Origin of the sequence: Streptomyces cadmiisoli (assembly GCF_003261055.1) — a bacterium.
Taxonomy (GTDB): Bacteria; Actinomycetota; Actinomycetes; order Streptomycetales; family Streptomycetaceae; genus Streptomyces; species Streptomyces cadmiisoli.
The window spans coordinates 9172652-9229871 of record NZ_CP030073.1; the positions used below are offsets into that span (position 1 = coordinate 9172652).

A 57220-nucleotide genomic window follows, 5' to 3' on the forward strand; every position below is an offset into this window, starting at 1 on the left:
CGGGGATCCGCGGACCGCAGGCGCGGTCAGCGCCTACCATCTCGGACGTCTACTGGGGATCAAGCCCTCGCGTCGGCGGACCTATCTCAGCGTCCTGGCCGCGACGTGCGCGGCCGAGCTCGGCGTACGGATCGCGGACGACTGCTACCTGGGCTCGATCACCGGCCGGGTCGACGACCGCCCATGGCGCGACCGGCCCATCACCGCTGCGGAGCTTCCGCTGTTGGTCCGCATCCTGGTCGCCGCGTGCTTCGTGGTGATCTGCTACCTCACAGGGGCTCGTCCCGGAGAGGTCGTCGCTCTGCGCCGCGGCTGCCGGGACACCGACTCGGACACTGGCGAGCTGCTCATCCGCGGTCGCCGGGGCAAGGGCTACGACCGCACGCCGCTCGATCCGGTCGACCCGACCCGGCCATGGGTCACCGTCCAGCCCGTACACGACGCCATCGCGATGCTCGAATCGCTCCACGACGCCGACCTCCTCTTCCCCACCGGCCTGATCAAGACCAACTCCCGCGCCGGCCGCTTCGCGATCGGCACAGCGCAGATCAACCGAGATATGGAGAGGCTGCTGGCCTGGGTCAACAAGACCTTCGCGTCCGGCGACGGGGCCACGCTGATCCCGCCCGACCCGACCAAGCATCTGCACGGCTCGCGATTTAGAGCACCCGGCAGTAGGCGTTACTTCAGGCGTTTGGTAGTGGGGCGACCGTCCCATCGGTAGAGCGGGGTGGCGCGGCGGATGAGCATACGGAGCGTGACGATGGCGGCGGACAGGTAGAGGTAGAAGTCGACGACCCGGCTGCGTTTCTCGGTGCAGCGTCGCAGTTTGCCGAAGCCGTTCATCCACGCGTGACTGCGCTCGACCACCCATCTCTTGCCGGCCTGTATGGGAGCGGGCACGCCCTTGCGGGCGATCTCGCCGGTGAAGCCGAGTTCCGACAATGCGGCCCGGGTCTTGTGGCTGTCGTAGCCACGGTCCAAGTTGACATTGACCTGATCTGGCAGGCATCCGACCTGCTCCTTCGCGGCCTCCAAGGTGGGCACGAGCAGCGGTGAGTCGTGCCGGCTGGCCCCGGCTGAGACGATGCCGAGCGGGATGCCGCGGGCCTCGGTGGCCACCGAGCGCTTGAGGCCCTGCTTGCCCCGGTCCACTGGGGAGCGCCCGGCGGCCTCGCCACCGCAGGGAGCCTTGGTGATGCAGCCGTCCACGGACAACTCGCTCAACTCAAGGCCGATCATCCGGTCGTACGCCTCAAGCACCAGGGCGTGCAACTGCCCGGCTATTCCGAGTTGGGCCCAGTAGGCGACTCGTCGTCGGATGGTGCGGTCCGAGCATCCAGGAGTTGCGACACGCTCGTAGCCGGAGCCGTGCACCAGGGCGGCGATTACGTGGTCGAACACCACGCGGTCCGCGATGCGCGGGTTGTGGCAGCCCAGCGGGTGGCTGTCCACGTGCTCCGGTAACAGCGTCGCGAACTGGTCCCACAGGGGTTCGAGCAGGCATGATGGCAGGACAGGCACGGGCCCTCCGGTGATCACTGAGCGTAGAGAACTCCATGATCACCATGGCTCGTGCCTGCTCGACTTCCGGGGTCGCCTTCATCAACGAGACACGCCTACCGCCGGGCGCTCTAACCTCACTGTTTCGCTTGGGGTTGGTGGCTGCCGAGGCGAAAACGCGAAAGTGCCTTCCTGACCTGGAACGATGAACCTTGCTGAGGGGTTCTGTCGGTCCAGGCGGAGGGCACTTTCTACGTGCAGGGTATCGGGTTGCGTCCCAAGATCTATGTCAGTGCCGATGGTTCGGGGGTGGTCGGTCGTGCCGGGACACGGTTGCTGGCGGATCTTGCCGATGCCACGGGGCTGACCGCCGCGTACTCCACCGCGCTCAGGCCGTTGCGGCCACGCGGGACCGGACACGATCCAGGACGAATCACCACCGACCTGGCGGTGATGCTCGCCGACGGCGGCGAGGCGTTTGCGGACCTGGCCGTACTGCGGGACCAGGCCGAAGTGTTCGGCTCGGTTGCCTCGACACCGACGGCCTGGCGGCTGCTCGCCGACATGGACGAGCAGGCACTTGCTTCGCTGCGTTCGGCCCGCGCTTCGGCTCGGGAGGTCGCTTGGCTGCAGGCCGCCGAGAACGGTGAGGGCATACCCGCTGCCCGGGCCGCGGGTCGTGTGCTGCCCGGCCTGGTCCTGGACCTCGACGCCACGCTGGTGGCCTGCCACTCGGAAAAGGAGGCGGCCGCGCCCACCTACAAGGGCGGTTTCGGGTTCCACCCGCTGGTGTGCTTCCTGGCCAACACCGGCGAGGCGCTGTCCGGGCAGCTGCGGCCCGGGAACTCCGGAGCCAACACTGCCGCCGATCACATTGCGGTCCTCGACCAGGCACTCGCGCAGATCCCCGATGCCCACCGGCACGGCACCGACATCCTGGTCCGCACCGATAGCGCCGGATCCGCGAAAGCCTTCCTCGCTCACGTCCGTGACCTGCGCAAACGAGGAATCCGTACCTTCTTCTCGGTCGGATACGCCATCACCGAGCCGATCCGCCGCGCCATCCGGGCCATGCCCGACCGCCTCTGGCATCCCGCCCTGGACCAGGACGGGACACTGCGTGATGGCACCGAAGTCGCCGAGCTGACCGGCATGGTCGATCTGGGCGGCTACCCGGCCGGCACCCGCATCATCGTGCGCCGCGAGCGGCCACACCCAGGAGCACAGCTGTCGCTGTTCGACCTGGACGAGGGACTGCGCCACCAGGTCTTCCTCACCGACACTCCCTATCCCGGTGGTGGTTCGGCCCAGTTCCTCGAGGTCCGCCACCGCGGGCATGCCACCGTCGAGGACCGCATCCGGTGCGGCAAGACCACCGGGTTCGGCCGTTTCCCCTCCCGCGACTTCGGTGTCAACGCCGTCTGGCTCGAACTCAGTCTCACCGCGATCGACTTGCTGGCCTGGACGTGCCTCCTGCTGCTGGACGGGGAGATGGCCACCGCCGAGCCGAAGAAGCTCCGCCACCGACTCCTGCACGTCGCCGCCCGCCTCACCCGCGGCGGCCGGCGACTACGCCTGCGGATATCGGCGACCTGGCCGTGGAGACACGAACTCGCCACGGCTTTCCACCGCCTCGCCTCACTGCCCCGTCCCGCCGGCTGACCAGCAAACCCCAGACCGCCCACGACCCGAAAGACCTTGGAGAACCCGGCCCGAGCGTCGGGCCTTCGCCATACTCACCGGCCGACCAGCGACCGAAATCATCGGTCGACCGCCACCAGACCAGCTCAGCCACCCGAAGCGAAACAGCGAGGCTAAGTCACGGAGCCTCCGGAGGGCAGCATTTCCAGGGGCTCCGTGACGTGTGGAGTTGCGCTCTTTCAACGATGCCAGCGCTTCCGTGTCGAGATCGGTTCGTCCTCACCAGCGCATGCTTGTCGGGTCGGGACCACCAGCGCCGCCTCTCGCTCACGACCTGCAGTTCCGGGGCGGGAGCGTCGGCCCGGTCGTGGGCGCTCCGTTCAGCGCGCCACGGCCGTGGTGACTTGCGGCGAGTACTTTGACTGAGCGCGGTTGGCTGCTTCCTCCAAGGGCGCCGATACGCGGTCTGGCAGAGCCCGATCCTGGACAGTCGTTGAACGGCACGCTGCGCAGGGCCTGCCGCCCAACGAGGAGACCTGCCCCACCCAGCCCGAATCACAACAGCAGCCCGCCTGAACCCACTTGCAGAGGGTTACGGTGCTGGCTATGGCAATGTCCCCGGCCGCACCCCCGGCCCCGTCCTGGCTGCACTGCGCTCACGGCGCGGATCCGGCCACCGATCCCATTGGCTGCCGCGGTATTCATGTCCCAGGCCATACCGCCTGCCTCGCCCACCTGAACGGCACCGACCGCGACACCTACCTGGCGGGTCTGACACCCGGCTCCGACATCGACCACCGCGGCACCCCCTTCACCGAAGACCTCCTGAACCGACTCCTGAACGCCCCTCACGACCCCATCACCCCCCACCCCCACTTCGGTGCCACCAAGTTCGAAGGAGCGCAGTTCTCCGGCGACGCTGGGTTCGACGACGCGCAGTTTTTCGGTGACGCCGGGTTCGGCGGGGCGCAGCTTTCCGGCGAAACCGCTTTTATTAGGGCGCAGTTCACCGGCGGCGTCGCGTTTATCAGGGCGGAGTTTTCCGGCTCCGCCATGTTCGGCGGGGCGGAGTTCTCGGGCGACGCCTGGTTCAGCGGGGTGCAGTTCTCAGGCACCGCCGGGTTCGTCGGGGCGCAGTTCTTGGTGGCTTCACGGTGGGGGCCGGCTGTCTGTGTGGGATCGCTGGATCTGTCGGGTGCGGTGTTCGGGGCGCCGGTGACGCTGGAGATCGCGGCGCGTGAGGTGGCTTGTGCCACACCCCTGACCCCGAAGATGTCGCCGCCCTGTACCGGCAGCTCCGCAAAGCCTTCGAGGACGGCAAGAACGAACCCGGTGCCGCCGAGTTCTACTACTGCGAATGCGAGATGCGCCGCCACGACCGCGCCGGCACCCCCAGAGTCGAACGCGGCCTGCTGTGGGCCTACTGGCTGCTGTCCGGCTACGGCCTGCGCGCCGCGCGCGCCCTGGGCTGGCTCGCCGCCGCCATGCTGCTCACGATCATGCTGCTGATGGGCTACGGCCTGCCGGGTTCCTCCCCGAAACAGGAAGCGACCGGTACCGTCCCGCCCGGCGGGGCAAGGTCAGTCACGTTCACGATCGACAAAGACGACCCGCAGAACCCGACTGGGGACAGGTTCACCGGCAAGCGGTTCGAGAAGGCCCTGAACATCACGCTCAACTCCGTGGTCTTCCGCTCCAGCGGCCAGGACCTGACTACCGCCGGCGCCTACATCGAGATGACCTCCCGCCTCCTGGAACCCGCCCTCCTGGCCCTCGCCGTCCTCGCCATCCGCGGACGCATCAAACGCTGACCCACCGCCACCGCGCCTGCTTGATCCGCGTGCGCTGCGAGATTCGAACCACTCGCGATCAGTTCGCGCCTGGAACTAAATGGGAGAGTGATGAACAGTGAAAATGTCCGAAGAGTGGGATTGGGAATCCCTTACGACCCTGAGCATTCCCTCGAGTCAACTTCGAAAGCACCTCGGACGACTGCTCGGAATGGATGCAGAGGAGCGAAACCGTGCACGCGGGGTACTCTACTGTGAGGTTGCCAATCAGGGGTATCTGTATGATGCCGCTGCTCCGTGTGTCGACATCATAGCGGAGCACGTAGAGTCCGGAGGGGGCCTTAGTTCAAACTCTGTCGACGTGCTTGAATCGATCCTTAACGCCAGACATCCGGGCCTCAACGTAGCTATTGGTGGAGTCGCGGTGGATGTGGCTGAATACTGCAGAAAGAGAATCCTTGATATTCTTCCAGAGATTCTCCGAAAAGCCGATGGCGAGGATATAGAACTCTTCCGAGAGGTTTGCTTCCTGATTCCTCAGTTGGCCGACTCGTCACAGGAAGTGATTGAGTTCCTCAGCCTTTCGGTTTCGCGATTTGAAGGCGAATTGCTGCGCATCTCCAGTGAGGCTTTGGAAGAGGCCCGGGAAGTTCAACGCGAAGGACACATGCCCTAATATCGACAGCAAATAGTAAGCTCCGTCAGGTGTGTCCTGGCGGGTTACTGTAGAACTCCTAACGCAGTGCCCCGTGTGAGACGGCGTTTGAGATCTGCGGTGTCTCGTTGCTGGGGCGCTCGTTGAGCTCACTGTGAGCGGTGGTGGGGGCGGGTATCCGTCGGACCTGACGGATGAGCAGTGGGCACTGGTGGAGCCGTTGCTCCCGCCAGCGCGGGTGGGCCCGAAGGGTGGTCGGCGGGAGAAGCACCCGCGGCGGCGGATCCTCGACGCGATCTTCTACGTGGTGCGGACCGGGTGTTCCTGGCGGCAGCTGCCGAAGGATTTCGCACCGTGGCCGACGGTGTACTGGTACTTCACGTGGTGGCACGACGACGGCGCTGTCGAGCGCATCCATGACGCCCTGCGCAGCAGGGTCCGTGAAGCCGACGGCCGCGACGCGGAGCCGAGCGCGGGCCTGATCGATTCACAGTCGGTTCGGTCGGCCGACACAGTGCCCGTGGGAACCAGAGGGTTCGATGCGGGGAAGAAAGTGAAGGGCCGCAAACGGTTCATCGTCACCGACACCCTCGGCCTGCTTCTGGCGGTCCAGGTGGTCGCAGCGAACATCCAGGACCGTGACGGCGCGAAGCGTTCGTTGCTGTGGACCCGCCTGGACCACCCGGGCGTGCAGAAGATCTGGGCCGACCAAGGCTTCGCCGGACGCCTTGTGGAGTGGACCAGTGCTGTCCTCGGCCGCGAGCTGGAGATTGTGCGCAAGGCCCCGGGCCAGCGCGGTTTCCAGGTCCAGCCGAAGCGGTGGGCGGTCGAGCGCACACTCTCGTGGATCACCTCTCACCGGCGCCTGGCCCGCGACTACGAAACCAGTCCGGCCAGGTCAGAGACCATGATCCGCTGGGCGATGATCGGCATCATGGTCCGTCGGCTCACTCGAGGCCGGCCAGCCTCACGCCCAGGACCCCGTCCACTCTCGTTCAAGCCTGGCCTGTGAGTGGTTCCGTCGAGGTGTCTGGTTGGATTCGCGCATGGGCAACGGCAGCCACAAGGAGTCAGGTCTCTCCAAGAGCACCTGGAGCGACGCAGATTTCGAAGAGATGGGGTGGCATGACGCCACCATCCACGGCTTGTCCGTCCAGCCGACCGACGACCTCCTGCCGCGTCTTCTTTTCGACCTCGACTACATCGTCCGCTGGGTCCACCCGGTCCCGCCCGCAACCCATTTTTCGTTCTGGGTCTCTCCGGTGACACTCGTCTTCGAAGATGTCTTCGACCTTGAGGGCGACCTCGACTTCAAGGGTTTTGCTGTGGACTTGGAGGTCGACAGGGTGCACCGGCTGGTGCCGGATGATGCCCGTCCGAACTTTGCGCCCTGTCCGCTTTGGCACATTGAAGGCCACGCGTTTGACTTGAAGTTCCGGGCCTCGGGCTTCCGTCAGTACTTCCGGCAGGCCCCGAGTCTCGTATCCCGGCAGGCATTGCCCTATGCCGAACGCGGGGGTTGTGGCTTCACCGAACTTGGCTTCAGCTGACTGGTGACCTGCCGAGGCATCTGCCGACAGTGAGCACAGCGACCGCGTCGGCACAACTTGGGCTGGCCAGATCTCAAACGCGGTCTGAGCCTGGGTGCTGGTACGCGTGCATCATGACGGCAGTCGATGTGAACGTGGGGAGCGGAGATGGCCGAGGACAGCACCGTGGATCTCATTTGCCTGGCCGACGAAGAGAGCAGTCTCATGGTTCGGGTACTGAGCCGCCACATGCCCGGGGTGCTGCCGTGGCACGACTTCCTCGACGCCGAGATCGTCGTCACGAGCGGGTTCGCCCAGGGACGCCTGGATGTTTGCCTGGCCCCGGACGACTTGGACAGCTGGTCAAAGGTCCTGCGCACGCTCGCCGCCGGGCGGGACGCCGCATGGATGGACGACGGACGCAACCCCGAGATCCGATTCGAACCGTCCAGCCAGAACGGGATCGCCGCGGTCGTGGTGGAAGACTTTGCCAGAACGGGGACGTCGGTCCGGGTTCCGGTACGTCTGGCTGATGGATGGGCCGATGACCATAACGAACGGCTGCAGCGCGTCAGGGCGACCTGGCCTCAGGAAGTTGTGCAGACCTCCCCAGGAGCCTACGAGTGGCGGCGCTGAGCTGCTGTGAGCCGACGCCACGCCAACAGATGAGCGCGCAGGCCAGGGTGCGCGTCGTCGGGAGCCTTCGCGCCGGCCCGGCCGCTGAAGCGCCGGGCCGTGCAGACCGCCCGGGCCCCCGGACAGGGCGACGTCGCAGCGGTCCGTTCAGAGGCCGCAGGCGTCCACTGCGGTGAGGCCCCGGCCACGCCCGGGCCGGACGACTCTCCGGCCGGGGCGCAGCGGTTCCGCCCAGCGCACTGCCACGCCGCTCGTAGGGTGCGGGTATGACCGACCCCGCGCCGTTTTGCCCGCCAAGCCGACCGGCTCATCACCGCTCTCCGGCAGGGCTAGGCGGTCGACGCTGCGGCGACGAGTCTCGGCCTCGACCTGCCTGCGGTGTGGACCCGAGCGCGTACGGACACCCGGCTCACGATCGCTCTCGCCGGCCGCGACCCCGACGCTGTCGAGGAACGCGTTCGGACCGCGCGGGCCGACTTCCTGCGTCTGCTCGCCCTCGGCGTACCGCCCGGCCGGGCCGAGCTCATCCTCGGCTTCGCGCACACGAGCGGGTGGCGCAGCGACGACCCGTTCGCGAAGGCCTGCGACGCCGTGGCCGCGGCATCCGCCCCGTACGCGCAACACTGGACAGACGCGCCTCACCCCGACGCGGGTGGCGCTGTTTTTGGAGGAGCTGAGCAAGCCGGGCACGACGGTCCTCGCGGCCGCGGTCGGCGTGACCACGCCCGCCATCTACCAACGGCGGCGCCGTGACAAGGGCTTCGCCACGGCGATGGACCAGGCGCGCGAGGCTGGCCGGCAGGCCGTCACCTGACCCGCGTCACCGTCACCACTTCCCTGATGCTTGGGTGGGTTCAAGCGTCAGGAGCGATCGCGGTTGACAAGCACCTCGCCCCAGGCCATCCCGGTCGCCGACAACGTCGTCCCACTCCGCCCGCCCGTCACCTGACTGCACGTTAGACCCCGCATTATCGCCTTAGTGCATCATCTCCGCATGGGGGTGTTCGGGGTCTGCCGGGCAGATGTAGAGCTGCTGGTCGGAGCCGTCGGCGAGCTGGATGGCGGTTGGTTGCCTGGGAGCAGGGTTGACGTTGACGGGGGTGGCGTGGGCCTTGGCGGGGATGTGACCGCGAAGCTGGACTTCCCTTCCTTGGGCGCGGAAGAAGTCGATCAATTCCTGCCCCTCCGGGCCTATGCCGTTGGAGGTCGGACTCGTGCGTTCGCGGTCTTCACACGCTTCGTCGGGGATCCAGCTGCTGCTGTTGGCCAGGCTCTCGTACGAGGCGATGGTCAGCAGGGCGTCCATGTCGCTACCGCAGGCAGGGCAGAGCCGGGGGACGGGGTCGGTGGCGCTCCAGCGGGGCCATCCGCCGACCTTCCAGCCGGGTGCGCTGGCCAGCTCTTGGTCGTAGTAGACCCCCGCGGACGACGCGTACTCCTCCACATCCGCCACGACCGTCTGCCATGTGGTCCAAGTCCCGATCCGCTCCCGATGCTCCTTGCTCAGCTCCAGATGGTCGGGATACTCCGTGACCTGCTCCGGGTAGAGCAAACACGGCTCGGGCAGGTAGCCGTCGGACTGCATCACGGCCGGCTCAGGGGGCGTGGTGAGGATGTCGGTGACAGTGGCTGCCGAGCGCCAGAACACCGCAGTTCGCGGCATCGCCTGGTGGTCAAAGGGACACCACAGGACTTGGAGCAGGTCTGCACCTTCCGGCGCGTGCAGATCGGGTACGTCTCGTGCGTACAGCTGCGCGACGGGCAACATCGCTATGGGCCCCTCATAGCGGGTCACCGTGGGCTTCAGCGGATACTCCCGTGAGGGGCGGATTCGTTCCAGAGTCTCCCGTTCCCGTACGGTCAGGGCCCTGCCGCGCGCGACGGCACATATCTGCCGTTCCAGTCTCACGTCTGCCGGAGACTGGCCCGGACCGGACCCGCGCACCACATGCGGTCCTTCGCAGTGCGGCCACGGTTCGTCAACGGGCCACAACAGCGGTCCACCGATGGAACTGTCCTGATGCGACGGCGCCCCAGGTCGGGGGTGCAACCGGGTAGCGGTGCGTGCCAGGGGTACCAGTTGGGGGAAGAGCCCGGCGACGTCGAAGGGCCGTGGTGGCGTGGTCGGAGTACTGGTCATAGCCGCGATCTTGCCAACTGCCTCTGACAATGCCGCTTGCAGCCGCACCGATGCGTGTACAGATCTGGACACTCGGACGAAACTTGCTGTCACTGGCCTACTCCGGCGTTGCTGAACCCAAGAACTTGACAGGGAACACCACGGCGTGCCGCGTCGTGCCCGCCAGGACCTCGACCACGGCGTCGACGTCGACCGCGTTGTACGCGTCTCCGCCGCTGGTGCGCGCCCTGCGGGCCGGTCCCGCCCCGGTGAGGACCTGGGCGACGTGCGCGGCCAGGGGCGCCGTCAGGGTCTGCGAGAGGGCCGTACGCCCGTCCGGGAGTCGCACGGCCAGGTGCCGGGGCCGGACCGCGGTGCCGTTGTAGCCGACGACGGCCGCGTCGACGGTTTCCGCGTGGCGGACCTTCTGCCTTAACTGCACCAGGGCATCTCGTTCAATCTGGCGGTGAGCTTGGGCTGTTTTCCGCGCAGCCGGCGTGCGCGGCCACCGACACTAGGGATCGAGCACTGCTGGCTGGTTTTTCACCGTCAGGGGCGCGGGGCCCATGGGTCGTCGTAATACTCAGGGTCGGGCTGGTCGGGGTGGAGCATCTTTCGTACGCAGCGGTGCAGTCCCGTTTCGCCGGATCCGCTGGCAGCAGCCATCCAGGGCAGGGCCTCCATGGCGTGGGCGCGCTCGTCGGTGGCGAGGGCATCGACGGCGGCGCGCAAGTCGTCGGGGACGGGTTCGTCGGTGAGGCAGAGCCAGGCGACCGTGGCGGCCAGCCGGGATTCCGGCGCCTGTGACGGGTCCCGCCACTGTTCGTGCAGCCATGCGGTGATCGGCGAGTAAGGGTGGGTTCGGGTGGCTTCGGCGGTGGCGAGGACCAAGGCGGCACAGACGATCGGGTCCTGCTCGGCGTCGAACCGGGCGCGGAAGGAGGTACGGACCGCTCGGTCGGGATCTGCGGCAGCGGCCAGTGTGTAGGCGGCGTGGATGCGTATCGACGGGTCGGGGTCGCCGAGAAGGGGCTGCAAGAGAGCAATGTCGGCGGTGATCGCTGCTCGGGCGGCGGCGACCGACCAGCCCGCAGGGTAACCGGTCACCTCAACGCCGTAGGCGTCGTACGGATCGCCGTCCTGGAGGTCGGCGCGATGGAGTAGCAGTTCGTCGCGGGAGGCCACGCAGAAGTAGCGGGCGCGCGCCGGGGCGGAGGCCTCTGCGAGCGCGCCGGCACGATAAGGGTGGCGGGTATCGGCGGCGATGCGGATCAGGAACGGCACAGCGAGAACGGTCGCGGCCCGCATGTCATTGGCACACATTCCATCCACAACGCCTGCTCCGGTGCGAACAGGCGAGTCGTTCGTGTGCAGCAGGTGAACGGCTTCCCTGACACGATCCCCCTGCGGGAAATGCTCCCACGGGACTTGGTCGAGGAGGAATCCGTCCTTGGCTTCGGGCCGGATGGTGGCCACCACTGTCCGAACGTCGAACCGTCCGCCCACGAACGAGGACAGTTCTGCCCCGTCCACCAACGCCCGGCACATCGCAAACGTCGGATCGGTCCGCCATTCGCCCACGTCACACCCCACCGCCAAGTCCAACCGGAGCCGATCATGCCACCTTCAGGTCCGCCTGTTCGAAGCCGTCAGCAGCCGCGGCCAGCAGTCGTCAGCCTCTCCGCCCCCTGCGCGGGAGGGTGCTTGAGTGCCTGATCCCCCTACTGGCTAGCGCGACGTGCTACCGGGGGAATGGCCAGGTCAACGGTTCGGGGCATGCTGGCCAGCCGCCTCGCTTCGACATGCTTCTGCCGCAGCAGCGTCAAGGTCAGATCGATGCCCTCGATCTTGCCGAGCCAGCCTTTCAGCCTCGGCACGGGCCCGGCGTGCGATCAGATCAGTCTCGACCTCCTCCAGACGGAAGGCCATCTGCGGATTGACCCGCAGGACCGGGCAGCGGATGCAGGCTTATCTGAACTATCGCTCGGGCCCCGCCGAATGAGCTGTCGAGCTCATCCCTGCCGGTAGGCGCGGGCCTCACGACTTCAGCACATCTTCCCGATCTTCAATGCTCTCGCCCGCTCTCCACGGTTCTCCGGGCGGATGCGCTCGGCCAGGCACTGCCGGTGGGAGATGATGGTGTGGCTTCCTGGACCGTCGCTGCTGCGCGAGTCCAGGACGAGGGCGTCTCCACCTGGGCCCAACGTGATCGGTTCACCACAGAAGTCGCAGCTCCAGACCAGCGACTCCAGGTCAGCAGGTCGGATGGTGAGCCGCACTGATACCGGCGGATGCCAGCGGTGGATTTGCTGGATCACTGCATCGATCTGTGAACCGATGGGTGGAAAGAGCGCGAGTAGTTCGTCGTGGCTGCTCGTGGTCTGGGAGAACTGCTGGATCATGTCGATAGAGGCCGACAGACCAGCGTTCTCGTAACCAACGATCTCAACGAGCACACCCCATGGGTGATGGCTGAGGACCCTGGCCTGCACCTTCTGGCCAGGCATGAGCGCCAGACTCTCCGTCTCGAATCTTTCCAAGAACCGCTTCCCCAACCCTTAGCCCAGCAGGCCGCGACTGGTGGCGCTCGCTCACGCGCGCGTGTCGTCGACGTCGGAGCCGATCGTCGCGCTCAGGGCTTGCAAAGCGTCATCGTATTGGTGACGGTCGAACTGGAACGGACCGAATGCCACATAGTCGCGGGCCTTGCGGTGCGGTTGCTCAAAGCCGTCCCAGATCACGAAGTCGGCCGTCGCGGTGATGCGGGCCATGAGGGGCCAGCATCCCCACTCGCCGCATTCGCAACCGAGAACGGGTGTCTTCGGCCCCATCGCCTTGGTGGACAGTCCGAGGAAGTGATCCTGCATCGGGCCGAACCGGAAGAACTCCGGGATCAGACCGCCGTAGGCGTCGCCTGCGGGCTGCATCCCGGCGGCGATCTCGAACCCGTCGACGAGCTCGGTGAGTGGTGTTCCGTCGATGCGGGGGACGATCACGAGCGGGCCGCCGTCGCCACGGTGCTGGCAGTCGAACCGGATGTCATTGCTGGTCATCCAGTGATTGTGCCAGCGAAGCTGTTCCCTCCGCCTGAGTGGGTTGAGCTGCGGCTATGCGCGGCATGCCGAGGTCGATCGCCGTGCCGCCGGAAGCTCGTCGGCCCATCTGAGCAAGTTTGTCTTCGGCTTCAGCCAGGCTGACCCGGAACCCCTCGACCTCCCCGAGCCAGCCCTCGCGCTCGGCCTCGGCGATGCGGGCGACGAGGTTGTCGCGGATCTCCTCCAACCGGCCACGCTGGGCCGGGTCCGGCCGGAGGAGCGAGCAACGAACGCAAGCTTATCCGAACTAGTCCAGACGGCCTGGCGAGGTCGGATCGCAGTCGAGTCACTGAAAGTAGTGGGCAGAAACATTGGTACTCGGCAGCATCCGAGCGTGTCGCGCCGTGGCACGGCCGCAGTCATCGAGGTCGCGCCGCCTTGCACCTGCGCCCACTTCACGAGTGTCCAGGTATGAGGGCGGGAACCCCACGGCCGTCATTGCTTAAGGGAGCTCAGGCAATGGTCCGGGGGTCTTCGGGTAGCAGCCCTCTTCAAGCCGGAAGAGGTACTTCCGGAGGTCCACGCCGAGCCCTTCGGTGATGTAGGCGGCAAAGTCCCTCAGCCCCTCTGCGGCTTCCCTCTCGTCAGACCTGTCGCTGGACGACCATGTGGGCAGGAGGGGCTCCAGGTACTCGGTGACCCGCCGACGGTCGCGCCACCAGTCCCGAACGGCCTCGGGTGTCCATCGGCTGTCGCCGTCGCAGGCATAGCCGCGGTACGGATCTTCCTGGGCTGCTGTCACCAGGTTCAGGACCTCGGCCGTGGTCGCCGGCTGGCGATACACGTACTCGCCGAAGTACTCGCCGCCGCAGAGCACATGACGCGGTGCGTGCAGCCGGCCCGTCCAACAGTTATCGGCGATTCCGGTATAGAAGGGGCCAGGAACGTTCAACCAGAGCCGGTCCTCCCAACGCCCGCCGAACGACGCCTCGGGCTCGCCTTCTGGAAGCGCCGCTATCGGTTCCCAGCACAACTCTTCGTAGCTCATCCGCGAAGCTTAGGATCCGATGGGAAGGATCTCTCAACGTCTGCGACGCTGCTTCGTCCGGTGTCGCGTCGGATGTCGGGCATGCCGAGGTGGACCGTGGACGGCTGAGTTGCACGCTCGCGCATGGCCTCCAGCTTCTGCGCGGCGGCGGCCATGGTGGTCTCGATGGCGGCGACCTCACCGAGCCAGCCCTGGTCGCGGGCCTCCTGGAGGCGGTCGACGAGGTTGGCGTGGATCCCCTGCAGACGTGGCATCTGGGCCGGGTCCACGAGAAGTAGGGGGCATCTGACACAGGCGTTTTCATGCTGGCACGAGGTCGCGTAGTCGCGGCTGCTGGTTCCCAGGGCTACCTTGCGGAGTTCGAAATGGGCCAGGAACTCGTCCCACTCGGTGGCGGTGAGCTCGCGGTACTCCTCGCTGGGTCGCTCGGTTCTGCGACGAGCGATGAAGGCCCGATGATGGGAGATCACGTCCTCCGGGTAGATCGCTAACGGTGGAGTCGGGTATTGGAACTGTCCGAATACCCTGCCGATGCGGGAACCTGTGGGCATGGGTTGAGGGATCTCAGCGGCGTGCGAAGGCCGTGACAGCTTGGCGGAGCTGTTCGAGGAAGTGGATCAGGGTTGGTGCGGACACCTTGAAGTCGTCGAACCAGGATGCCGTGGTGGACCGGTGCACTCTTCCGTGGCTATCGAGGGCGAACAGGATGCCTCCGCCATCGCTGCCGAACACGACGCCAGTGGCGTGCGCGGTGACGCGGACGGGGCCGTACTGGTCGATGTCGTTGAGCACCTGAGCAGGTGTGTGCACGAAGTATCCGTGATCGATATCAGGTAGCGACAGCTCGGCGATCGTGGCGTAGAGGCTGATCAGCTCTTGGGGCATGTCCACGACCTCCTTGAGCTGTGCTGCCGCAGCTCGGCTCTCCTCATCGGCCAGGAACACTTCGTTGTCGCCTGGCGGATAGCCGAAGGTGTCCTCGAAGCTGCGAAGCGTCGTCCCGAGCGTGGCGGTGATCTCCTGCTGCCAGGTGGTGAGCCAGTCGGCGGAGAGGTTCGAGGCGGTCATTGAGAGTGCTGCTCTCTGTTGTCGGCGGGCGGGGCGATCTGCTGGCTGGCGCGTTGACTAACGTAGGACCATCCGCGGGTGTCTCCCAGGTCGGGGTGGCTGAGGATGTCGAACACCGCGTAGTGCGCCGGGTGGTGCTCCGCGAGGGCACGGGCCCGCGCCGGCGTCGAGGCCGCCCTGGACTGCGCGGCGCCGAAGTCGATGCGCCCGGAGACGTACACGATCCCCTCGCCGTCGAGGATCACGCCCGGGGGAGTTGCATCCCTGCGAGCGCCAGGTCGAGCCACTGGGGCGTGACGTCCCGCCCGGACCGGGTCTGCAACCGGACCGTCTGCGCCGTACGCCACATGACCAGCCGATGGCCGTCCATCTTCGGCTCGTAGTGAAGGTCCGCACCGACGGGCAGCGTCCACCATAGTGCCAACACCCTCCTCACACCCCAGGACACGACATTTAGCCAGAAGGATCCTTGAAGGCGTGAAAATTGAGAGCGGTGGTCGTCCGTCGACGTCGACCGAGCCTTGGGCCGGTAGCCCGCGTGAAAGTCTGATGCCGGAGTCGGCCCGAGGGGCCATGCGCTGTTGCCACGAGCACGCCGTTCAGACTCCCGCTCTCCCCTCCCGCTCCCGGGCGGCAGCTGCCTGTCGGTCGCACTACGACGCACTCCCCGAGGTCTGCTTCCGGCCCCTCGCCCGGGCCCTGACCTCCAGTGGTCGCGGGTACGACGAGGACTTGGATGAGTCCGTCTTTGACCACCCCAGATGGCCGGTTGTGGACGACTGGCTCAAGTACGGCGACGACGGTCCCGTCCAGCTACGGACCGAGGCTTTCGCGCCATCCGCCGACTCGAGCCGGACCACCGGTAACGACACGTGAGGTTCGGAGTGCGAAGGGCACCCTCAACCACCAGGATCAGCCTTTAAGTTGAAACGCCTCCTGCATCGCTTCCCAAAGCGGGACAGCCTGCACGATATGCTCTCCACGCGCCACGGTAGAGACGGTCGGCCTTCCCTCAGCACCCGATGTCGGGATCGATGACGCGTCAGTGGAATGGTGTTCCTCAAGTCTGTCTTGTGAAGTTTGATGCTATTTCAGTGGCGGGTCCGGTAATGACTGCTGGAGCATCGGATTTTGCTTGACAGTTACCCGTTCATGCTTTGTCATTTGCTCACCTGTGGCGATCTTGTGGGCAAGGGGTGGGGCAGTGGGGGATGGGGGGCTGCGGTTGCGGGAAATCCGCGGGCGGCGGGCGGGACTTGTGTGGCTGACGGCGCTTGCGGTTCTGGTGGCGACACCCGCCGTTGTTCCGGTGCTGGGCGCTGCGCCGGCAGTGGCAGCTGGAAGCGGAAGCGGTCCACTTTCCGCGTCGGAGCGGGCGCAGCAGCAGGCTCAGGTGTCGGGTGAGCCGGTCGAGGTTGTGGGCGAGCGCACCGAACGGGAGACGGTCTTCGCCAACCCCGATGGTGAAACGTTCACGCTGAACAAGTCGATCGTTCCGGTGCGTGTGGAGAAGCCCGGCGGCGGGTGGACTGAGCCGGATGCGACGTTGGTGAGGCGCGCAGACGGATCGGTTGGTCCGAAGGCTGCTGCGGTGGATTTGTCGTTCTCGCCTGGCGGTGACGGCGAGGACTTGGTGACCATCGGTGAGGATGGCCAGTCGGTCACCTTGGGGTGGCCGGGCGATCTGCCGGAGCCGCGTATCGAGGGGCAGCGGGCCGTCTACGAGAATGTGCGCCCGGATGTGAACCTGATTCTCACCGCAACTGTGGAGGGCTTCCGGCAGGTCCTGGAAGTCAAGACCCTTGCGGCAGCCAAGGACCCTGAGCTCAGCTCGCTGGAGTACAGCTTGGACGTCGACGGGTTGCGTGTGCGGGAGGGCGCAGTCGGCAGCCTGGAGGTGCTGGACGGCAACGGCCAGGTCGTCTTCCGCTCCCCTTCCGCCCGTATGTGGAACTCCGCCGGCGATGCTGCAACCGCTGCCGCAGGCGACGGCCCGGGGACACAGACCCTTGCCGTGCTGCCTCTGGCGCAAGGCGGGCAGGAGGAGACGCCGAGCGAGACAGGGGGGCACCCGGCGGGGCCGGCGGAGGAAGGCGATCCGCTCGCCGGGCCAGGTGCGGGTGATGAGGCTGCCGTGATGGACGTTGACCTGAGTGAAGGCGCTGTCACTGTCACCCCGGACAGCGACCTGATCGAGGCTACGACGAGCGCGGAACTCCCACTGTATATCGATCCGTCGGTTGAGCTGAACGAGTCAGAGCGCACCGTGCTGTCCTCCGATGGCGACAGCTTCTACAACTTCTCAGGTGGCGCGAATGGCATGAGCGTGGGCCGCTGCAGCTCCGCGGTGATCGGCGGCTACATCTACTACTGCACCACCGGCGCTGCCTACACCAACCGGATGTACTTCGAGTTCACACCGGGCAGTCTGAAGGGCAAGCACGTCCTGGGCGCACGGTTTGAGGTCACGGAGACGTGGTCGTTCTCGTGTGACGCGCGCTGGGTCGATCTTGAGCGTACGGACGGCATCTCCTCGTCCTCCCGGTGGCCCGGGCCAGGAGGGCCGAAGTCCGACAACTCCTGGGACCAGATGGGGGACCGTAACGTGTCCGCCGGCCGGGGAGGCGCGTGCGAACCGGCGCAGCCTCGCGCCCCGATCACGTTCCAGGACAACCCCGAAGAAGCGGATGAGAACCTGACACCGACCGTCAAGGCGTTCGCGGACGGGAAATTCGCCACGCTCACCTTGATGCTGAAGGCGAAGGACGAGTCAGACCCGATCGCCTGGAAACGGTTCGACGACGACGCGGTCATCGTGGTCACGTACGTGGGCGAGCCCTCAGTCCCCACCGATTACGGGCTGGACAGCGGCACGACTGAGATCTGCTCCAAGAGCGCATCCGCGCCGACGATATGGACGGACCCCACGCCAAGTCTCGCAGCCACCCCGCAGACGGCCTCGGGCGGGCAGAGCGGTGCGTCGCTGCGGGTGTACTTCGACCTGGACGTGCAGAACTCTGCCGACGGCACCTGGTCAGATGCCAAGGAGCCCAGTTCAGGCTCAGAGGCGCCGACTTCCGGCTATGTCGGTGACGGGGTGGCTCAGAGCAAGCTGTGGGACGCGGAGCTGGCAGACAGCAGGCAGTACCGGTACCGGGCAGTTACCCGCTCCTACTACAACGGGGGACAGGACAAACTGACCAGCGGCTGGACTCCGTTCTGCTACTTCACAGTGGACAGTTCGGTGCCCAATCCGCCGACGATCACCTTTACCTCCGTGTACAGCGCCTGCATCCCGGGCTCTTGCACTTTCGCAGGTAAGCCCAATGAACCGGGAACCGTGAGGTTCGGGCCGGCTTCCGGTGACGTGAATGCCGCCTACCGGTACAAGCTGTCCACGGACAGTACGTGGCGGCCCTGGAGGACCGGGGCGACAGTCACAGAGACGATTACACCGATAGATTCCGGCACGATCACTCTGACCGTCCAGGCCAAAGACGCAGTCGGACATGAGGGTGCGTGGAATGCCGTTCGCTTCCTGGTCGGTGAGAGTGACGGCCCGGTCGGCTGGTGGACGTTCAATGAGGCGGGGGGCGCTGCGGTGGACGTGTCCGCTTCCGAGTCGGCCTACCGCGATGATGCGACGATCAGCGGTGGCTCTCGAGTGGACACCGGCCGCCGCGGCGTTGTCACGGAGAACAATGTGACCGGTCAGGACAAGGCTCTGAACCTTGGCGGTCAGGCCTATGCCGCGACGGCCAGGAAGGTGCTGGAGACACAGGCGTCGTACTCGGTGGCAGCGTGGGTGCGACTGGGCGCTACCGGCACCACTCAGACGGTCCTGGGCCAGGATGGCACCTACTACAGCCCCTTCTTCCTCGGCTACTGCGCCGGCAGTAACCGGTGGTGCCTGCGTCTGGCCGACTCCGACGCCGCCACCACCGCGCTGGATAACCAGCGGGTCGACTCGCTGGAGACCCCGCAGACGAAGGTGTGGACCCATCTGGCCGCAGTCATCGACACCGGTGCCAAAACGCTCACGCTGTATGTCAACGGTGCCAAGCAGGGCAGTGACACCCTCACCACCAACGCCTGGTCGGCCGACGGTGCACTGCAGATGGGCCGGGTGAAGTACAAAGGCTCCTACGTTGACCATTTCTCCGGTGACGTAGACGAGATCAAGGTATGGCAAGAGGTCAAGAACGAACTGCAGGTCGCGAACGAGGCCAGCCTGAAGGACGCCAGCGGAAAGGCGTTCATGGAACTGGTAGCCGAGTACAAACCTGAGGGCGCCACCGGCACGTCCCTGCCCGACCTGAGCGGATATGGCAACACACTCAGCCTGTCCTCCGGCGCTTCCCTGGACGGCGACGCGCTGATCCTCGACGGCACGACGGGAGCGGCAACCGCCTCCCGCCCCGTCGTGGCCGACACCGGCTCGTTCACCGTAGCTACGAAGGCCGAGGTCTCCGCCCGAAGCCTTCTCGACAAGCCCGACGGCTACAAAGCTCAGGTACTGGGCCAGCGCACCGCGAGCGGCTCTTCGTGGAGCCTTTGGACGGAGAAGACGGGGACGAAGGATGAGCCAGCGCTCGACGACGAGGGCAACCCGGTCTACGACGACGAAGGCAATCCGGTGATGCGGACTGAACCGCTGGCCCGCTGGTACTTCGGGCGCCTGACAGCCGATGGCAGTGGCACATCGGTGGTCAGTGAGGAAGATGCCGTCCTGGACTCCGATGTCAGCCTTGTCGGTGCCTACGACGCGCTCACCCGCACGATCACCCTCTATGTCGGCAGTGGCCCTCAGGGCGAACCTGTGGCCTACACAGCTGTTGTCGGCAGCGGGGAGTTCGCCGCAGGCAAGGGCTGGACGAACGGTGCCTGGAGTCATCACCTGCCCGGCCGGCTCACCGACATCCGCCTGTGGGCGGGCGCGGTGAAGGACGCAAGCCAGGTGGAAAGCACCGTCGGCTACTGATCCGCCCGCCGTGTGCTGTCCGTGCTTCAGCAGCCGAGCGGACGGCAGACGGCCTGCAGTTTGCCTGCTCACCCCATGGCGCCCGGTCACGCACCGGCTGCCCTTTCCTACGGAGCGCTTGCTGTGTCTTCTCGCCTGATCCGCCCTCGCCTTCGTGGCCGGCGTACGGCGCTGACCGTGTTGCTCGCCGCGATCATGTCGGTTCCCGTGCCGCTCACGCCGCTTGCCGCGGCCGCTGAGATGCCGGGCCGCCCGGATGTGCCCGAGGTCAAGCCGACCCGCGTGGTGGAGGTGACCTCTCCCAGAGCCAAAGCGGCCCGGGACAGGGCGGCCCAGCATCGCAAAGGCAACCAGCGGCTGATCGATTCAGCCCGTGCTGAGCGCCGCACCGCGTGGCCGAAGCCGTCGGCGACCGAGCACAGACTGACGAGAACTGCGAAAAGTGACGCCGTCGTCACGGTGAACAGCGTTGGAGGCGCTGCATCTTCGCGCCAGGCACGTGCGCGCGCCGCAGGCGAGGTGAAGGTCACTGTCCTGGACCAGAAAGCAGCACGACGAGCCGGCGTGACCGGCGTGCTCTTCACCCTCCAGGCCGAGCAGACCGGGGCCGCCGAAGTCACAGTCGACTACAGCACCTTCGCCTCTGCGGTCGGGGGCAACTGGTCCTCCAGACTAGGCCTGGCCACCCTGCCCGCCTGCGCACTGACCACCCCGCACAAGAAGCAGTGCCGCACCCTGGCAGCGGAGACGGCTGCCACCAACAACATCAACGCTGAAACCGTCACCGCCCGCACCTCCATCGCGGGGAGCGCAGACAAGACACCGACGGTCATGGCACTCACGGCCGCCTCGACCGCTGCAGGCGCCGGTGATTTCAAGGCAACACCGTTGTCCGCGTCCGCCACATGGCAGGCGGGCAGCTCCTCCGGGGCGTTCACCTGGTCGTACCCCATCACCACGCCCCCTGCCGCAGCGGGCCCCGCCCCGTCACTGGCCCTGTCGTACGACTCGGGCAGCATCGACGGGCGCACCGCCAACACCAACAACCAGGGCTCGATGGTAGGCGAGGGCTTCGAGATCACCTCTTCCTACATCGAACGCAAGTACACGTCCTGCGACGACGACGGCCAGACCGACAAGTTCGACCTGTGCTGGAAGTACGACAACGCCTCCCTCGTGCTGAACGGCAACGCCACCGAACTCGTCCAGGACGACACCAGCGGTGCGTGGCACCTCAAGGACGACAACGCCTCCAAGGTGGTCAGGCTCACCGGGGGTGACAGCAACGACGAAAACGGCGAGTACTGGCAGCTCACCACCTCGGACGGCACCACCTACACATTCGGCCTCAACAAGCTCTCCGGCGCCGGCAGCGAGCGGACGAACTCCGTGTGGACCGTGCCGGTCTTCGGCGACGACAGTGGCGAGCCGGGCTACTCCAAAGGCACCGAATTCAAAGACCGCTCCGAGGTCCAGGCATGGCGCTGGAATCTTGACCAGGTCACCGACGTGCACGGCAACGCCTCCACCTACTCGTACGCAGCGGAGGACAACCACTACGCCAAGAACGGCGACACCACCGCACTGGCCCCCTACACCCGCGGCGGCCGCCTGGAGGAAATCCGCTACGGCCAGCGCTCCGACACCCTGTTCACCGCACCGGCCTCCGACAAGATCACCTTCACCTACAAGGAGCGATGCACCGCCACCAACTGCTCCTCACTGACCGCCGACACCGCGGACAACTGGCCTGACGTCCCGTTCGACACCATCTGCTCAGCCAGCGCCACGGACTGCCAGTCCACCGGCCCTACCTTCTTCACACGCAAGCGACTGACCGGCATCGACACCTACTTCTGGTCACGTGCCGCCGAACCCGACGCCTTCAAGCCGGTCGACAGCTACACCCTGGAGCAGGAGTTCTTCGACGGGCAGGACATCGGCAACAGCTCCGACCAGGTCCTCACCCTCACCTCGCTGACCCGCACCGGCAAGGACGGCACCGCCCTGTCCGTACCGGCCATCGAGTTCCTGTACCAGCAGCGCCCCAACCGGGTGGCCGGCGGTACCCAGCCCGGCGGCGGCAACATCGTTCCCCTGACCCGTCCGCGCATCGTGTCGGTCACCTCGGAAACTGGCGCGATCACCTCGGTGACTCTCTCCGAACCGGAGTGCGTCCGCAGCAGCAACATGCCAGCGGCCGAAGACAACAACAGCCTCTCCTGCTACCCGGTCTACTGGGCCATCAACGGCGGCGAAACCCAGCTGGACTGGTTCCACAAGTACCGCGTCACCTCCATCACCACCAACGACCCTGCCGCGGGCAACCCCGGCACCCAGCTGTCCTACGACTACGACACCCCGGGCTGGCACTACAACGACGACCCCTTCACCAAAGAGAAGGAACGCACCTGGTCGATCTGGCGCGGCTACCAGAAAGTCACCACCTACGCCGGCGATGCCGGAACCACCCGGTCCAAGAACGTCAAGCTGTTCATGCAGGGCATGAACGCCGACAAGCGCAAGGACGGCACCACCCGGAGCGCCGTCATCAAGGGCATCGACCTCGACAACGTCGCCGACAATGACCCCGCGACCACCTACGACGACCTCGACGTCGCCGACTGGACGGACCACGACTGGCTGGCGGGACAACTGCGCCAGGAGATCACCTACAACGGTGCCGCCACCGCCATCTCCACCGCCGTCCACAACCCCTGGGCCCACCAGACAGCCAGCCAGAAGAAGTCGTACGCCCACATCAAGTCCTACTTCGTCAACAAGGCCCGCACCTACAGCCACACCTACCTGACCACGGCCCAAAAATGGCGGACCACCGCCACCTCCTACACCTACGACACGACCTACGGCACGACCAACACGGTCGAGGACCACGGTGCCTGGTCCACGAGCGGTGACGAAACCTGCACCCGCACCTGGTACGCCCGCGACCCCGACAAGGGCCCGACCAACCTGGTCTCACGCACCCGCACCGTCGCAAAACCCTGCGCGAACACCGACAACACGCTCAGCCTCCCCGCCAACTCGGACACCCGCGGTGACGTGCTGTCCGACACCGCCGTCGTCTACGACAACCCCGCCGCGACCGGATGGTCCCCTGACCAGATCCCCACGTTGGGCCTGCCAACCTGGACCGGCCGAGCCAAGGCCTATCCGGCCGCCTCCGGCACCGCCGACCGCAATCCCCTGCCCACCACCGGCTGGCAGACCGTCACCACCACCACCTACGACACCGCCACCGCCAAGCTCGGCCGACCGCTGACCACCACAGATGCCAAGGGCCGCACCACCACCACTTACTACCCAGCCGCCGACGGCCCGCTGGCCACACAGGTCGTCACCACCCCGAAGCTCGCCTCCAACGGACAGGCCCACCAGACCAGCACCAACTACAACCCGGCCCGGGGCACCGTCAACTACACCCTCGACGCCAACCTCAAGCGCACCGACCACACCTACGACGCCCTCGGCCGCATCACCGCAACCTGGCTGCCCGGCCGCTCAAAGACCGCTGATACCCCCCACGCCAAGTTCGCCTACGGCCTCACACGCAACGAGGCTCCCTGGACGTCGGTAGCAACCCTCAAACCGGATGGCACCAGCTACGACACCACCTACAGCCTCTACGACGCCCAGCTGCGTCCCATCCAGGTCCAGGCACCGTCCCCGCTCGGCGGGCGCATCCTGACCGACACCCGCTACGACAGCCGCGGACTCGCGTACGAGACCTACGCCGACATCTACGACACCACCAGCGGCCCCAGCGGGGCCTACGCGCAAGCCGCCTACGGCGGCGGCGCACAGACCCAGATCCAGCACGACGGCGCCGGACGACCCACCACTACGGAATTCCTCGTCGACGGCGCAAAGAAGTGGGAAACGACCACCACCCACACCGGCGACTCGACCGCCACCAGCGCCCCCACCGGCGGCAACGCAACCCGCACCATCACCGACCCCCTCGGCCGCACCACAGAAACCCGCACCTACGCCGGCACCCAGCCCAACGACACCGCCTACGGCGCCGCGTCCGGCACGTCCTACACCAATGTCCGCTACACCCACACACGCGACGGCAAACCGGACACCATCACCGGCCCGGACAGCACCACCTGGTCCTACACCTACGACCTGTTCGGCCGCACAGTGAAGACCGTGGACCCCGACAAGGGCACCACGACGACCAGCTACACCGACCTCGATCAGATCGACAGCACCACGGACGACGAGGACCGCACACTCCTCTACTCCTACGACGAACACGGCCGCAAGACCGGTCTGTGGCACACCAGCCGCACCGACACCAACCAGCTCGCCGCGTGGACATACGACACCGTCCTCAAGGGGCAGCCCACTGCCTCCATCCGCTATGAGAACGGCAACACCACCACCGGCAAGGCCTACACCAAGCAAGTCACCTCCTACGACAACCGCTACCGGCCTACCGCCACCACACTCACACTCCCCGCCGACGACCCGCTGGTGACCTCAAAAGCGGTAGAACCCACCACCACCTTCCAGACCGACTACCGGCTGGACGGCTCAGTCGCCACCACCCGCGAACCCGCCGCCGCAGGCCTTGCCTCCGAGCTGCTGACCCACCGCTACAACAGCGCCGGACTCCAAACCGAACTGTCCGGCACCACCGGCTACCTGCTCGCTGCCGACTACACCGAACTCGGACAGGTCGGACAGCTCCAACTCGGCACGTCCACCGCCGAAGGAACCAAACGAGTCTTCCTCACCAACACCTACGAACGTGGCACCGGACGCCTGCTGGCCGCCGCGACCGACGACCAGACCCGCGGCCCCGTCCAAGACCTCACCTACGCCTACGACCCCGCCGGCAACGTCACGGCCATCACCGATGCCGCCAACATCGGCACCGGCACCGACAACCAGTGCTTCACCTACGACGCATACCGCCGCCTGAGCCAAACCTGGACCCCCAAGACCGCAGACTGCGCGACTTCTGGCCGCACCACCGCAAACCTAGGCGGCCCCGCCCCGTACTGGACCAGCTACACCTACACCGCTTCAGGCCAGCGAAAGACCGAACAACAGCACTTCGGTACCTCCGCCACCACGACCCACTGCTATGACACCGCCCGCCCACACGCCCTGACCGCCACCACGACCACGGGCAACTGCACCGGCATCACCCCGCAGTACACCTACGACGACACGGGCAACACCGAAACACGCGTCCAGGAGAACGGCTCCACCACCACCCAGACCCTCAACTGGAACAAGGAAGGCAAACTCGCCCGCCTCACCGACAGCACCTCAGCCACCTCCACCAACTACCTATACGACGCCGACGGCGAACTCCTCATCCGCCGAGACAACGCCACCGACGGTGAAACGGTCCTCTACCTCGGCGCCACAGAGGTGCACCTCAAGACCGGCAAGAAGTGGGCGAACCGGTACTACACCGCAGCCGGCGCCACCATCGCCCTCCGCACCAACGAAACCGGCAGCGAGAAACTGACCTTCCTCGCCGGTGACCACCACGGCACCAGCACCGTTGCCATCACCGGCGACGCCAGCCAAGCCCTCAGCAAGCGCTACAGCACACCCTTCGGCAAGAACCGCGGCCAGACGACCGGCGTCTGGCCGGACGACAAGGCCTTCCTCGGCATGACAGCCGACCACCAAACAGGCCTCACCCACATTGGCGCGCGGGAATACGACCCCAGCACTGGCCAATTCATCAGCGTCGACCCACTCCTCCAGCTCAACCTGCACCAGACGCTGAACGGATACAGCTACGGAGCGCAAAACCCGGCAACATACCCCGACCCCAGCGGAATGGGTCTCGCCTGCGGAGAGGGCAACGGCTTCGACACGCCCTGCCCCGATAACGACACCAACGGTGACGGCGTCACAAACCCCGGATATCCAAACACCAACGTCAAAGATACGAACATCACCTGGCAGGACGAAGGCCTTCAGAATGAGGACGCGAACGGGGACGGTTACATCACCCTGCTCCCGGGTGTCCACATTCCCGCGGAGTGGCATGGAACGGCCCAGTTCACTCAGCTTTTCTACGGCAAGCTGAGCGAAAGTCACTACGGGATCTGGATCTACGCCGACCATCCTGAAGAGCCGTCTCTGCAGGTATCAGTGAGCGCAGCACTGACCAGCGCATGCCATGCCACTGGATGCCCTGACGAGAAGAAATTCTTCTTCAACTTCTTCGCCCAGAACGTGGTTGCGGGAATCTTTGAAGGGGGTGTAAAGGGTCGGCCCGGCCTCGGAAAGCTGCCAAAGAGTCGCAAGGGAAACTGCACACAATGCTTCCTTGCGGGCACAGAAGTCCTCATGGCCGACGGCACAACGAAGGACATCGAAAACGTCCGAATCGGTGACAAGGTCCTGGCTGCGGACCCGGAAACGGGTGAGGTTGCCCCACGTAAGGTCTCTCGGCTCATTCGCACCGACGAGGACAAGAAATTCAACGAACTGTCCATCACAACCGAGCAAGGGATCGAGGAGCTTACCGCAACCTACGAGCACCCCTTCTGGTCACCCTCCGAGAGACGGTGGGTTGAGGCTCAGCAACTCAAGCCTGGCATGACGCTCCTCACGGACGATGCCCGAACGGTAGTCGTCACAGCCAACAGGCCCTTCACTCAGCATGCCGTAACATACAACCTCACGATCGACGGATTGCACACGTATTATGTGCTGGCTGGACAGACTCCGGTCTTGGTTCATAATTCCAACGGCTGGTGTGGCCCTGGCCTTCGGACGGCATCGGAAGCGGGGATCAGCCCGAATGATGCAAAGCGAATCCAGAATGCCGCCAATAAGTCCGGGCAGCCAATCATCGTGGTTGGGAGTCGCGCGAACGGAACACCCAACGCGGCGTCCGACTGGGATTACATCCTGTCCGGTCCGTCCAGAACTCGTCACGGTGTCAAGAATTCACTTCCGCGGGGAACAGGCGATGGTGAAGGGAGCGGGCGTGGTAGAGACTTCTGGCAGAGCTACAATCCGAACCGCCCGGACTATGCAGAGGTGGACAGAAGCAGGCCGTACGTTGTCTTCGAGCCCAGGTGAGCACTTTGCGAGCATCAGAGCGGATCATCAACGAGTTTGCCCAGGGGCTCCGAAGCCTGGAAGACGCTGTGGCTTGGTTCTCTTCGCTGGAGCAGGTTGATCAGAAAGCGGTGCTGCATGAGGTTGTTCGCTACGTCATACAAGCCCATGCAACGGTGAATGACGCGCGTGAAGGACTCCTGCGATCAGGCGTTAAGCCGACCATGACCCCGGCAGTGTTGATTGTTCGAGAGCCAATTCTCGAACAAATGGGGAAGATCATAAATCTTCCCCCCGGTGAGTACGTGAAGTCCTGGCGCGTCCTCTTGGCGACATTCGCTGTGGCTGACACGCGACGAAGAGAAGCGGAGTGCCGAGGAACTTGTAGCCACGCCTGGCACAACCTGTCGTAGGTGCCAGCGCTGCTGGTGCCCCCGATGGGGAAATGTTCGAGGATTTCCGAGTTCTCTCGGACACGAATTGGGAGCCCCCGCCGAATCGGTAATCGGTGGAGGCTCCCACGTGTTTGACGGCAACGCTGACGGCAACGTCAGCGGACGTCGGCTGCGGCGGGTGGGTCGTCAGGGCCGTCATCCTCGACGTTGAGCACGTCATTGAGGGTGTCGATGGCTTGGCGTTGGAGGCGGAGGCGTACGTGTAGACGGTGGCGGTGACGCCGATGTGGGCGTGGCCGAGGAGTTCCTTGATCACGATGAGTTCGACGCCCTGTTCCGGGAGCAGGGTGGCGCTGGAGTGCCGGAGGTCGTGGAAGCGGATGCGGCGGAGGCCGGCCTTGCGGAGGAGCGCGATGAAAGTGCGGGTGAGGTTGGTTGGGTCGATCGGTCGGCCCTGCACCGTGGTGAAGACGTGCCCGTCGTGCCGCGACGTGGTGCCTACGGCTTCCTGTTCGCGCTGCTGCTCGTGGTGGAGCTTCAGCGACTGGACGCAGCGGGTGGGGAGAGCGATGCGGCGCTCGGACGCCCGCGTCTTGGTGGGCAGCGTGGTGAGCCCGCCTGCGGCGGTTCGCTGCAAGGTTCGGCGGATTGCGGCGGTGCCCGCGTCAAGGCGGCCCGCTGTCGCGGGCCGCGCGCGCTCCGGCCCTGCGGGGCCGCCGCCGCTCTCCGCCCCGCAGGCGACGGCCCCGCCGGTCCGGGCGCGCAACAGCCAGCACCGCAAACCACCTGGGGCGCTGCCCCAGACCCCGGCCCTCCCTCCGAGGGGCAGGGGGCCGAGTGCCGGGTGCGGCTTCGTCGTGGTGAGTGGTCGCGGGGCGCGGGTGGGGTCCCTCGTCGCCCGGTCACCGGAGGCGTACCAGGAACCCCCGGGGTCCGCCAAGGCCGAGCGCAAGCGTCACGGGGTGAGCCTTGGCGGCCCCCGGAGAACCCTGGTCCGGCGAAGCTGCCCGACCGACGAGGGACCCAACCCGCTCAGGCGGCGGTTCTGCCGGAGGTCCGGCCCCGCCCGGGGTGGGCGATCGCTCCGTGGCGGGTATCTGCCGGATAGCCACCGGTTGACGCGCCCGTCCGGCGTACCGTGGCGCTGGAGGTGGTGAGCGGATGGCTACGGAACTCACGGAGCTGGCGGACAACGTCCGCAAGTACCGGCGGCGGGCCGGGATGAGCCAGGAGGAACTGGCCCACGCCGCAGGCGTGTCCCCGGGAACAGTGCGCAAGGTCGAGCAGGGCGGAACGGTCCGCATGGAGACGCTGCACACCCTCGCCCGCGCACTGGAGGTGACCACGGCAACGCTGCTGGCTCCGGACGCTCCGCAACCGGTGCGCCGAACCGAGGACAGGAACCGCGTCAACCTCATCGAGCTGCGGGCCGCCCTGACTCCGCCGGTCGGGCTGGCCGATGCGGGCGGCGAGGCCGGCGAGGAAGAGCCGAACGTACGTCGCTTCCGCCGGGCGGTGCATGACGGCGCAGTGCTGTACCACTCCGACAGCTACAAGAGCGTCGCCTCCCAACTCCCCGGACTCCTACGGGACGCCAACAGCGCGGTCGCCTACTACGACAACGGCGAGGAACACCGCCAGGCGCTTCTGGCCCGAGCCGAAGCCCGGCAACTGGCAGGGCGGTACCTGACCCAGGTCCGGCAGTACGACCTCGGCTACACCGCCCTGGCCGGGGCGATCACCGACGCCCGCCGAGCCGCAGACACCCTCACCGCAGCATCCGGCGTGATCGGCATGTGCTGGCTGCTCCTGCGCCAGGGCCGACTGGACGAGGCAGAAACCCTCGCCGCCCAGACCGCCGACACGATCGAGCCGAGGCTGTCCAGAGCCACCCCCGACGAATGCGCGGCATGGGGCTGGCTGGCACTACGGGCTGCGGCGGCCGCAGGCCGAAACAACCGCCCCCAGGAGGCCCGCCACTACCACCGCATGGCTACCACAGCGGCATCAGCGGTAGGACGCGAGCACACCGGCTCGTTCTTCCGACACTGGACGACCTTCGGCCCGCTGACCGTCGGCATGAAGGGCGTGGAGGACGCCATGGTCGTGGGCGACGCGCGTACCGTCGTCCGCAAGGCCGGCGAGGACGCACTGTCGCCCAAGGCGTGGAAGAGCACCGGGCGGCCGAGTGACGACAACTGGAACCGCCACTGCATGGACGTAGCACGCGCCCACACCCGCACCGGCGACCTGACCGCAGCCATGGACGAGCTGATCGGGGTCCGCCGAGCATCCCCCCAGTGGCTCCAACATCAGCACGTGGCCGCCGAGACCATGCAGGAGATCCTGAAGAAGCGCAAGCGCACCCTCACCGCCGAGATGCGCGACATGGCCTCCTACCTGGGCGTCGTCGGATAGCTACCACGCAGCGCAGCAATTCGCGCACTCCGTGTAGCAAACTGCCCTGGCCCATACATCGAGTGACGGCCAGTCAGCTCCTACGGTCACCGTGTCCCTATCAGCGACCCAGCCGGGGGTGCACGGTGACCAAACCCAGGAGCGACGCGGACCGCATGCGGCGCCGGGAACTGTACGACGCGGCAGCAGGCTTGGCCGGTCCCCACTTAGAAGTCGTTTCTTTTGGTGGTTCTCGGGCCGAGCTGTGCAGGGATACTGCTGTGGTGCTGTTGACGTGGATCGCTGAGGTGGCGGCCGAGCCCCTGGTGCTGGAGCCGGCTGATCGGCGAGTGGAGTGGGAGACCAACACCTGGTCGCTGGGTGCGGCGGACGAGGACAGGAGTTCGTTGTCCGTCACCGAGGTGGTGGATGCCTTCGAGTGGACTGCTGCTGCCGTCCGGGAGCGCATTCGCGATCTGGGGTTTCCCGGGGTGGCGACGTTCTACGTGTGGCACGACGAACAGGCAGGGCAGCTCCGGTGCTCGACCGGTTCTGTGCCCCCGGATGCGTTGCCGTTCACCGGTGCCTATGTGGCATCAGAGGACCTCCGTCCGGTCGTCGAGGGATTTCTGGCCGACGACGAGCCGGGCTTCATCCCCTGGTCGGATCTGGACGACGCGCAGGGCCTCTCGGAGCAGGCCGAGACCGAACTGGAGATCGCGCCCTTGGATGTCTGGGTCAGCAGCGTCGGAGCCTCACACTGACTGGTCCTGCCCGTTCACACGGACGAGTCGGCGGTGGCAGATGAGGGCGGCAGCGATGCCGACGAAGGCGAGGAAGTGTTCTGCCTTGCGTTCGTAGCGGCGGTGCAGGCGGCGGCAGCCAGCGAGCCAGGAGACCGTCCTTTCAACAACCCATCGGTGACGGCCGAGTCGCTGTGAGGACTCGATGCCCTTACGGGCGATGCGATGGCGGATCCCGCGCTTGCGGAGCCATCGGCGCAGGTGGTCGTAGTCGTAGCCCTTGTCGGCGTGCAGCTTCGCCGGACGACGACGTCGGGGTCCGCGGGGAGAACGAATGGGTGGGATGCCGCGCACAAGCGGCTGCAGGCCGAGGCTGTCGTGCATGTTGGCACCGGAGATGCCCACCGACAGAGGCAGTCCGTTCCGGTCGGTGATCAGGTGAATCTTCGATCCACTCTTGCCGCGGTCGGTCGGATTCGGTCCCGTCAGTGGCCCCCTTTTGCCGCCCGGACGCTGACCGAGTCGATCGCGCATCGCGACCAGTCCAGCTCACCACAAGCCCCGAGTTCGTCGAGAATGACCCGGTGGAGGGGCCCAGACACGGGCTCGGCTCCACCGGGCGAACCGCCGGTAGACCGTTTGCCAGCTCGGTCCGAAAACCGGCGGGAGCTGTCGCCAGGTGCAGCCTGAGGTCGCCACGAAGATGATCGCGGCCAGGGCCTCGCGGTCACCCGCCCGACGCCGGCCCCCGCCTTGCGGACGTATCACCTCCGTCGGCGGCACCACCCGCCGGAACAGCACCCACAACTCGTCCGGCACCAGCCGCTCAACCAGATCCGTCATGCACGGTTCAACGACCGATCACGCCATAAGAAACGACGTCTTACTGCCGTGGACCACCCCGGACGGGCGCCCCTGCTACCTCAGCACCGACGGCAGGGGCTACCTGTCCACACTCGCCGACAGCATCGAAGCCATCCAACTCGGCATGGGCGAAGAACTGCTGGAACACGCCCGCGAAGTCGTGGCCCCCGGCGCACGAGCGCAGTCGGCCACCGAGTACCGCTGGCTCGCCTCCCGACTCGTCGAGGCCCTCACCGACGCGCTCTGGGTGGCCGAATCACGCGGACAGCGCATCCCGGACCCGCAGGAAGAGACGGCCGAGCATGCCTGACCCGGCAACCACCGGCACGCCGGGCCGCAAGCGCTACCGCTTCCGCGAGTACCACGTGACCGCCGCCGTGGACCCTATGGCCCTGCCCACCTTCGAGGCCGTCTGCGTCACCGGCGAAGACCACGACTGCGGCACCACCTCCGGCGAACTCCACGCCGAGGACGACCTGACCCGCTGGATCGCCGAGCACTGCGCCGAGACCGGCCACGACTTCTACCACCGCACCACCCGCGCTACCCTCCGGGCTGAACCCGGCGCCTGGCAGTAGCGGCCCCTCCGCCGCCCGTACGTCCTGACGGCAGTAGCGACGGCAACAACCACGGATCTCCCCGCTCACCCACGGACAACAGCGGAACGCAAAACCAGCGCTGACCAGCGAAGAAGCAGGTAGAGGGGTGCCGCGGAGCACAGGTACTATGTACTCGCCGGCAGCACGCCGATCTTGGTTCACAATTCCAATGGTTGCGGGGGGATTGCACTCGGACTTAGCGACGTCGATGGCGACTCTATGGACCTTCATGAATTTTCGGATTCGGTTGGCGCTAAGTCGTACCATGATTGGCCCTCTGCTGGTGATAAATGGGTCAGCGAGTTCAAGGGCTATGTCAATGACGGGAAGACGCCGATCCACTTCAACCTGAATGGCATTGACGACCCGGCGGCAGTCGCCCGCACCGGCAGGGGTCTGGATCCGATCTTCGATGGGCATGCGACTGGGTGGGAGCTAAGCTACATCCAGGACCCGAGCGCGTGGTCTCGCGTGACCTTCTACAGAAACGGAAGTCCCGTTGCCAACCCATTCGCTCCCTGACGAGGAGTCACCACAGCCGACTGCGAGCCTTCCCATCTCCTTCGATCGGAAGTTCCGGCCATGGCGATACAGTGTCAGCCATTCTGAGCTCAAGCTGCGAAGCGTCGATCCAGCTTCCGTGCATGAGTTCATTGAAGTGACGTTCTACGGCGTCATTGGAATGAAGCTGAAAACGGTGTACCAGCCGCTCACTATCGCCATTGCGGAGCCAGTGCAGGTCGAAGAGATGTTGAAATTCTCCGGCGTGCGAGAATCCCATGCCTCGCGCGTTCGTTGCTTGGCGCTGAAGTCGGACAGTGGCGACGGCCTTGTGGCGTGCCTCAGCTATAGCATCTGGTCACATCCCAGGGGCTCGGATAACGACGCTCTGGGAGTGCCGCACCGGGATTCTGTGCTGATTCTTAGAACGTAGCGGAGAGCCCCGCCGGAAGGTATCCGGCGGGGCTCTTTGGTCTCTTGACGGCAACGGTTGACGGCAACGTCAGCGGAGAGGTGCTGCACAGAGTGGTGGATCGCCGCCATCATCCGTCTGCGCGAAGCCTTCTGACGGGTCGCTCAGGGCTGCGCTGAGGGCATCGATCGCTTGACGCTGGAGGCGGAGGCGAACGTGGGAGTACACCGTGGCGGTGACACCGATGTGGGCATCCTCGCGGTCATGGTCACCCCCGCCTCGACGGGGGACCGGGACGCCGCCCAGGATCTTCTGGCTCAGGCCACGAGGCGGCATCACCGGCTCATGCGCGGGTGGGCGGACAGCGGATACACCGGCATGCTGGTGGGCTGGTGCGCAACCGTCCTGAACCTGATGCTCACAGTCATCCGCCGCAGCGACGACCAGAAAGGCTTCGTCGTGCTGCCCAAAAGGTGGATCGTTGAGCGGACCTTCGCCTGGCTGACCCGCTCCCGGCGCCTGACTTGCGACTACGAACGGCTGGCCGCGTCGTCGGAAGCGATGATCCTGTGGTCGATGACCACGGTCATGACCCGCCGCCTCGCCCATCACCCAAGGTGAATCGGCCCGGCACCGGCTCGTGCGCCCATCCCCGCGCAACGAGCCGCTTGAGCTTGCACCGCACACCCTCAACTTTCGCCGGAACCACCTCCAGCCCCGACAAGACTGTGATCTCCCGGCAGTTCAGTGGCTCACCACCGGTGGTCCGGCGCTCGGCCAGCAGGCCCATGACCTGTTGATACTCCGGCGCCAGCACCTCGGCCGACAGCCCCTCCCGCCAGACCGGAACCAGCGACCCGGGCTTCACCACCGCCGGCGTCCTGGCCCTGTTCCCCTCCGGCGTCATCCCCGCCGCAGCCTGCTGATCTGCCGTTTCACGAGCGTCCCACACCTCGCCGACCCGCCTGCGGGCAACCAGCCACCCGTCCCACTGCGACTGCGCCGCCTCCAACTCGGCCAGCAACTCCTCCACCCGCTTCCGGGCCGCACGCTCCCGCTCCTCCAGAAGCCCCAGCACCGACACCATCACACACCTCCAGCACGCCACCTCCACGGACGCACCGGACCTACCTCACCCACCCCGGCACTACGCCTGACCAGCACAAACCCAGCCCCACACTCGGTTTCGAGAAGCCCTCTGAGGCGTCAGGTTCAGGCCCAGAAGGCGTCGGTGACGGTGATCTGGGGTTCGGCGTGGCGGCGGATGAAGGTGAAGATGAGCCAGCCGCGGCCGCCGGCAAGGTCGGCGATGTGTGGTCCGCCGGGGTTGGTCGAGGCCAGGGGGCGGATGGTGATCCAGTGCGGGAGGGAGGCGTCGGCGTCGATACCTCGGTGGTAGGGGTCGGTGGCCGTGATCAGTTCGGCACGTGCTGCCAGGACCAGTTGCTTGGCGTCCGCGGGCATGTGCTCGAACTCGTTGCGAGCTTCGACTGTCCAGTCCATCTGCCAGGGTGGTTGTGGGAACTCGTCGTTCACCGGCCGGGCTCCGCCGTGGCGGCCTGGCGCCTGAGCCTGCTGTACTGGGCCAGGAGCGCGGCGGATTCCTCGGGGTCGTCGCACCTTGCCGCCCGGGTCTCGAGGTCGGCCAGGTGCGCTTCGAGGCGGGGGTCGCGGGCGATGGCGTACTGGGTCCACCACAGGTGCATGAAGGCGGGCACCGGGGTGAGGTTGAAGGCGTCTGCGATCGCGCGGCGCCAGTGGGCCTCGAAGTCCGGCAGCAGGTGTGGGGCGTGCTCCTGGATGGCCAGCCTCAGGGCTTGGGGCGTGCGTTCGGGCATCGGCGGTACCCGGCGGGGGCCGTCGGAGTGGAGGGGCTGCGCTGTCATGGCGGAATGGCTCCTGGTCTGCGGGTCCGGCGTCTCAGGCCGCGTTCCGGTCGGCGTCGGAAGCCTGCGGGTGCTGCGCGATGTACTGCTCGAACCATTCGGCGGGTACGAGGTACGCGAGAGTCTTGCCCCGGCGGGTGATCGCGGCGGGCTCGCCGGCGATCCGGGTGCGATCGAGGATCTCGCCCATCTGCTTGCGGAGATCGATGGTCGAGTATGTCTTCGGCTCCATGGCCCCAGCCTACCTCAACTATGATAGTTGTGATAGCTGGCTTCGAGGTGAGGCGCGTTCGGTACGGCCGTGGACAGCCCGCGTGTCGACCTGTGGCAAGCCGGGGTGTCGGTTGGGTGCTTTGAGTGGCTACTGGCGGTGCACGCCTTGTGGCAGCGCAGCGGCGTCCGACGTTTTGCTGACGCACCGCTCGACCGCGCTTCGGCAGTGGAACTGGGCCTTGCCGAAGGCCGGGGGACGGCCTCCGGCAAGGCCTCGCTGCCTGCGGTGACCCGCTGGTCGTCGCGCTGTGTCTACGGTGGTCGTCGTGTGAACGACGGCGATATTCCCCAACAGCGGTGTCGGAGACTTCCCCATGGGGATCGCGGCGCTGCGTCTGCGCGACCAGGGGGACGTCAATCTTCCCCGGCCCGCCCGACTACTGCCGGATCCTGCGGGGCGTGGCGGACTGTCAGGGATGAGCGCAGCTCACCGCGGTAGCGGCGCCGCAGGCGTCCTTGGCCGGCTGCCAGGGCCCGGGACACTGACCGGGCGGGCGGGCCGCCCTCAGCTTCCCCACGCACTCGAACGCATGCCAGGGGAAAGTGGCGGAGCACCTGGGGAATTGCGCGGTCGCTGACACGTCGAACTCGGCTCCGATTGCGCAGCGGCACGCGTTGGGCGAATCGGTGTCGGGGATTGAGGAACTGCGCAGGTCTCGTTTGCGCACGGTGGGCGTTGTCGGAGTCTGTTGCGCGGCCATACGTCAACACAGGACTGCGCATTGGCTGCCGAGTCGGCTGTGTCGGCTGGGGTGGACACAGTGGCCGGCTTGTTCGGAGGATCGGCGGTATCCGTTGTGCGTGCCGGTGGCACCCTGCCGAGGGTGACGGTACCGGCTGCGGTCGCGGTGAGGAGGGCCAGGCGCGACGGGCGTAGCCTGCGCCTCGTCGTGCTTAGCTCGGCATCTGCGGCCTCGGAGCGGAAGTACGGGTTGCCGGGCGTGCTTGCCAAGCGACACGGTCACACTCCTGGGGCAGAACTTGCGCTTCTGACCTGCCGCCTGGCAGTACCAGTGTGGTCCGACCTGACCATCGACCGTGGGCCCCCGACCAAGGTATCGATGGGGACACAAAACGGCGGGTGGGCCTGTGGTCGGGCCGACCAGCGGTGTCCGTGGCACGGGGTGGGAGTGAGTGGACGGCCGTCGCGTAGGCGGCGGGGGTGGGGATCCGGTCGGAGCGAGGCTCGGGCGATCACGGGGAGGGGACGGTTCGGCTGCGCACCGGCCTCAGGCCGTGGTCGTGGAAGCCCGCTTGTGCCCAACTCCGCTAACTGCGCAGCCCTTTTGGTGGTGGTGGCTCCCGGCGGTGCGCAGCTGGCTGCGCAGGTCGGCTGCGCAGGTCGGGTGTGCAGGGTCGGGGCTCGTTGCGCAGCTGCCTGCCGGTGTTGGGCTGCGGGGAATCCCCGGGTGCTTGCGCAGTGGAAGGCTTGCGCAGTGGAGTGCCGGCGTGGTTGCGCAATCGTGGTTGCGCACCGGGGCTGTGGTCGGGCCGACCATGGCCCGACCATGGCGGTCTTGTGTGGTTGTTGCTGGATTGTGTCCGGTGGTCGGGGCTGGTGGTCGTCGGTGTGGTCGGGGTCGTCGGGTGCGCTGAAGGGATGAATCTCTCCCACGCTTCTTTGTTCAGTGGTCGCCGCAACTTCGTGTCTGCCCCTTTGCTGCAGACCTGTGGCGGCCGGGTGTTCGTGGCTGGTGGGGGAGTGCGGTGACTGGTTTCGGGGTGGGGGTTCGTCGTGGGGTGATGGCGGCGGACCGGTCCACCCGGTCCGCCCGGTCCGCGCCGTCTGCCCGGTTCACTCAGGTCGCCAATGCCCTGTTCCGTGACTGTGGGCTTTCGTTTCGGGCGAAGGGGATTTTCGGTTTCCTCAGTACCCATGTGGTCGGTTGGCGGGTCACGGTTGCTGACCTGGTGGGTGTGGGGCCTGATGGGCGGGATGCGGTGCGTGCTGGTGTGAGTGAGCTGGAGAGGTTCGGCTATCTGGTCCGTGAGCAGGTGCGGTGCGATGACGGGACGCTCGGCGGGATCGTCTACTCGATCACGGACCGGCCGGCCCTCCGTAATGCCGGGCTCACGCAGGCGACCAGCTGGCCGTCCGTGTCGGTGTCCGGGTCGTCGAGTCGGGCGGGGGCCGGTTCCGAGGCGGGGATACGGCGTGGGGTGATGGCGGCGGACCGGTTCACGCAGATCGCGAACGGCCTGTTCCGCGACCCCCGGCTTTCGTTCAAGGCGCAGGGTCTGTTCGGGTTGATCAGTACGCACCGGGACGGCTGGCGGATCAGCGTGGCGGACCTGGCGCGCCGCGGCCGTGACGGTGAGGCAGCCGTCAGGAGCGGCCTCAAGGAACTGGAGAAGCACGGCTTCCTGCGCCGGGGACGTGAGCGCCGTCCGGACGGCACGCTCGGTGCGGCCACTTACGTCCTCACCGATCTGCCCGGTCAGCAACGTGGCAGGTCGCAGCCGATGTCGGGTTTTCCACCGGTGGGTGACCCGACGTCGGCTGACCACCTCACTAAGAACACCATCGGAAAGAACACCACGAAGCAGAAGACCACACCCCTCCGTCCCTGCGCCCGCGGCCACGCCGCAACGCACGCGGCGACCGGCAAGCCCGTCCCCGCAGCGTCTGCGCCGCCCGGGCCGCGGGCGGACGCGATGCATCCGGGTATCCGGCTGCTCCTCGACATCGGAGCCCGCTGTCCGGATCTCCTGCTGACCGGGCAGGTGCTGACGGATCAGGGCCGTGTGATCACCGCGATGATGGAGGCCGGCTGGAACACCGAGCAGTTACGCCACGTCATCACCCACCGGCCGTTGCCGGACCGGGTCCGCACCACGGTAGGCGCGATCATCGCCGCCCGGCTGCGCGCTGCCCACGCCTATCCGCCGCCGCCCCTTGCGGACAGCCGGCACCACGACGGCGACGCCCCGGGAGACGAGGCGACCGCCGGACCAGTGTCCGAGCGGTCCTCCCCGGCGCCCCCTTCCCGCACGGTGGTCGCGGCCCTGGCGTACCGGGCGCTGGTGGAGTGCTCCGGCTGCGGCGCGCCCGCAACGGCACCGGGGGAGAGTCTGTGCCCGTCCTGCTTGGGCTGGCCGCTGTGCCGCACCTGCCCCGGACCCACACCACGGCGCGCACACCCCGACAACAACGGCCGCTGCAACGCCTGCGTCACCGCGCAAGCCGTCCTCCTGGCGGGAAGCCGATCATGACCGCCGGTGCTTTGCGGTTGGACGGGATTTCTGTGGAACGAGGGGGTCTTCGACCTCATCGGCGGCGACGGGGAGATCCCGCAGGAGGCGAACAGCAGCAAGGGGGTTCGGCCTCTCGCCGGGCTCCATGCTCGTGCGACCACGGCGACTGTGTGATGGGCGCCCTGGCCCTGTGCGCCCGTGCGGGTTCTGGGGACTGGGGTGGTAGCCGGCTGCTTCTCTCCGGTCACTGCGGATGTTGCATCCGCTCCTGACCTGTCGGGTAGAGGTGGGGGAATCGTGGTTCTGAAAAGGCTGGCCGTCATGGGGGCGGTCGTCGGGCTCGTCATGGGCCTGACCGGCACGTCGGCGAGCGCGGTGCCGCAGAAGACGCTGTTTTCGAACGCCGCCGCGCCGCTTTGGCGCTGTTTGGACTTCCGTGCCGACCTCGGCCCGTATGTCGTCGAATGCAACTACTCGACCTGCCAGGAGTGGTACTGGAACGACGAGTACGGGTACAACGCGCTCCGGCAGAAGGCAACCGGTCTGTGCCTCGTGTCGCGCAACGGCCGGGCCGCCATGAAGCCCTGTGCCGCCGGCGACGACGCAGGCTGTGGCTGTTCGACGACTCACCCGGTGAAGCCGGTGCCACGATCAGGAATGCGGCCGGCAGCAAGTGCCTGGCCCGGATGGCGAACGACCTGGTCATCACGACTACGTGTACCGGAGGTCCTTCTCAGCGCTGGCATATCCTGTGGATCCCTGCTTAGCGGGTGCGGCGTTTCCTCCTACGGCAACGGGGGTGCCGTCGTGGGTTGTTAGTGCTGCCCCATGAGCGCGTTGGACACGGCCGACCTCCCGGGCCGTGATCGGCCAGGCGGCCTGGCGCACGGCGGCGATGATGCGCTGGTAGTCCCACGGCAGCGAGTCTTCCTCCACGTCCGGCTCGCGGTGCGGGATCAGCGTCACCGCCCGGCCGCCCGCCTGTCCAGGCACCGGACCGGCGGAGGCGCGTTCCTCGGCGCGCTGCCCGGTTATCCGTTCAAGCACGCGCCCGGCGCCGGCGAGTTCGTCTCGCTCGGCCCGCGCTTCCGCCGGTTGCTGGGCCAGTTGTTCTTGGAGTTCGTCCAGCTCCGCGCGCCGTGTGGTGATCCGTTCCAGCAGCTCGGGATCCAGCATGAACCGGATCATAGAGGGTCATCCGGCCCCAGTAGGGAGGAATCGGTTGTATGGGGAGTGCCAGGTGGCTGGATCAGCGGGGCGGGAGGGAAGCCAGAGAGAGGTTCCACTGGTCAGCCGCGTGAAGCAGCGCTGGGGCGTCCAAGCTGACCTCCACGACGTACTGGTAGATGTCAGCCCCGTCATCGCCCTGTTGCCATGGCGGTGCCGCCTCCAGGGACAGATGAACGCGAATCACCGCGGTCCCGCTTTCGCTTCGGTTGGCGAGGCTGAAAGCCATGACCGGCTCGATGAACTCCGCGTCCGGCGACAGCTCACCTTCGTCATCGGGTTCGGTGACGGCCACCGTCCCCGCGGCCACCGCGCGCAGCCACGCGGACACCTCGCGGGCCTCATCGGTGAGCAGACACGGATCTGCGAAGGACCAGCTTCCCTCGGGAGTCGTCACCGTGCCGTCAATGACCAGCCAGTTGTCGTCGTACGAGTCGCCCCGGACGGTGGCGAACTGATAACGCACGGGGCGGAGGTCGACACTGCTGGTGAGGTCGTTCAGGAGCACTGGGCCAGGATGCCATGCGCTGGCCGGCAGGACGGACTGCCCTTCCCGGCCCAGTGCACCGTCCCGGACTCCGTTTCAAAGACAATCCCGGCCTCCGGCAGACGATCTTCTCGATGGTCTCCCGCCCCCGAGCACCGTGAGCACCGCGAGAGCCGGTCACACCAGCCCTTTGACCTGCAGCTTCAGGTTGGCGGAAGCTCACGGCGTTTCCTCCTGCGGCAACGGGGGTGCTGTCGGGGGTCGTTAGTGTTGCCCCGTGAGCGGGTTGGACTCGGCCGGGTTCGCGGCCGTGGGCGAAGTGGCGGCTGTTGATGCCTGCACCGAGGACGAGCAGCTGACCGGTTTGTTCAGCATGGTCGAGGAGCATCTCGGCCTGCCCTTCACCACCGTGGTTGTCGGGGTCGGGGTGACCGTGGACGGCATCGATCTTTCGCTGGACGGGAGGATCGTCGCCGTGTGCTCTTACGGTGGTGTGCGGCAGTCGGTCGGCATTCTGGATCTGCCGTTGCCCGGTCCGGTGCCCGGGGGCACGCGGTGGATCGAGGCTTACCGTCACTGGGCCGGTTGAGGCCGGGAACCTGCAGTCAAGCGGGTGCGGTGGTGTAGAAGGGCTGAACATGGGTGACGCCGAGCGGGGCAGGCATCGGGGTGTCGGGGGACGGTCGCTGACCGGCCTCATCGAGCGCGGTGCCGAGCTGAAGGGGGAACTGGTCGCGTTCGGGCAGAGTTCCCGCTTCGAGCGGTGGTTGACGCATCTGCTGGTGGAGGCCGCGGGGCCGGAGGGGCTGCTGGACGAGGGGGAGGCGATCCGGATCGTCGACCACTTCGTCCTTCGGTACCGGTTGCCGGACGGTTCGACCGTGGTGGACCGGTTCGTGGCGGGACGGAAGGACTTGACCGCGGCCGACCGGGACATGCTGCTCGGCTGGCGTGACCCGGTCGAGGGCATCTTCGAGGTCCAGCGCAAGGAGAAGGATGCCGTCGTTCTGCTGAACCTGGTCGACGACCTGGAGTACCGCACCTATTCGAATGTCGGGCGGGCGGCATTTCGTGGGGTGTCCAAGGGGAGCTTCCTGCACACCTGTGTGGTGCCCGTCCATGCGGGCGCGGCCGGCGGGGCGTGGCTGGTGTCCGGGGCGATGTCGAGCTACCCCGGATCCAGCGCGGCCGAGATCGCCCAGGCCGCTGTCCAGCTGGCGACCAGCCGGCCCGAACTGGTCTTCCGCAACCCCCAGAAGGTCGAGCAGGGGTGGCAGGCGATGCGGGAGGACCGGGCAGCGTTCGTCGAGTTCTGCGGCGGCGACGAACTGGTTCTTCCGCCTGCCGAAGCCGAGGACCTCCTCAACGCCTACTACCGCCACCGCCAAGAGGCCGCCGCGGCCGGCCGGCCCGGCCGGGCCCGCAGCAGCCGGCTGCCCGGCCTGGACTGGCCCTTCTTCGAGTTGCCGCCGCAACTGGCGGGCGCGGACACCGTCGGTGTCATCTACGACCAGGTCGACGGGCTCAACTTCTACGGCGACTACGGAATGCTGCGAGACCTCTTCACGGACCCGGCGCTCGCGAGCCGCAGGCAGTACCAGGACCTGCTGCGCACGTACCTGCGCGAGGAGCCGATCGGGCCACTGCCGATCCGCCGGCTGGCTGCCGCGCACCCTCACAGGGCCGACATCGTGTTCCGGAAGCTGCTGCGCAAGCCCGGATTCACCTGGAGCGAGCACGGCGAGGCGCTGCTGCGCCGACGCAAGCCCTGGTACTACGCGAACGAGCCCCGCCCTGGTGTCTCCGTCATCGGCGACCGCCTCAGTGCGCTTGCCGCCGGCCGCCGACAGTCACCGTCGACACGGCCGTGAGTGCTGCGCGACACCGGCCGGTGACGGAGCAGCTCCTGCGGAGACTCACCCAAGCGCTGCGGCACAGCTGTCGGGCCGGCGAGTACGACGACGGGTGGCCCTGTTCGCGAGAACGGGAGCCGTGTGTCGATGAGCTCAGAAGGCGCCCTGTGGGCGGCCAGGCCGATGTTCACGCGTTCGGGAGGCACCCGCTGAGAATGATCTTGCTGGGGTCGACCCAGGACCTGGGGCGTTCAACGCATGGGAGGTGGTCAGGCGATGATTCCTGAGGAGCGGGATCTGGTCATGGATCTGGCGGTCGGACTGGGTGAGGGTCCGACGCGCACGCTCGACGAGGTGCTCGCCCACTTCGGCGAGTCCGACGGCGAGGCCCTGGCGCTCCGGCTGCTCCGGGACGCCATGGAGCGCCAGGATGCCGACGACGTCGAGATGGCGCTGATCCTCCATGCCGCCGCCGACGCCTCGGCCGAGGAGTTCCTGGAGCCGTTGATCGAGCTGTTCCCTGCCGACTGGCACAGGGAGTACGAGGACATCGTCTGGATGCTGGGCCGCCTCCGCTCGCCCCGTACGGTGCCGACGCTGGCCCTGGCGACCCACTGGGTTCCCGAGTACCTGGACTGGGACGAGAACCGGGCCCTCGCGGTGAAGGCGATCTGGGCTCTCGGCGCCATTCCCGGCCCGGAGGCCCAAGAAGCCCTCGAGGGCTTGCGCGACAACGAGAACGAGATCATCCGCGAGAACGCGGTGAAGCAGCTCACACGCCGAGGCGAGCTCTGACCGCGGAGCAGCAGCCGTCCATCCGGAACACCCGGCCGCGTTTCGGCGGCCGGGCGTTCCGACCAAGATCGAACGGGCCTCAACACCGTCCTTCGCTACTCCCGTGCCACCGAGCCGGAGCAACTGTTCATCGGACAGCGGCAAAGCCGCCCCACCAAGCTCGACGCCTACAAGTCCAACCTCGACCAGCGCTGGCAGGAAGGCTGCACCAACGCCTGGAAACTATGGGAGGAGATCAAGGAACAGGGCTATCCACGCGGCTACGGCAGCGTCCGCGACTACGTCAGCAGGACACTTCGCGGCAAGCCCCAGCGGTCGGGCCCCGGCCGCCGTCTGCCCGAGCTGTCACACGCTGGATCCTCACCCGCCCCGAGGCACTGAACGAGAACGACCGACTTCACCTCGCAGCCGCCCTGGCCCACTGCCCCGAACTCGCAGTACTCGCCGAGCACGTGCGCTCCTTCGCCCACCTGCCAGGCCACCAACTACCCGACTGGATCGCGGCGGTGACCGCGACCACCGAACTGCCCAGTCTCCGCCGATTTGCCCAGCATCTCGAACGCGGAGGTCGTCGGCCTCGGCGTTCGGCGCGAGGTCCGAGGTGCCGTGCAGGAGCAGCAGGCCCGCCTCGACGCCGTCATCGCCGGCCTCTCACAACCCGGGAACTCCGGCGTCGTCGAAGGTCACGTCGACCGGATCAAGATGCTCAAGCGTCAGATGTCCGGTCGCGCGGGCTTCGAACTCCTTAGCAAGTGCGTCCTGCTCTGCGCATAGATCCCAGGTCAGGAGTCGTCCTCAACGAGTCCAAGACCATCAGGGAAGCCCTCCAAGAACTCGCGGCGCGAAGGATCGGCCTCCTCTGCAGCCATCGAACCGAGTAGGTCGGTGAACTCGCTGCGCTGATCACTCGACAGCTGAGTCACCAGATGAGCGACACCCTTCCAAGACCTTGACCGCGTCATCCGGATCCATCTGCTCGTCCTCGCACCCCTCAACGAACCAGAGCACATCGACCAAAGCCTCAGCCAGAGCGCGGGTCAGCGACGGGTACACAGGCATCGAAACGATCTCCACCAGGCGGCTGATAGAGCGCGGCCATCCCACCACATGCCACTGAGGTCTTCTCGGCAACGTGACGGTTGCGGTGTGTGACGGGGTGCGGGTGCCCGCTCGCAGCCTAGTTCTGCGGTGCCAGGGTGCGTAGGACGTCGAACTCGTTGCCCTCGGGGTCTGCCATGACCACCCAGTTTCGGTCTGAGCCCTGGCCCACATCCGCCTTGGTGGCGCCGAGGCCGATCAATCTGGTCACCTCGTCCTCGGTGCTGCCGTCGATCGGGCTGACGTCGAGGTGAAGCCGGTTCTTCACGGTCTTGCCCTCGGGTACCTGGATGAACAGCACGGTGGGCGGCATCTGACGGGCCCGAACATCCTCGACGGTCGGCACCCAGGAGCCGATCTCGACCTTGCCCTCGCTCCGGTCGATCACCTTGAAGTCCAGGACCTCGCACCAGAAGGCTGCGAGCCTCTCCGGATCATGGCAGTCAACGGCCAACTCGGTGCACCTACTTGTCATGACTCTCCCAGATAGCGCGGACGGGGCTCAGAGTAATCGCCAGGTCGCCCGTCCGACAGATCCGCGATCTTCCCGACTGGTCCAGACGGGCTGACCCGGCATCAGGTACGCGAGAATCCCCTGGCAGGAACAGGCCTGCGAAGATCACGTTCCGGAACCCAGAGGCTTCACGCGTTGACCAGCATCACCTATACCGCAACACTCGACGTCGGCAGGCAGACCGCCGAATCTCTCGCCCGACTCTTGCGCGAGCACCGCGAACGGCTCGGCACCCGCAAGGGGAGCTGCTCTCTGGGCGTCTTCAAACAGGGTGTCCTGGTGCTGCGGTGGTTCGTCGACGGGACCCGGCTGGCCCAACTCGTCCGGGACAACAGGGTTTCGGTGCCCACCGCGTACCGCTGCTTGCGCGAAGGGCTGACCGTGCTCGCCGACCACGCCCCGGATCTGTCCACCGCGCTTGAACGGGCGGCGGCCGCCGACTACACCCATCTCAACCTGGACGGCACCGTCATCCGTACCGACCGCGTCACCGCCCCCGGCCCGCGGGCGGATGCGATGCATCCGGGTGTCCGGCTGCTGCTCGACATCGGAGGGCGCGCAGCTCGATGCGCTCACCGCCGCCGGGTGCCGGAAGATCTTCGCGGACAAGAAGTCCGGCAAGAACGCGCTCCGCCCGGAGCTGAAGGCATGCCACGCCTTCCTCGACCCGGGCGACACCCTCGTGGTCCCTTCGGTCGACCGCTACGGCCGCAGCCTCCAGGACCTCATCAACATGGTCGCCGAGCTGCGTGACCGAGGGATCGGCTTCACCTCGCTCCACGAGAACCTAGACACCACCACCCCCGGCGGCAGGCTCGTCTTCCACGTGTTCGCCGCCCTCGCGGAGTTCATCCGCGAACTCATCGTCATCGGCACCAACGAGGGCTTGGCCGCCGCCCGCGCCCGCGGCCGCGTCGGCGGGCTTCCTAGCGTCGCCACCGAGCAAGTCATTAAGGCCGCCCGCGACCTGTTGCCCGACCCCGGCCGCTCCATCACCTCGATCGCCAAGCTCCTCGGCGTCTCCCCGGGCACCCTCTACAACCACATCCCTGACCTGCGCGAACTGCGCGCCGACACCGTTCCTCGTCAGCTTGAAGCTCGCACGAGGTAAGCGAATCCCAGCAAGGTCGTTCCCGCCAGGATTTCCTGTACCTCAACTACTCACCCGGAGTCTCCCACTGCCCCCTGGCCACCCCGTCCGTGTCCGGTACAACGGCGCACCAGTCGCCCAGCGCCGCATCGGCCAGCATGAGGGAGAAACCGTCATCTGTGACCTCGGAGAGTGTGTCGGCCCCACCGGGGTAGTTCCGGTGGGCCAGTTCGCCGTGCGGCAGCGGGGCCACGAAGGCGGTGAAGTCGTCTTGCAGCAGTTTCGCTCTGGGCTTCAGCTCCGGCTCGGCGGCCACGCAAACCAGCGAGCGCGGCCGCAGTAGTCGGGCCACTTCGGCTGTGCTCTCCGGCGTCACGCGGAACCATCTGCACCCGTGAGTGCCGTACGCCCAGCGCTCGCAGACCAGGGTCAGGCGCTCGGACGCCTCCGCCACCCTTGCCCAGAAACCCGCGTCCGCGACGGCGTCGACGGGGTCCGAGACCTCTATGGGTTCAGGAGCCGAGTCTCGCCACAGGAACGTCACGCCCTCGCCATGGAATCCCGCCAGATCGGCGGCCACCGCTGGTGTGGTGAAGAGGAGTACCGCTCCGTCCCATCCCGACTCGATCTGCAATCTCCCGGGTGCGGTGAGCTGACAATACGGCCCGCGCCCGGCTGCCATCCCCTCGGCGAGACCTATCGCTTGCGGCGGCCGGACCTCCGCACCGTTGCGCAGGCCGCGGTGCTCTTCGGGAAGGGGCTCGCTCACCAGCAGCCCGCCCACCTCCAGGAGGTCTGCTCCGCTCTTCTCAATCGCGGCTCCGAGCACCTCGCGAAGCTCCGCCGCGTACGCGCTCCAGGCGGCGGCTTCCGCCAGCCGCTCTCGCACGTGCTCGCTGCGGGGGCTGATGATCAGCTCTTTGCTAATTTCGCCAGCCACTTGAGTCCTCGCAGCTTTCTGTTGGGCCCGATATCCAATCGTACGTTTCGTCTCGGGCCGAGCCTCCCGACGACGGCCGGGCAGCGAAGGCGAGTTTCCATGGCCGCCGCTACCTTGCACCTTGGGTCAGGGATAGGAGACCGGGGCCGATCCGGCAGCGAAGGGAATGAGGGGTGGAACTGCCGCGCTCATTTTCAGGGCAGGGGTTCGTGGAACGGGCCGTTGGGTGCGAAGTTGCGGGAGTGCAGCGTGACGTCTGTGCCCTGGAGGTAGGCCAGCAGCCACTCGCTGAATGTCATCTCGTAGAGAGTCCAAGCCGGACTGTCGAATTCCTGTACCACGACACGCCAGGACGACGAGGGGTTGTCCGGGATGCGAAGAAAGACTGCCTCGCCCGTTGTGGCTGACGCCACCGGTATGAGTTCTCCGGGGTCGGCCCCCACCGGAGCTGGCAGGAATTGCGCCATGTCCTCATCCCGCCAGAGCTCGAGATCCCCTGTGATGTTTTCTCCGAGGCTGTGCAGAAGATGGCCGGCGGGGTGCGTCAGATACAGTTGCCCGTTGACCTCGATCGAACCGTAAGCGTCCACGATCTCACGGAAATCCGCAGGGAATTCGATGCCGAGTTCCCGCTCCAGTTCGATCCAGGGGGCCGGATCCGTCCAGTTGAACCGTGGTTCGCCCAGCAGGGCTGTGATCTCCGGAAGCGCTGTCACCAGTGGATTCCTTCATGACTCACTTGGGGCCCTTGGTCGGCCCGTGTCCGCGGCCGGGCCTGCCGTCGGTGTTGCCCGGCCCGGCCGTGGTCGCGGTGGCGGAGGGGTCCGGGGCGGTGGGCGAGGAGGGTGCCGGGTTCCCGCTGTCCGCGGGGGAGCCGCTTGCGGATGCGCGTGCCACGGGGGACTCGTCGGTTCCGGCTGCTGGATCGGTGGCCTGGGACGGCTCGGCAGCGGCGGATGAGGCAGCGTCCCCGTCCGCCGGCGGCATGGACCGTTCCGTCTTCGGCCGCACCGGCTCCTCGGCGCCTCCCGGACCCCCGGAGGAATTGGACGTGAGGCCCACGGTGAACGCGATGGCCAGACCCGCGCAGACGAGAACACCACCGGCCACGACCGCCTGTCGGGGCACGCGCGGGCCCTGTGCAGGGCGCGCCCGCCGCCGCGGCCCGCGCCCGTGGCCGGGTGTCTTGACGTCAGGACCGCCGGGTATCGCCGGCAGTTCGCGCGTTTCGTCGTACGCGTTCTCCCAGCCATGGGCGGCCGCCGGATCGGCAAAACCGTCGTACTGGGGCTCCGTCTTTGCGGACGGGCGGTACACCATCGGTGGACTTTGCGCCCCATCGCCGGCCTGCTGTTGCCATGACATGGCTGGGGATTCTAGAGGCAGGAAAGACGTGTGACGCAGTCACCGGCGATAACAGCTCAGACTCCGGATGATCACGTATTCACGTGATTTATCCGTGCATCGCCGGCCCTGACGTCGGGCAGCGGATTGTGATGTCGTAGCAGGCCCACGGCTGGGCATGCGCCCGCGGCCGGCGGAGGCATCCGTAACCTCCCAGGGATCGACGGTACGACAGGCGACCGCACGCCATGGTCACAAATCGTGACTCTGCCGGGGGTCTTGGAGTTTCCCGGTGCGCAACCGTGATCAGCGGGCATGCTCGGGGCCGTTTCGAAGATCGATCCAGCTGTTGAGGCGTCTGTTGTCACTCCGTCTGCGTCCCGGTGAGCGAGTCCCGTCTTTGACCGCGCAGATCGCGCAGGTGAGCAATCCGGGCGGTACGGCGGCGATGTGGGTGAGAGCCTGCTGTGATGGGCTGTGGGCCGACGAGGACTTCGCGGGCTGGTACCCGCGCGAGAAGCGTCCCCGGTTCGAGCTTCAGTAGCTTCGGTTCGTGGTTGGCGACCGGCCGCGACAGCAACGTCCGGGACGTGGCTCGCCGCATACGAGGCCATCGTCGACCGCCCCACCTTCGGCGGCGACATCATCGAAACCGGAACCGGCTCATACCGACTTGCCACCACCCGGACCTGGGCCGAACAGCAGCCTGCCAGCTGAACTGAGGCGGGCCGGCGCGCACTTACTGAGCGGCGTCGCAGATCCCGAAGACACGGGTGATCCACTGATCCATCCGGGCCTCGAAGTCCGAGGCTGAGGCGATGCCCGAGGCCGGGAGGCAACCCGCGTCGTCGAGGCCGGCGATGAAGTCCACGTCGGCCCAGCCACCGCGGAACAGCACGACGGACAGCTCGGCCTCGCCCGGCCCAGAGATGATCACGCCAACTGAGTCGGGGTCATGGACCCGGGTTCTGTCGGTCTCCAGAGGCTGCGGCCACGACGCGTCGGCATCCCTCCAGGTCACCTGGCCCACTTCGAGGCCGGCCGACGTCCAGCCCACCATCTGGCCTGCCAGAACCGCAGCCACCTCATCAAGATCGACAATCCTGTCCATGAGGTGATCATCCCGCATGGACGATCCCGGCGGTCCAGGAATCCGGCACCGGGACGGCGAGACAACGCGCCAGCCTGTTCCTGCTTCTCGCCGACATTTTCTGGACTTTCGGCGTGCGGTCGTTCCCAGGATCCACCGGCAACCGCGCTTCGGCCGGCGGGCCTGGTCGTTGTGCGGGGGGAGGGAGGGTGTACGAGCCCCTTGTCGCGGGCTTGACAGGCCGAACGTCTGCGGGGGCGCGGCCCGTTCGGCAGGTTGGAGGGAGACGGCAGGTTCGGGGGCTCGCCGCGGCACGGGTGACGGCCCGCCGGGGAACCGGCGGGCCGTCACGTCAGCCGAGGGCTGTGTCAGTGCACGTTGAGGCGATTCGAGCAGTACTCGTTCGGTCCCCACCTTGCGCAGATCACGACGCTGGTGATGTCGTGGTTGAAGGTCCGGGACGAGGAGCTTTTCGACGGTGGAGTACAGCGAGTCGCCTGAACCCCGGGTGAAGCTCAGGTCGACGCGGGCCGGTTCCTTGCCCGCCTGGTAAGGGCTTCAGATCCAGGCCCAGCTTCCCGCGCCGTTGCCCGGGCAGTTGTGGACCTGGGTCTGGTTGCAGCCGAACCGGTGCGGTAGGTCATGCCGAGCTGGCGGTGGGTCGAGCGGCGGCTGTGCCCGGCCTCCAACAGTGTGTGGACGGCGGCGTGCCGGGCCCGGGTGCGGTCGGCGAACCGGTGTACTCGCGGCCGGGGTGACCCGTTCGCTCCCTCGGCAGGGCGGGCTCTGGCTCGGCTTCGGGGCTGTGAGAACCAAAGATCGAAGGCGGCGGCGGTGCTGAGCGGCGCTCCGCTCGGCGGCTTCGCTCAGGTTGTGCCAGAGGTGCCACCGGTCCGGGACCTGGATGGCTTGTGGCGCACCAAGGACGGCGCCCTCGGCGAAGAACGGCGCCCGGTCTGGGCATACGACCTCGACGCCGGGCCGTTGGGCGAGCCAGGCCGCCAGGCTCGATGCCTCCGAGCCGGGCAGCAGATCAATGGGACGGTGGGTTGCGATGTCGACAGGACCGTGCCGTGGTGGCGGTTCGTGCGGGTGGTGTACTCGTCCACGCCGACCACCCGCGGAGCGGGCACCTCAGGCTCGGGAAGAGCTTCGACCAGGCGCAGGACAGTGCTGCGGCTGACGGACACCCCGAGGGCAGAGACCAGGCGAGCGCTGGCCCGGCCTGCCAGCGCGAGACCGACCGCGACCAGAGCCGACCGCAGCCGCGTCGGTCCGCTGACCGTGCCGGCGGGTCGGGCCGGGCATCTGCTCGACGAAGGTGCGGCGTGTGCAGTCCGAGTTCCTGCAGGCGAACCGGCGGACTGGCAACCGGAGAACAACGCTTCGTCCGGCGCTCGACACATCAGCGGGAAACCGCAGGTAGGAGCCGTGTGGACGGTCACGTAATTCGGCTCTGGCGCTGATCTTGTGACGCTGTCGGTGTCAGCGGTGGCTGTGATCATGGCTGGCGTGTTTTTCGCGGAGTTTCGAGGTGTTGTTCCCTCATCTGGCTGGTGTCGTGGTCGAGTTGGTCGAGCGGGTGGCTCTGTACACGAGAACGGGAGTCGTTTGTCGACGGCTACGGGAGTCGCCGCGTCACCCTGTCGCTTGATCAATATCGATGAGTTCGGGAGTCATTGAGTGAGCTGTTTTTGGGCGGTACATGACAGAGTGGCGTCGGCGGCTCAACGGATCATGCTGCAAGCCACTCGTTGAGCGGGCCATGGACCGGATCACCGGCACGACCGTCTCGGCGCCGGAGCTGGCCTGTCGCCCGCTCAGGAGGGCCGTTGTCACGGGCAGCGGTTACCTTGCAGCTCAGCACAGAACCAAGGCAGGTTGCAGGAAGGGGAGCGGCAATGGTCGTCGAGGTGGGGTACGCGCAGGCGTGGGACCTGGAGTCTTGTGCGCCCTGGCAGCCGATGTCCGCCGAGGAGGCCCGGGAGCGGGATGCCACCGGGTTTCCGTACGTGGTGGTGTACCGGGAGTCGGGTCGGAAGGCCCCGCTGGAAGTCCGGCTGGTGTCCTGGCGGGACCACTACGTCGGGCTGTGGGTCTACGACGCCCAAGGTCGCCGCACCTACGATCTGGACATGCGGCTGCTGGACGACCCGTCGCGGCTGCTGCGCCGATACTCCGTCAGCTGGTACTACACAGGCCCAGAGATGGCGGAGTTCGACAAGGCGTGCCCACGCATCATCGTGGACCTCTTCCCCGACGGGAGGGGGCAACGGACGGTGGAGCGGCAGGGGCAGGGCGGGGGCTCCTACGTCACCTCGCCCGGACTCCGGGACGACGAGCGCTGGCTGGACCGCCCCGCCTTCGGGGAGTGGCCGCTGCTCTCGGCCCAGGTACACGGGCTCATTGAGCCGCTGGCCTTCGAGCCGGCCGAGGTGGCCGAGGCAGCCGAGCCTGGTGACGGAGGCGCCCCCGCTACCTGCTGGCGTCCGCCGCGCCCCGCGCAGCCCGGGCCGATCAACGAGTTGTTCCGGCCCGGGGTGCGTGTGACCGACGGGTACCACCCCGAGATGACCGTCGTGGAGCCGCGCCGGGTCGGCACACTGCGCGTACCCAGCGGACTGCTGGCCGTCTCCGGCCCGGACATCGACCACGGCGACGGGCCGCGCATTACGGTCGCTGTCCCGCCCGGGGAGTACGTACTCGACGAAGCGCGGGTCCGCTACAGCTACCAGTGCGAATGGCGGGACGCCGAGGTCACGACCACGGAACCCACGGCCGTCCGCCTGCTCGTCAGCGAGACCCCCGCAGCGACCTGGGAGATGGCCCTCGGTCCGGACGACGATCCCCGGCTGTTCATCGAGCAGCAGACAGCCGGCTTCGACACCGACGGTGCCACTGGCTGCTTCGCCGACGCCGGGTCCTGGGATCCGCTCATCGCGCTCTTCGAGCGGGGGCTGATCCGGGGGGAGTCGGACCTGGACGGGTACGAGGACATCGACGACGGTTCCATGTTCCTGCAGCGCACCTGGGACGAGGCTTCCGGCGGCGAGCTCATGTCCTTCGCGACGACTGGGGACGGTACCTACCCGGTGTGGGTCGGCCGTTCCGAGGCCGGTGAGGTCATCGGCGTCGTGGTGCTGGTGGAGGGGATGCCCGAGCTGCTCCCGGAGCGGGACGGAACCCCCACCGATGCGGCTGTGTAGGCAGGGTCCTGCCTACGGGCGCAGTCGCCAGCCTGGTTGCAGCTGGTGACGATCTCGGCAGCACGGTCAACAACACTCGGCGCCTGGAGTCCGGGGTACATGTACCCACACCCATCAGGACAGCGGCGGGTGCCTCCCGAACTCGTGAACATCGACTTGGCCGCCTTCGGGGGTGCCTCCTGCGCTCATCGACAAACGACTCCCGTTCTCGTGGACAAAGCCACGCGATCGTGCTCGGCAATGTCTGTGCGTACCTGACCGCGAAGTAGGGCACCGGGCCGGCGAGTGGGCTGCGGTAAGCAATGTGGAACTGGCCTGCACCCCGACCAGCAGTTCCTGGCTCAACTGCATCGAGGCCCGGTTCACCGTCCTGCGCCATTTCGTGCTGGACGGCGCCGGCCACGCCGGCCACAGGGGGGCGGCTTGTTGCGCTGCTCGACCAGGGGAGACCGGCGGGCCGGGTGCAGCATCCTGCGGCCGGCGGCTGCGATGCCGCGGAGTCAGTCTGGGTAGCGCAGCCGGCGCGATTGAAGCGAGGTGAGCCGGAGGACGACGAGGACCGCGAGCAGCGCGGAGCAGATGAACGAGACCTCGGCGGACAGGAACCACCCCGTTCCGCCGGTCAGCCAGGCGCCGGCAGCGCAGAACTGGCAGAGCACCCACAGTGCCCACCAGGCGTGGAGGATGCCCGGCCACAGCCGTCGGGCCCCCGGTCCGGTACTGCTGGGTGTGCTCGCACGCCAGATGTCGTTGGCGACGGCCTTCGGCAGCCACAGATGCACGACGGGCAGCAGCCATCCGACCAGCGCCCAGCGTTGGCGGAAACGCCGGCCCGCGGGATCGAGGAGCGCGGCGTTGACGCCCGCGCGGTAGAACCGGGCCAGGAACAGGGCGGCGCAGACGGCATGCGCTGCGACGAGGACTCCCAGCGCGACCAGGGCCCCGACGGCGACCGTGAGTGCGGAGAGGAGGAGCTGCATCGGGCCGCCGAGCAACGTGTTCACCACGGCATCCGGCGGATCGTCGATCACCACGTCCGGCGGGCCGAACGCGACGAGGAGGGACGTCACCGTGTGCGGCACCACGCACGCCGCGAGTGCCGCGCACACGCCCCCGGCCCACAGGACCAGCGCCCACCTGCCGGTTCGACGTTCCGGGAGTGCCGGCGGGGCGACCCCGGCACGAGATCGGTGTGGCTGTCCAGGTAGGACCGGCCGAGGCTGCTTCTCGTGCGGCACCGACTTTCGGGCGGGGCAGCCCGCGCAGACCCCGTCCGGCCCGGCGGCCTTGCACATCCGGCACTGCTTGCGCAGTACGCGTCCTCCTCAGGATCTCAGCGAGCACCTGAATACCCCAGCGCGCGGACACCTGATCGCGTCACCCCCGGGCGGAGGCGCCGACGCCCGGTGAACGGGACGAGGTGCGCCTTCGGCCGGAGTATGCGCGAACTTTGGGTTCGGAGAGGGGGAGTGTGCCGGCACGTGGGCGCTGTGGCTTTCACGGAAGGGGATTTGGAAGTCGGGCCGTCGCTCCTGGTGGGTCGGTGTCTCGTAGGGTGCGTCGGCGTCAGCCGCGTCCACGCCGGCTCATGTCGGCTCCGGCTCGTCCTTCTTGGGTCTTGCGCGGCCGCGTCAGGCAGGCGGCCCGGAAGCCCGGCAGGGACAGCGGCTGTTTCCCACCGGCGAGCGGGGTAGCGGCGTATGTGCCGGTCAGCGCCCGCCCTGGGTGCCGGACACCGCCGGCTCTTCTGCGACTCGCCCTTGACCCCAATGACGGTGCTGTTTTGTGCTTGACCGGGTGGGCGGGGTGATGGCGGCGGTCGCGGAGTGGAGCATCGCACCGATGTGTGTCCGGCTTCGGGGCGGTCTGCCGGGATGTGTGGCCGGTCGGGGTTGCGGCGGGTGGCGGGGTTGGTGCTGGCGGGGTTGGCGGGGGGTGGTGATGGCCGGTGCCGCGGGGCTGTGGGGCTTTGCGGCGGAGTGGTGGCCGGCCTCTCCGTGCCGGCCATCGTGCGGTGTCCGGCCCGCCGGGTGTTCGTCGTTCCCTCTGGCCGTGTGCCGCGGTCTTACGGTATCGCGGTGGTGTGGTGGTGGGTGGGGTGGTGTGGTCAGGGTGTCGGGTTGCGGCGGGCGGCGAGTTCTTCGATGCGGGAGCGTTTCCAGTGCTGTTGGCGGGGTCGTCCGGCGCTGCCGCGGCGGTGGTGGAATGCGTCGGGTTGCCGGAGGTCGGGCAGAAGTCCGTGTCCGAGGGCGCTGAGGAGGCTGTCGGCGTCCTTGTATCCGAGGATGCGGGCTGCTTCGGCGGCGCCGACCAGGTCCTCGTTGTCGTCGTGTCCGGTGGCGGGCAGGACTCCGCGTCGGCGGGCGGCGGCGACGGCGGTGGCCCGGCGCCACTTCTTGCGGGGTCCGCCCCGGCTGCCCTCTTGTTTTTCGAGGAGGTCGGGCTCGGGAAGTTCGGGGATGCGTCCCTGGTAGAGGGCGCTGGAGAAGGATGCGGTGCTGCTGTAGCCGAACAGGCTCGCGACTTCGGCGGTACCGAGCAGCTCGTCGGGGTCACCGTCCGCGGACACCGGGGGCAGCGCCGGGCCCGGAGCGGAGCTGCGCCGGCCTTTGCCGGGCCGGTTGCCGGCCCAGGCGACGACGGTGCCGCGCCGCCACATCGGGCCGTCGGTGTTCTCGTTCGGTTCGGGGAAGTATCCGGGCCGGTCGCGGACGTAGGCGTCGATGGTGGACGTGCGGGTGTAGCCCAGAAGCTGGGCCACCTCCCGCTTGGTCAGCAGCTCGTTCGGGTCGGCGTCGAGTACCGCGGCCGGCAGCGCGCGCTTCTTCGGGGCGCGCTGCGCGAAGAACTGTGCGACCTGGTCGTGCCGCCAGAAGCGTTTGCGGCCCTCGGTGTGTGCGACCGGTGGGAAACCGCTGTCCGGGTTGTTGCTCCACTCGCTGATCCGGGGCTTGCTGGTGCTGAACTCGGACACGATCTGCGCGGTGTCAACGAGCCGCTCGGCGGCAGACATCTGGGCCCCTCTTTGTTGCAAGGATCGGCAGGACAGCGCCGGCACCCCGGCAAGTGTGACAGGTTCGATAATGCCAAAGCGGGTGACGTGGCGTCCAGCCCGGCGCCGGCGCTGCAAGACGGTGCCGCCCCTTCCGTCCTGGATGAGTACAGGCCCTGCCTCGACGACCGCTGGAACGAGGGCTGCACCAACGCCTGGAAGCTGTGCAAGGAGATCGTGCCACTCGGCTACAAGGGCAGCTACCAGCACGCGCGCTGGTGTCTATCTGTACGGCAAGCGCGCCTCACCGCGGCCGGTGACGGCCCGACCGCCCTCGCCCCGGTGGCCGTGACGGTTTGAGTCGGCCCCCACTCGGACGGTCTGAAGTGGCCCCACCCGGAGATCATTCGGGGCTGTGTGACGGCTTGAAGCGGCTCCAACTGTCGGCGCGAGGTCGCCCCACCGTCCGCGCCTGGTGGCATGACCGCGGCATGACTGCAGTGCTGCCGCGGACGATCCGGGCCGTCTACACCGACCGGCTCCTGCTGCTGGAGGAGGAAGCGGCACGGCTGGGCTTCAGCCAGCGGCTCCCGGTCGACTGGCTGCGGGAGCACGCCCAGGCCGCGGCGGTGCACTATCTGTTCCCGGCGATGGAGCATCGGCTCAGTCATCGGCCGGAAGTGTCACCGCAGTGGCGGTGCGAGCTGTTGCTCACGGTCCGGACCGGCGAGGAGGTGTTGAGCCTGCTCGATGTCCCGCCCGCCGTCTTCCAGGGGCTGCCGGAGACACTGAGCTGCAACTTGCGGGGCCAGATCGGCTGTTGGGCTGACCACGAGGTGAAGCCCTGGTAGATGGGTTTTCGACCAAGAGAACCGTCTCCACCCGAGGCTCCGCATGCTTGTCTACCCGTCCGGCGTCGACGTGTCCAGCTCCGCCTTGCGCTCCCTGTCCGCCCGCCCTCGGCAGCACCGACGTGTGATCGGCTCCCGCTGGCGACTGCTGAGCGCCGGTCGCCAGGCCCTGCTAACCCTCGCCCACCTCCGCATGGGACACACATATGCCCAGCGCGCAGCCGGATTCGGTTTCGGCACCACGACCGCCTACCGATATGCGACCGAAGCCGTCGAGCTCTTGGCCGGCTTCGCACCCACCCTGGCCGACGCGACACGGACTGCCGCGACGAAGGGCATTCGTGATCCCCGACGGCACCCTCCTGCCCATCGACCGCATCGCCGCGGACCGGCCCTTCTACTCCGGGAAACACAAGAAGCACGGGATGAACGTGCAGATACTCACCGATCCCATCGGCCGACTGCTGTGGGCCTCACCGGCCCTCCCCGGCACCATCCACGACGTCCGCGCGGCTCGCGAACACGGCGTCGTCGACGCCCTCGCCACAACCGGCATCAAGTGCTGGGCGGACAAGGCGTACCGGGGTGCCGACGGAACTGTCCGCACTCCCTACTGGGGCCGCTGGGGGACCCTGTCCACCGGTCAGAAGGCCGTCAACCGGTCCCACGCGAAGATCCGCGCACTCGTCGAGCAGGCCATGGCCACCCTCAAAGCCTGGAGGCTCCTGCGTAAACTCCGGTGCTCGACCACCCGCATCACCGCACTCGTCCAAGCCATCCCCGCCCTACATCTGGCCAGTTCAAAGTGAGGTGAGAAAAAGCTCAGTGTGTCGAGGTGGCCCGGAGCGACGCCTGCCCCACCGTTCCTGTCCGCGACAGCAAGAACCCCACCGACCCGGCCGTGGACATCGGTGCGGACGCCTGGACACCCATTGTGAATAGCCTTCGCCAGCCCCCTCCCAGTGGTAGAGGTGCGTCGAACCTGGTCACGGGGCCTCGTAATTGGTCACGGCCAGCGCCTTGTCCACCCGAGCGGCGGCCAAGTCATCGTGGCGGATCACAAAACTCGTGCAGTACTCCTCGTAGACCCGGGCTTCACTGACGAGCGATATCCATTCGCTCGTCAGCCGGTGCTTTTCCTTCTCCAGGTGGGAATACCATTTCGCGATCGGGATGGCTGGGATCTTGCCTTCCTTCTCGCGTCCCGCGAGGGTCTGCTCCGCAATGCTGTTGATCACCTCTTCATCGGCATACCCGCCGATGGCAACGCCGGCGCCAGACGGCCAGAGGTCGTGGGCCAGAGCACGAAGTTCGTCCAGGTGCGGCAGGTCACGCTCCATGTGCCGAACCAACTGCTGCTGGAAGGGCGACATGTCCTCCCAGTCGAGATCCTCC

At 67.1% G+C, this 57220-nt stretch carries 55 protein-coding genes and 6 pseudogenes (2 of these 61 cut by a window edge); 31 read left to right on the top strand and 30 right to left on the bottom strand.

The annotated features are described in order from the left end of the window. A protein-coding gene (locus tag DN051_RS40330) for a site-specific integrase (RefSeq protein ID WP_162624732.1) crosses the window boundary here: on the top strand, positions 1-724 show its 3' portion. The gene continues 275 nt to the left of window position 1, outside the view; only the last 724 of its 999 coding nucleotides appear in the window; its start codon lies off the left edge, out of view; it ends in the stop codon at positions 722-724. Here DN051_RS40330 and DN051_RS40335 read toward each other — a convergent pair. Beyond that, positions 682-1524: an IS5 family transposase gene (locus DN051_RS40335; protein WP_112441901.1), complete on the bottom strand. Its 843-nt coding sequence runs from the start codon at positions 1522-1524 to the stop codon at positions 682-684. The genes DN051_RS40330 and DN051_RS40335 overlap by 43 nt on opposite strands. 204 nt (positions 1525-1728) lie before the next feature. Here DN051_RS40335 and DN051_RS40340 point away from each other — a divergent pair, with 204 nt between their 5' ends. The 8 genes and pseudogenes from DN051_RS40340 (at position 1729) to DN051_RS45510 (ending at position 8568) form a co-directional block, all read left to right on the top strand. Continuing rightward, positions 1729-3165: an IS1380 family transposase gene (locus tag DN051_RS40340; RefSeq protein ID WP_425471787.1), complete on the top strand. Its 1437-nt coding sequence runs from the start codon at positions 1729-1731 to the stop codon at positions 3163-3165. Positions 3166-3756: 591 nt separating this feature from the next. Next, a pseudogene (locus DN051_RS47620) lies at positions 3757-4218 on the top strand (pentapeptide repeat-containing protein); the annotation flags it as partial. Positions 4219-4391: 173 nt separating this feature from the next. Beyond that, the gene (locus DN051_RS47625) at positions 4392-4955 is read left to right on the top strand and encodes a hypothetical protein (protein WP_342781516.1); all 564 of its coding nucleotides are present in this window, start codon (positions 4392-4394) and stop codon (positions 4953-4955) included. A gap of 103 nt (positions 4956-5058) precedes the next feature. After that, the gene (locus DN051_RS45505) at positions 5059-5610 is read left to right on the top strand and encodes a hypothetical protein (RefSeq protein ID WP_162624731.1); all 552 of its coding nucleotides are present in this window, start codon (positions 5059-5061) and stop codon (positions 5608-5610) included. A gap of 133 nt (positions 5611-5743) precedes the next feature. Then, a complete protein-coding gene (locus DN051_RS40350) occupies positions 5744-6601 on the top strand; it encodes an IS5 family transposase (protein WP_112437553.1) in 858 nt (285 codons plus the stop codon). Positions 6602-6635: 34 nt separating this feature from the next. Beyond that, entirely contained in the window at positions 6636-7139 is a 504-nt protein-coding gene (locus DN051_RS40355) for a hypothetical protein (RefSeq protein WP_112437552.1), read from the top strand. A gap of 147 nt (positions 7140-7286) precedes the next feature. Beyond that, entirely contained in the window at positions 7287-7754 is a 468-nt protein-coding gene (locus tag DN051_RS40360) for a DUF5959 family protein (RefSeq protein ID WP_112437551.1), read from the top strand. 652 nt (positions 7755-8406) lie between these two features. Further along, positions 8407-8568, top strand: coding sequence for a hypothetical protein (locus tag DN051_RS45510; protein WP_162624730.1), 162 nt, complete (start codon positions 8407-8409; stop codon positions 8566-8568). Between the two features lie 162 nt (positions 8569-8730). Here the strand turns inward: DN051_RS45510 and DN051_RS46915 are convergent, their stop codons facing one another. From DN051_RS46915 to DN051_RS40415, 11 genes are all read right to left on the bottom strand, one after another. Further along, the gene (locus DN051_RS46915; protein ID WP_246040800.1) at positions 8731-9417 is read right to left on the bottom strand and encodes a hypothetical protein; all 687 of its coding nucleotides are present in this window, start codon (positions 9415-9417) and stop codon (positions 8731-8733) included. 574 nt (positions 9418-9991) lie between these two features. Further along, positions 9992-10315, bottom strand: coding sequence for a hypothetical protein (locus DN051_RS40370; protein ID WP_112437549.1), 324 nt, complete (start codon positions 10313-10315; stop codon positions 9992-9994). 107 nt (positions 10316-10422) lie between these two features. Continuing rightward, a complete protein-coding gene (locus DN051_RS40375; protein ID WP_112441899.1) occupies positions 10423-11454 on the bottom strand; it encodes a hypothetical protein in 1032 nt (343 codons plus the stop codon). A 464-nt stretch (positions 11455-11918) separates the two neighbouring features. Continuing rightward, positions 11919-12380 (bottom strand): hypothetical protein, encoded by a 462-nt coding sequence (locus tag DN051_RS40385; protein ID WP_246040801.1) that lies wholly within the window; start codon positions 12378-12380, stop codon positions 11919-11921. Between the two features lie 84 nt (positions 12381-12464). Next, a complete protein-coding gene (locus DN051_RS40390) occupies positions 12465-12926 on the bottom strand; it encodes a hypothetical protein (protein WP_112437548.1) in 462 nt (153 codons plus the stop codon). Then, positions 12913-13155: a hypothetical protein gene (locus DN051_RS46015; RefSeq protein WP_199315031.1), complete on the bottom strand. Its 243-nt coding sequence runs from the start codon at positions 13153-13155 to the stop codon at positions 12913-12915. The genes DN051_RS40390 and DN051_RS46015 overlap by 14 nt, the downstream gene beginning before the upstream one ends. A gap of 255 nt (positions 13156-13410) precedes the next feature. After that, the gene (locus DN051_RS40400; RefSeq protein WP_112437547.1) at positions 13411-13956 is read right to left on the bottom strand and encodes a hypothetical protein; all 546 of its coding nucleotides are present in this window, start codon (positions 13954-13956) and stop codon (positions 13411-13413) included. After that, positions 13953-14507 (bottom strand): integrase, encoded by a 555-nt coding sequence (locus DN051_RS45515; protein ID WP_162624729.1) that lies wholly within the window; start codon positions 14505-14507, stop codon positions 13953-13955. The genes DN051_RS40400 and DN051_RS45515 overlap by 4 nt, the downstream gene beginning before the upstream one ends. 13 nt (positions 14508-14520) lie before the next feature. After that, positions 14521-15024 carry a hypothetical protein gene (locus tag DN051_RS40405; RefSeq protein ID WP_112437546.1) on the bottom strand — a complete coding sequence of 168 codons (504 nt, stop codon included), beginning with the start codon at positions 15022-15024 and terminating at the stop codon, positions 14521-14523. Beyond that, a complete protein-coding gene (locus DN051_RS40410) occupies positions 15021-15269 on the bottom strand; it encodes a DNA ligase-like domain-containing protein (RefSeq protein ID WP_112437545.1) in 249 nt (82 codons plus the stop codon). The genes DN051_RS40405 and DN051_RS40410 overlap by 4 nt, the downstream gene beginning before the upstream one ends. Further along, the gene (locus DN051_RS40415) at positions 15266-15448 is read right to left on the bottom strand and encodes a DNA ligase-like domain-containing protein (RefSeq protein ID WP_162624728.1); all 183 of its coding nucleotides are present in this window, start codon (positions 15446-15448) and stop codon (positions 15266-15268) included. Before DN051_RS40415 ends, DN051_RS40410 begins: the two co-directional genes overlap by 4 nt. An 801-nt stretch (positions 15449-16249) precedes the next feature. Here DN051_RS40415 and DN051_RS40425 point away from each other — a divergent pair. The 3 genes from DN051_RS40425 to DN051_RS48005 all read left to right on the top strand — a co-directional run bounded on the left by DN051_RS40425 (position 16250) and on the right by DN051_RS48005 (position 27486). Further along, positions 16250-20005: a laminin G domain-containing protein gene (locus DN051_RS40425; RefSeq protein WP_246040802.1), complete on the top strand. Its 3756-nt coding sequence runs from the start codon at positions 16250-16252 to the stop codon at positions 20003-20005. A 195-nt stretch (positions 20006-20200) separates the two neighbouring features. Next, positions 20201-27094 carry a polymorphic toxin-type HINT domain-containing protein gene (locus tag DN051_RS40430; protein WP_112441894.1) on the top strand — a complete coding sequence of 2298 codons (6894 nt, stop codon included), beginning with the start codon at positions 20201-20203 and terminating at the stop codon, positions 27092-27094. 68 nt (positions 27095-27162) lie between these two features. After that, the gene (locus tag DN051_RS48005; RefSeq protein WP_425471800.1) at positions 27163-27486 is read left to right on the top strand and encodes a DUF5958 family protein; all 324 of its coding nucleotides are present in this window, start codon (positions 27163-27165) and stop codon (positions 27484-27486) included. A gap of 137 nt (positions 27487-27623) precedes the next feature. On the opposite strand, the pseudogene DN051_RS46920 reads toward DN051_RS48005, so the two are convergent. Continuing rightward, positions 27624-28138: pseudogene (locus DN051_RS46920) on the bottom strand (tyrosine-type recombinase/integrase); the annotation flags it as partial. A 491-nt stretch (positions 28139-28629) separates the two neighbouring features. Here DN051_RS46920 and DN051_RS40440 point away from each other — a divergent pair. Both DN051_RS40440 and DN051_RS40445 read left to right on the top strand, forming a co-directional pair. Beyond that, the gene (locus DN051_RS40440; RefSeq protein WP_112437542.1) at positions 28630-29886 is read left to right on the top strand and encodes a helix-turn-helix domain-containing protein; all 1257 of its coding nucleotides are present in this window, start codon (positions 28630-28632) and stop codon (positions 29884-29886) included. Positions 29887-30146: 260 nt separating this feature from the next. Further along, positions 30147-30629 carry a hypothetical protein gene (locus tag DN051_RS40445; RefSeq protein WP_246040803.1) on the top strand — a complete coding sequence of 161 codons (483 nt, stop codon included), beginning with the start codon at positions 30147-30149 and terminating at the stop codon, positions 30627-30629. Here DN051_RS40445 and DN051_RS40450 read toward each other — a convergent pair. Continuing rightward, positions 30621-31451: pseudogene (locus tag DN051_RS40450) on the bottom strand (IS5 family transposase). The gene DN051_RS40445 and the pseudogene DN051_RS40450 sit on opposite strands and share 9 nt — an antisense overlap. On the opposite strand from DN051_RS40450, the gene DN051_RS40455 reads away from it, so the two are divergent. From DN051_RS40455 to DN051_RS40475, 4 genes are all read left to right on the top strand, one after another. Beyond that, entirely contained in the window at positions 31450-31782 is a 333-nt protein-coding gene (locus tag DN051_RS40455) for a hypothetical protein (RefSeq protein WP_112437541.1), read from the top strand. The pseudogene DN051_RS40450 and the gene DN051_RS40455 overlap by 2 nt on opposite strands. Beyond that, positions 31775-32050, top strand: coding sequence for a DUF7848 domain-containing protein (locus DN051_RS40460; RefSeq protein WP_112437540.1), 276 nt, complete (start codon positions 31775-31777; stop codon positions 32048-32050). Before DN051_RS40455 ends, DN051_RS40460 begins: the two co-directional genes overlap by 8 nt. A gap of 661 nt (positions 32051-32711) precedes the next feature. Then, on the top strand, positions 32712-33005 hold the full coding sequence (locus DN051_RS40465; RefSeq protein WP_162624727.1) for a hypothetical protein: 294 nt from the start codon (positions 32712-32714) through the stop codon (positions 33003-33005). Between the two features lie 195 nt (positions 33006-33200). Continuing rightward, positions 33201-33605 (top strand): transposase, encoded by a 405-nt coding sequence (locus DN051_RS40475; RefSeq protein ID WP_162624726.1) that lies wholly within the window; start codon positions 33201-33203, stop codon positions 33603-33605. Here DN051_RS40475 and DN051_RS40480 read toward each other — a convergent pair. The 4 genes from DN051_RS40480 to DN051_RS40495 form a co-directional block, all read right to left on the bottom strand. Further along, positions 33571-34071 carry a hypothetical protein gene (locus tag DN051_RS40480; RefSeq protein WP_112437537.1) on the bottom strand — a complete coding sequence of 167 codons (501 nt, stop codon included), beginning with the start codon at positions 34069-34071 and terminating at the stop codon, positions 33571-33573. The genes DN051_RS40475 and DN051_RS40480 overlap by 35 nt on opposite strands. 125 nt (positions 34072-34196) lie before the next feature. Further along, positions 34197-34520, bottom strand: a complete 324-nt coding sequence (locus DN051_RS40485) for a hypothetical protein (RefSeq protein ID WP_112437536.1) — start codon at positions 34518-34520, stop codon at positions 34197-34199. Next, on the bottom strand, positions 34517-34870 hold the full coding sequence (locus DN051_RS40490) for a DUF6247 family protein (protein ID WP_112437535.1): 354 nt from the start codon (positions 34868-34870) through the stop codon (positions 34517-34519). The genes DN051_RS40485 and DN051_RS40490 overlap by 4 nt, the downstream gene beginning before the upstream one ends. A gap of 34 nt (positions 34871-34904) precedes the next feature. Further along, positions 34905-35102 (bottom strand): type II toxin-antitoxin system Phd/YefM family antitoxin, encoded by a 198-nt coding sequence (locus DN051_RS40495; protein ID WP_112437534.1) that lies wholly within the window; start codon positions 35100-35102, stop codon positions 34905-34907. A 1994-nt stretch (positions 35103-37096) separates the two neighbouring features. On the opposite strand from DN051_RS40495, the gene DN051_RS40500 reads away from it, so the two are divergent. Continuing rightward, positions 37097-38356, top strand: coding sequence for a hypothetical protein (locus tag DN051_RS40500; RefSeq protein ID WP_342781518.1), 1260 nt, complete (start codon positions 37097-37099; stop codon positions 38354-38356). Positions 38357-39049: 693 nt separating this feature from the next. On the opposite strand, the gene DN051_RS40505 is transcribed toward DN051_RS40500, so the two are convergent. Then, positions 39050-39514 (bottom strand): hypothetical protein, encoded by a 465-nt coding sequence (locus tag DN051_RS40505; protein WP_162624703.1) that lies wholly within the window; start codon positions 39512-39514, stop codon positions 39050-39052. Between the two features lie 73 nt (positions 39515-39587). Further along, entirely contained in the window at positions 39588-40073 is a 486-nt protein-coding gene (locus DN051_RS40510) for a WapI family immunity protein (protein WP_112437531.1), read from the bottom strand. A 256-nt stretch (positions 40074-40329) separates the two neighbouring features. Between DN051_RS40510 and DN051_RS40515 the strand changes: the two genes are divergently transcribed. The 4 genes from DN051_RS40515 to DN051_RS45520 all read left to right on the top strand — a co-directional run bounded on the left by DN051_RS40515 (position 40330) and on the right by DN051_RS45520 (position 43474). After that, on the top strand, positions 40330-40641 hold the full coding sequence (locus DN051_RS40515; protein ID WP_112437530.1) for a hypothetical protein: 312 nt from the start codon (positions 40330-40332) through the stop codon (positions 40639-40641). Between the two features lie 49 nt (positions 40642-40690). Further along, the gene (locus tag DN051_RS40520; protein WP_112437529.1) at positions 40691-41923 is read left to right on the top strand and encodes a hypothetical protein; all 1233 of its coding nucleotides are present in this window, start codon (positions 40691-40693) and stop codon (positions 41921-41923) included. 258 nt (positions 41924-42181) lie between these two features. Beyond that, positions 42182-42700, top strand: a complete 519-nt coding sequence (locus DN051_RS40525) for a HEAT repeat domain-containing protein (RefSeq protein WP_162624725.1) — start codon at positions 42182-42184, stop codon at positions 42698-42700. Positions 42701-43243: 543 nt separating this feature from the next. Next, entirely contained in the window at positions 43244-43474 is a 231-nt protein-coding gene (locus tag DN051_RS45520) for a transposase (RefSeq protein WP_162624724.1), read from the top strand. Positions 43475-43603: 129 nt separating this feature from the next. On the opposite strand, the gene DN051_RS46925 is transcribed toward DN051_RS45520, so the two are convergent. Both DN051_RS46925 and DN051_RS40540 read right to left on the bottom strand, forming a co-directional pair. Further along, positions 43604-43774 carry a hypothetical protein gene (locus DN051_RS46925; protein ID WP_246040804.1) on the bottom strand — a complete coding sequence of 57 codons (171 nt, stop codon included), beginning with the start codon at positions 43772-43774 and terminating at the stop codon, positions 43604-43606. Between the two features lie 103 nt (positions 43775-43877). Then, positions 43878-44273: a VOC family protein gene (locus tag DN051_RS40540; protein ID WP_112437527.1), complete on the bottom strand. Its 396-nt coding sequence runs from the start codon at positions 44271-44273 to the stop codon at positions 43878-43880. 174 nt (positions 44274-44447) lie between these two features. Between DN051_RS40540 and DN051_RS40545 the strand changes: the two are divergent. Together DN051_RS40545 and DN051_RS40550 are read left to right on the top strand one after the other, a co-directional pair. After that, positions 44448-44816 (top strand): annotated as a pseudogene (locus DN051_RS40545) (IS5/IS1182 family transposase); the annotation flags it as partial. Between the two features lie 22 nt (positions 44817-44838). After that, entirely contained in the window at positions 44839-45423 is a 585-nt protein-coding gene (locus DN051_RS40550; protein WP_246040805.1) for a recombinase family protein, read from the top strand. A 46-nt stretch (positions 45424-45469) separates the two neighbouring features. Here the strand turns inward: DN051_RS40550 and DN051_RS40555 are convergent, their stop codons facing one another. The 3 genes from DN051_RS40555 to DN051_RS40565 all read right to left on the bottom strand — a co-directional run bounded on the left by DN051_RS40555 (position 45470) and on the right by DN051_RS40565 (position 47662). Then, positions 45470-46342, bottom strand: a complete 873-nt coding sequence (locus DN051_RS40555; RefSeq protein WP_112437525.1) for a hypothetical protein — start codon at positions 46340-46342, stop codon at positions 45470-45472. A 194-nt stretch (positions 46343-46536) separates the two neighbouring features. After that, entirely contained in the window at positions 46537-47058 is a 522-nt protein-coding gene (locus DN051_RS40560; RefSeq protein WP_246040806.1) for an SMI1/KNR4 family protein, read from the bottom strand. 19 nt (positions 47059-47077) lie between these two features. After that, the gene (locus DN051_RS40565) at positions 47078-47662 is read right to left on the bottom strand and encodes a hypothetical protein (protein ID WP_112437523.1); all 585 of its coding nucleotides are present in this window, start codon (positions 47660-47662) and stop codon (positions 47078-47080) included. 630 nt (positions 47663-48292) lie between these two features. Here DN051_RS40565 and DN051_RS46930 point away from each other — a divergent pair. Continuing rightward, a pseudogene (locus DN051_RS46930) lies at positions 48293-48403 on the top strand (IS21-like element helper ATPase IstB); the annotation flags it as partial. Between the two features lie 22 nt (positions 48404-48425). On the opposite strand, the gene DN051_RS40580 reads toward DN051_RS46930, so the two are convergent. Both DN051_RS40580 and DN051_RS40585 read right to left on the bottom strand, forming a co-directional pair. Then, entirely contained in the window at positions 48426-48797 is a 372-nt protein-coding gene (locus tag DN051_RS40580; protein ID WP_246040807.1) for a hypothetical protein, read from the bottom strand. A gap of 537 nt (positions 48798-49334) precedes the next feature. Continuing rightward, the gene (locus DN051_RS40585; protein WP_112441886.1) at positions 49335-49832 is read right to left on the bottom strand and encodes a transposase; all 498 of its coding nucleotides are present in this window, start codon (positions 49830-49832) and stop codon (positions 49335-49337) included. A gap of 845 nt (positions 49833-50677) precedes the next feature. On the opposite strand from DN051_RS40585, the gene DN051_RS40590 reads away from it, so the two are divergent. Further along, positions 50678-51982 carry a DUF4241 domain-containing protein gene (locus tag DN051_RS40590; RefSeq protein WP_112437521.1) on the top strand — a complete coding sequence of 435 codons (1305 nt, stop codon included), beginning with the start codon at positions 50678-50680 and terminating at the stop codon, positions 51980-51982. Positions 51983-52482: 500 nt separating this feature from the next. Here the strand turns inward: DN051_RS40590 and DN051_RS40600 are convergent, their stop codons facing one another. Next, positions 52483-53052, bottom strand: a complete 570-nt coding sequence (locus DN051_RS40600) for a DUF4328 domain-containing protein (protein ID WP_162624723.1) — start codon at positions 53050-53052, stop codon at positions 52483-52485. A 1037-nt stretch (positions 53053-54089) separates the two neighbouring features. Further along, a complete protein-coding gene (locus DN051_RS40605; protein ID WP_112437519.1) occupies positions 54090-54995 on the bottom strand; it encodes a helix-turn-helix transcriptional regulator in 906 nt (301 codons plus the stop codon). An 87-nt stretch (positions 54996-55082) separates the two neighbouring features. Here DN051_RS40605 and DN051_RS40610 point away from each other — a divergent pair, with 87 nt between their 5' ends. From DN051_RS40610 to DN051_RS40625, 4 genes and pseudogenes are all read left to right on the top strand, one after another. Further along, positions 55083-55334 (top strand): hypothetical protein, encoded by a 252-nt coding sequence (locus tag DN051_RS40610; protein ID WP_112437518.1) that lies wholly within the window; start codon positions 55083-55085, stop codon positions 55332-55334. Positions 55335-55465: 131 nt separating this feature from the next. Further along, on the top strand, positions 55466-55825 hold the full coding sequence (locus DN051_RS40615) for a hypothetical protein (RefSeq protein ID WP_112437517.1): 360 nt from the start codon (positions 55466-55468) through the stop codon (positions 55823-55825). 43 nt (positions 55826-55868) lie between these two features. Then, a pseudogene (locus DN051_RS40620) lies at positions 55869-56634 on the top strand (transposase family protein). Between the two features lie 26 nt (positions 56635-56660). Beyond that, the gene (locus DN051_RS40625) at positions 56661-56927 is read left to right on the top strand and encodes a DUF397 domain-containing protein (RefSeq protein WP_079000332.1); all 267 of its coding nucleotides are present in this window, start codon (positions 56661-56663) and stop codon (positions 56925-56927) included. Here the strand turns inward: DN051_RS40625 and DN051_RS40630 are convergent. Then, on the bottom strand, positions 56812-57220 hold the end of the coding sequence (locus DN051_RS40630) for a DUF1963 domain-containing protein (RefSeq protein WP_053756749.1). 482 nt of this gene lie beyond the right edge of the window; only the last 409 of its 891 coding nucleotides appear in the window; its start codon lies off the right edge, out of view; it ends in the stop codon at positions 56812-56814. The genes DN051_RS40625 and DN051_RS40630 overlap by 116 nt on opposite strands.

Bases quoted from the DNA above. Each gene is read 5' to 3' on its own strand.
- DN051_RS40490 (WP_112437535.1), bottom strand. From the start codon at position 34,870: ATGACAGCGCAGCCCCTCCACTCCGACGGCCCCCGCCGGGTACCGCCG.
- DN051_RS40430 (WP_112441894.1), top strand. From the start codon at position 20,201: ATGTCGGTTCCCGTGCCGCTCACGCCGCTTGCCGCGGCCGCTGAGATG.
- DN051_RS40495 (WP_112437534.1), bottom strand. From the start codon at position 35,102: ATGGAGCCGAAGACATACTCGACCATCGATCTCCGCAAGCAGATGGGC.
- DN051_RS40580 (WP_246040807.1), bottom strand. From the start codon at position 48,797: ATGGACAGGATTGTCGATCTTGATGAGGTGGCTGCGGTTCTGGCAGGC.
- DN051_RS40605 (WP_112437519.1), bottom strand. From the start codon at position 54,995: ATGTCTGCCGCCGAGCGGCTCGTTGACACCGCGCAGATCGTGTCCGAG.
- DN051_RS40565 (WP_112437523.1), bottom strand. From the start codon at position 47,662: ATGGTGTACCGCCCGTCCGCAAAGACGGAGCCCCAGTACGACGGTTTT.
- DN051_RS40505 (WP_162624703.1), bottom strand. From the start codon at position 39,514: ATGCTGGATCCCGAGCTGCTGGAACGGATCACCACACGGCGCGCGGAG.
- DN051_RS40540 (WP_112437527.1), bottom strand. From the start codon at position 44,273: ATGACAAGTAGGTGCACCGAGTTGGCCGTTGACTGCCATGATCCGGAG.
- DN051_RS40525 (WP_162624725.1), top strand. From the start codon at position 42,182: ATGATTCCTGAGGAGCGGGATCTGGTCATGGATCTGGCGGTCGGACTG.
- DN051_RS40360 (WP_112437551.1), top strand. From the start codon at position 7,287: ATGGCCGAGGACAGCACCGTGGATCTCATTTGCCTGGCCGACGAAGAG.
- DN051_RS40405 (WP_112437546.1), bottom strand. From the start codon at position 15,024: ATGACCGCCTCGAACCTCTCCGCCGACTGGCTCACCACCTGGCAGCAG.
- DN051_RS40480 (WP_112437537.1), bottom strand. From the start codon at position 34,071: ATGGTGTCGGTGCTGGGGCTTCTGGAGGAGCGGGAGCGTGCGGCCCGG.
- DN051_RS40400 (WP_112437547.1), bottom strand. From the start codon at position 13,956: ATGAGCTACGAAGAGTTGTGCTGGGAACCGATAGCGGCGCTTCCAGAA.
- DN051_RS40455 (WP_112437541.1), top strand. From the start codon at position 31,450: ATGCACGGTTCAACGACCGATCACGCCATAAGAAACGACGTCTTACTG.
- DN051_RS40385 (WP_246040801.1), bottom strand. From the start codon at position 12,380: ATGCCTGGCCAGAAGGTGCAGGCCAGGGTCCTCAGCCATCACCCATGG.
- DN051_RS40590 (WP_112437521.1), top strand. From the start codon at position 50,678: ATGGTCGTCGAGGTGGGGTACGCGCAGGCGTGGGACCTGGAGTCTTGT.
- DN051_RS40615 (WP_112437517.1), top strand. From the start codon at position 55,466: ATGACTGCAGTGCTGCCGCGGACGATCCGGGCCGTCTACACCGACCGG.
- DN051_RS40520 (WP_112437529.1), top strand. From the start codon at position 40,691: ATGGGTGACGCCGAGCGGGGCAGGCATCGGGGTGTCGGGGGACGGTCG.
- DN051_RS46915 (WP_246040800.1), bottom strand. From the start codon at position 9,417: ATGCCGCGAACTGCGGTGTTCTGGCGCTCGGCAGCCACTGTCACCGAC.
- DN051_RS40390 (WP_112437548.1), bottom strand. From the start codon at position 12,926: ATGACCAGCAATGACATCCGGTTCGACTGCCAGCACCGTGGCGACGGC.
- DN051_RS40440 (WP_112437542.1), top strand. From the start codon at position 28,630: ATGGCTACGGAACTCACGGAGCTGGCGGACAACGTCCGCAAGTACCGG.
- DN051_RS45505 (WP_162624731.1), top strand. From the start codon at position 5,059: ATGTCCGAAGAGTGGGATTGGGAATCCCTTACGACCCTGAGCATTCCC.
- DN051_RS40355 (WP_112437552.1), top strand. From the start codon at position 6,636: ATGGGCAACGGCAGCCACAAGGAGTCAGGTCTCTCCAAGAGCACCTGG.
- DN051_RS45515 (WP_162624729.1), bottom strand. From the start codon at position 14,507: ATGCCCACAGGTTCCCGCATCGGCAGGGTATTCGGACAGTTCCAATAC.
- DN051_RS40460 (WP_112437540.1), top strand. From the start codon at position 31,775: ATGCCTGACCCGGCAACCACCGGCACGCCGGGCCGCAAGCGCTACCGC.